The following is a 53,551-nucleotide window of genomic DNA, read 5'->3' as shown; positions in this document are numbered from 1 at the left end:
CATTGGCGCAGGCCGGAGACACCGGCGTCACCTATGTCGATCCGGCAGCACGGCCGCGCCCGGTGCGGCCAACCTTGCTACTCCTCCGAGCGCGCGAGAGTGGATCGGTCGAGACCTTCATCGAGGAGATGGCATGGATGAACCCCATCTATGCCCAGACCCGGCGCGAGCTTCTCGCCAGCGGGAATGACCCTCGGCGAAGCGCGTTGCTCAGCCTCAACCTCAAGCGAGCCCGTGCCCTGCCGAGAGGCCCGGCTCGCTACATCCTCGTCAACGTTCCCTCGGCCCGGCTGGAAGTTCGAGAAGGAACCCGCATCCTCGAAAGCATGAAGGTCGTGGTGGGCATGAAGCACACCCAGACACCGGAGATGGCCGGCATGATACGCTACGCTATCCAGAACCCGTCGTGGCACATCCCAACCGACATCACCCGCGATAAGGTGGCGCCGCGAGTGCTCAAGGAGGGCACGGCCTATCTCCGGTCAAAGGAATATGAGGTGCTTTCCGATTTCGGCCCGGCCCCGAAGGTGCTCGACCCCGCCAAGGTCGACTGGAAGGCCGTCGTCGAGGGCAGGGTGGAAGCCTTCGTGCGGCAGAAGCCTGGGCCCACCAGCGGCTTGGGCAAGATCGTCTTCAAGTTCCCCAACGAGATGGGAATCTACCTTCACGACACGCCAGGCAAGTCGCTCTTCAAACAGGATGATCGGCTGGCCAGCGCAGGCTGTGTCAGGCTCGAAAATCCCGACGGCCTGTCGAAGCTCATCCTTGGTGATGTGCTCGACCCCACGGCGACGGAAACCGACAAATACGTGCCGCTTCTCCGCCCCGTCCCTGTCTACCTGTCGTACCTGACCGCTTACCCGGTCGACGGGAAGCTCGTCGACCAGCGAGACATCTACAACAAGGACAAGCTGCCGTCAGCGATGACCGAAGGCAAAGCCTCGTGATCGGGTCAGCCTTTATCTCGATTCTCGCGGCGATCAGCTTGGACACGACGGCGACGAAGGAGCGGAGCCATCCAGCGGTTCCGGGCTATGGCGCGATTGTAGCCGTCCCAGAAGCCGCAACGCGGGCAGACCGCAAGCTCGATTACCGGGTGGCGTTCAGCGTCACCAAGGCCGCCCTTAAATCGGATCAGGTCAACCCGAGCCTTGAGAAAGTCGCCCGCTATGTGAACCTGCTGCGCTCGGAAGGTGTACCTGCCCGCCAAGTCTCGATCGTCGTCGCCGTCCACGGCGCAGCAACGGGATCCTTGCTGACCAACGAAGCTTACAGCCGCAAGTATGGCGGTCCGAACCCAAACGTCGCCCTGATTTCCAGTCTGCGGGCGATTGGTGTGAGCCTCCATGTTTGCGGGCAGGCCCTTGCCGGCCAGAAGATCGAGCGCTCCAGCATCTTGCCAGGAGTTCTTGTCGACCTTTCAGCCCTGGTGACGTTGACGACACTCGAGCTCAAGGGTTGGGCCATTGTCACGGACTGACGGCGCCACTGACGCCGGTGCCAAGCCCTGATGGTGACCCTGACCCGCAGAGAGACGCTTTCCCTTGCTGGGGTAGCCATGGCTGGCGCGGCGGCGAGCATTGTCCTTCAGAGTACAGCGCCCCTGGGCCGGGATGTCAGCGACAACGCCGCCGCCAAGAGCATTATGGAAGACAATGATTGGCCCTCCTTTGGCCCCGAGGATGCTGATCTCACCGTGGTCACTTTCACCGACTATCGGTGCCCGGCCTGCCTCTATGCGGCTCCCCGTCTCGATGAGGCCGTTGAGAAGGATGGCAGAGTGCGATTGCTTTATCGCGACTGGCCGATCTTCGGCCCACAGTCAGAAGAAGCAGCGCGCGTTGCCATCGCCACGCACCTTCAAGGCCGCTACGTGGCTATGCACAAGGCTTTGATGGCCAGCAGGTCCGACTTCACCGCCGCCTCGATCATGCAGATCGCCGCTGGCGTGGGCATCGACCTGCAGCGGCTTGGCGTTGATCTGGAAACGCACGCAAGCCTGATCTCCCAACGTTTATCCCGTAATCGCCTCGATGCAGCGAGGATGCGTTTGCCCGGCACGCCCGGATACCTCATTGGCGGTCTACTGATCGTCGGAGCTTTGCAAGCTGACGAGTTTGCAACCGCCTTTGAGAATGCAAGGAAGCTCTAGGAGACTATTCACGTCTGCTTTCGGTCTCGGCCCGTTCGACGACGGATGACGGCTATGGGCGCCTAGCTGACCCGGCGCCCTTCGTGAACGAGCGTCTGCAACCGCTATCGCCGGCCCGAAACCGGCCGGTCCGCTTCCCACCATTTATAGACGAAGACCTTCTTGGGCGAGGTCCACGTTCGGGCACCGGCGTTGATGGCGGATGGTTTGGCGGTCCCCTCTGAACGGAGGCGCAGAACCATTCTTCAGACGTACACGCCGTGCTCAATCTGGTTGAGATAGGTCCTCACCTTCTCACAACCTTCTGGGTCTATAGCGATGACGGCAGGGACGTCACCGTTCAAGCCGATCTGGCTGCTCGTCAGCCAGTCTGCTGCGGCGATCCCAGGACCAATGACCTTCGCGGCAAGCTCAAGAAGACTCGGTCCTTCGGCACTCGCGAACAGGCTCGTAAGCTGATCGACGCTCCTCTGGTGCCGAAGCCTCAACTCGCTCAGCAGCTCGCCCAGCTGTTCTGCGGCCATCTGTGCTTCCTTTCCCGCATGAGTGCTGCACTTCGTCTAGAAACAATGCGAATGTCTGCTTCCGGCGTCTGCCGACCCATTGCGGACATTGGTGTCGGAGCGGTTTAGCGGATGCTGCTTATTGCTCGCCCGCGAAAATAGATGCCCAGTCTGTCACTGGTCGGCGAGTACCGATGCAGCGCCAACTCGTAGGGAACGCCGTCGACGCAGTAGACCGATGCAGCTTGGAACGGTCCTCGCAGTTCAATCTCACTGTTCAGCCGCTGGGCATCAGCTTGCGAGAGCGGTTTGCCGCCGATGCGAACGGCGTAATCCTTCTTGCGCCCCACCTTGTAATCCCAACTCTTAACGAGGGTCAGCGACTGCCGACCACATTGGTGTGTCCCGACCTCGGAACCGGCCTGCGCCGGTGGCGGAGGCGGTACGGCTGCCGCTGGCACCGCGAACACTCCCACACTGAGGCCCGCGAAAGTAGCCCAAGTTTGCCGCATGTTCATCACTGGCAGGTCTCCCGTCCCCGGTGTGTTACAGAAGGACTGAATAATAGCGGTCTGATGTCCGCTTTCCACCCAAATGCGACGTTCCTGCCGAACGTCTGAGACCGACCCATTGAGGACGTTCGTTCCACCTGATAGGATCGAAGCACCATAGCGCTTAAATTTATTCTGTGGGGCATGTGCCTGAAACCGACAAGCCTGACGACGGCCGTAAAGATGGCCTCGGAGCCGCCATGGCCTTAGGAATGTCCCTTGGGCTACTCTTCGGTCTCGTGACCTCAAACGTAGGTCTCGGACTTGTTTTTGGCCCCGTCCTCGGCATCATTCTGCACAAAGCCTATGAGAAGCGAAGCGAGCGCGATTGACACCCTCTGGCTTGCTGCGACGTCCGCTTACCACCAATTGCGGACGTTCGGCAGAACATTCAAAAACCCAGCTGTTCTCCTTACGATCGATTGAGATCAGCAGTTGACGTCGTGGGGTGAACGGCTCCGGCGAGGTGGGCACCTTATCTCTCAGGATGGCAATGGCGCACTCGCCTTCCCATATGCTTGAGGAAGGAGAGGCGCATGGCCGGCGGTTGGACGCGCGATGGCGCGGTTCAGGATCAGATTGATGATACAGTAGCGGACGCGGTGCTGGCCGCTCGGGCAAGCATGCCCAGTGGCGAGAGTGAGCCGTTCTGTACTGTGTGCGGAGATGACATCCCCATGGGTCGCCGCCGAGCAATGCCGGGAGTCCGCACCTGCGTGACATGCCAGAACGGTCGCGATCGACCACTGGCGTCAGTGTTCAATCGACGCGGCAGCAAGGACAGTCAGCTGCGTTGACACCTTTGTCTCTGCGAGGTTTCTCGTTTTCTAGACGTTCAAGGCGATTGTGGGGAACTGCTCTCCAAAAGCAGCTCCTCACTCATCACTCAGGCGGATGGCTGCTACGGCCGCCGATACCGGTGGTCGCGAACCAGCTTTCTTGATTCAAAATTGCCATTCATCACGGCGCTGATCGAGATGGTGCTCAGCAGCCATTACTTCGCTGCCAAGAGCGTAAGTCTATGGATCTGCGGGGGCTCGACGAAGAGTTCTTCCGCCTTCTCCATCAACGCCGCAGCAACCTTGCCATCCAGATGGGTCTGCCGATCTCCCTCGGTATCGAATGTGTCGAAGATCGCGTATTCGCCATCGCCTTCTTGGATCGCATACCAAGTCAAGGTCCCAGGTTCGGCTTCAACTAGGGGTAGCGCGGAAGTGAGAAAGGCGGCGACATCGCTTTCCTTACCGGGTTTGGCCTTCAACGGCACGTACAGCGCAAGTTTCGGCATCTTTGACTCCTCGATAGAAACGACCAACTCCCGGCCGGTTACATAACGAGCGAGCGGGTGAGAACGATGCGTCCGCAATAGCGGACCACTACTCGCTCAATTAAATAGACCCTCGGGCTTTACAGCCGAAGGTCCGGAGTTCGAGCCCCTCGGAGCGAGGCTAACCTCAATATCTGGACTTCGACTAACGCTCGAGGCGAATGCCGCCTTTCCAAGGCTCATCATCAACGAACCAGCCATCGGCTATCGATTTAGGATCTGATTCACCCAGCGGCCGCTTACCGGGTGAAGCGTCGGATCCCTATATGCCAGGAACGGGCGCAAGCGAGTCGTCACGCTCCGCATGAACGAGCGTCCGCTATCCGCCTCAGTTCACCCGAAAGCAGCCGGTCGGCTAACCACCACCAGTTGACGGCGAGATCTGGCCTAACCCTAGCGGCGGAAAGTGGCCGAACGCAGACGGTCTGCTTCCCTTCAGTTCTTGGCCAATCACGGACCTTGGGCGAAGGATCACCTGCCCGCCCAAACCAAAACTATCGAGTGCCCGCGCCCGAAGGAGTTCCCCTGGAAAACTTCAGCCATGTGAGATCGTGCCGCCACATCGTACGGAACAGCAGCCAAAAGCCTGTCACCGCCAACCATGCCATAGCTATGCCAACGGTCACTATGAGCGGGTGGTTGAAGCTGGTGCGCTTGGCATAGTCCATGTTGTGGAGCATCCAGAAGAAGTCCCACCAGCGCCAAGTGTCATTCCTGCGTTCCAGGACCGCGCCGGTAGTGCCTGACACATAGTAACTGCTGTGTCGGTCGTCGCGGAATGCGACCTGCCAAATCGGTAATTGGTGTTCTCGAACAGCCAGCGTCAATTCGGTGAGCGGCGTCACATGGGCAACGACTGCGCGATCCGGATGAGCAGCGGCAGCAATTAGCTGAGCCTCGCGCTCCCCTATCTGGACTGGCAAGCCGGTAGCAGCGTTGAACAGGCGGGCACCCGCGTTTGGGGAAGTCACCAGTAGGTGCTGGCCCCAAGGCAGCGGCTGGAGCGACACCTTGGTTACAGACTGGCCAGCGAGCGCCTGCTGGACCCGTGGCCACGCGACTGGCGTGGCTCGCAGCCCCGGCGTGCTCTGTCCGCCTCGCTTGCCCCCGGCGACCTCCTCCATGTTGAGCAACGCCATGGCAGTGCCACTGATTGCCCACAGCAGGAATTGAACGCCGATGATCAGGCCAACCCACTTATGGATGCGACGGAGCCAGATCGACTTGATGGTCATGCTCGTGCCGCTCCCTTCTTCTTTTTTCTCGGGAAGGCATAGAGCAGAAGCCAGGCACCTGAGAGGGCGAGCAGGACGGTGCCCCAGGTGAAAACACGCAGCACCAGGTTGTTGACGTTCTCGCGCTCATCATAGTCCATGATGTGCAGCATCCAGACGAAGTCGAAGATACGCCAAAGCTCATGACGACGTGAAATCAATTCGCCGGTCGTCGGCGAGAGGTAGAGCGTCGGCTTGTTCCAGTGCGCGAACTCCACGCGCCAGAGCGGCGGCTTCCGGCCCCTTATCTCGCCCGGAATGTCGGTGATCAGCCTCGCAGACGAGATTGGCTCGGGGCCGGTGTAGTATGAGCGGGCGAGCGCCCGGACCTGCTGCTCCATTGGACGGGCAACAGCCTTCCCGTTTCTAGCGTCGACAACTTGCTCACCAGCTTGACCGGTCAGGACATAGACCGGTCGGCTATCAATCCACGCCAAACGGACATTCTCGGCACCGGAGGACGAAGCAAGGGCGATCGGATCTCTCAGCGTTGCCGCATCTACGCCCGGTGGCTGCTGATGGCGCACGAAGTGATCGCCATGGATCGTGTCGATGTGGATCGAGGTCATGTAAAGGCCGCTGAGCGACCAAACGACCACTTGCAGGCCGAGGAAGAGGCCAAGCCACTTGTGAGTTTTTCGGGCAATCACACGGCTACGCATCAGTTGACGATCGCTCCCCCAGCGAGTTTGGTGGCGGGCCGGCAGGTCACTGCCAGCCCATTCCTTCTGAGGATGACGGAAGGGATAAACTCGCGCCAATCGAGCCCCATCACCTCCTCATGCGATCAGCAGTGCCCTGCTGCGCGATGCTCCGGAGCGCAAGTCGATGCCGCAGGGGCAGGTTCGGCCTTTGCGGGAGGCGCCGCGCTTGCCTTCGGCTCGGCCGGACGGGCAGCTGATGTGGCTTTCGGCTGAGCCTTCGGTTCGGCCTTAGCCGTATCTGTCGGTGCGGGTTCTGCCTTGGCCTGCGCAGCGGTCTTCGCTCCCGATTGCTGCATCGCGCTCTGCATCGGTTCGCCCCGCAGCATGGCCTCAACCATGGCGATTTCCTTCTGCTGATCCGCGCGAGTCTTCTGGATCTGGCTGCGAAGCGTGCCTGTCACTCCGTTCGCAAGAGCCACGTCCGACATCGCCACAGCACCCTTATGGTGCTCCAGCATTTTGCGCATGTAGGTTTGCGAGACGTCCGAGCCCGACGCCGCCATCATCTTCTGGTGCATGTCCATCATAGCCGGGCGGTACAGCTCAGCGCTGCGCTGGTCGGGCGCACCCTTCTGAACCAGTTTCTGGAGATCCTCGATCTCCTTACCCTGCTTGGCGATGGTCTCGCGCGCCATCTTTGCGACATCGGCGGTTGGGTTCTGGTCCAGAACGATGCGGGACATGTCGATCGCCCCCTGATGGTGCACGATCATCTTCTTGAGCCAATTCTGGCCGACGTCGCTGCCAACCGCAGCCATCATCTGCTCGTCCATGCGCATCTCGGCCTCCGCAAATGGCCCGCTCATCTGCATGGAGTTACCTGCCGCCATATTGGCATCCATCGCTGGCTCGTTCGCAGCAACCTGGTTATCGGCTTGCGATCCGCACGCTGCCAACCCGGCCGTAGCCATCAGCAGAGCCGTGAATTTCGTTACCTTGTTCATGTTCGTTCTCCTTGAGAGCCGCCCCGCTCAAGTCTTGTATGTCTCGGCCGATCAGCCCTTCACTGATCGGTAGAGGCTAGTTCGACCGTCTGCACCGAATGCAACCACGTTGAATGGTTCCTTCGTGCCATCCGGACTTTCCATGCCAGGTGACCCAGAAGGCATTCCTGCTACCGCAATCCCCTTGATGTCCTTCGGACGCTCGCGAAGCAGCCTGTCGACATCCTCAGCGGGAACGTGACCTTCGATAACGTAGCCGCCAACGAGGCTGGTGTGGCAGGAAGCTAGGTCCGTCGGCACGCCATAGCGCTGCTTCACCGAAGCCATGTCTGGCCGATCCGTCACTCGCACATCGTACCCGGCTTGGCGGGCTCGCTCGGCCCAGAGCGAACAGCAGCCGCAGTTCGGGTCTCGGAAGACGGTGATGACTTCAGCCTTCGTCGGCGCAGCTGCTTGAACTTGAGGAGCTGCCGGCTCACCCGTCGCCGCCTTGTTGTTGACAGGCTCCGAAGTGCCGCAACTGGAAAGCAAGGCACTCATCAGGGCGCACGATGCGGGGAGCTTCCAGCGCCTCCGCGCTCCATCTTCAACTTTCATGACGAACCTCCATCAGCCTACTTACATTCGCGCCATGATCTGCTTCATCTCGTCGATCTCGCGCTGCTGAGCGGGAATGATCTCGTCGCACAAACGCTTGATCTCGGCGTCCCTGATGCTCGACTCGCGGCACATCAGGATCGCACCAGAGTGATGCGGTATCATCGAGCGCAGGAACTGCTTGTCGCCAACCAGCCATTGCTGACGTGTCGCCAGGAAGGATAGGACGAGGACAAGGGCAAAGAGGGCGTGCAGCGCCATGTTCAGGCGCTTGTTCTTATACATGCCGCTCATCATCAGCAGCATCAGCGAGCCCATTGGCGCCCACATCGTGAGAGCCATGTAGAAGAAATTCACGTTCTGAATGAACTCGCCAAGCGAGTTGATCATAGCGAACATGACGAAGTACATGATGGCCAGACTGATCGTCAGGTTCAGCGCCAGCATTCTGTAGTGGCTTCGCATCATGGCCGCGTCGTCCATCGAGTTGCCGGCGGTCTGATGGTGCTCATGTCCCTGTTGCATGCTTCTCTCCTCAGAACATCAGGTGTTCGATGCCGTGCGTGATGCCCGCGCCCAGGAAGCCCTGAACGGCGATTGCAATTGTCATCACGGTGAGCGCCAGGATCATGCCAGCGCCCCGATCTTCCCACGGACGACGCCACGCCCACACGGCCAAAGCGGCGCCGCCAACTCCAACGAGAACGCCGAGCCAACGATGGTAGCTTAGGATAGGGTCCGGTTCTGATCCCATGCCAGCCAGCCAACCTGCGGCGGCAGCGATGGGAGCGAAGATGCCTCCCGCGATGACCAAGAATTGCACGGGCGCGGAGAAGGCGGGCCGGCGGCGGCCGACAATTGCGGTGAACAAAGCGGCGGGAAAGAAAGCGATCGGAAAGTGAACGACGAGCGGATGAAAGCGCCCCATCCATTCGTAAAGACGCTGGAAAAAGGGCATGTTGGAGCGGTCGGTCTCCATATCCATGCCCTCCATCATCCCGTGAGAAGGCTCTTGAGCGGCACCTTTTGGAACGCTGCCAGCGCCGCTCAAGACGCCCGGGTGTCCAGGTTGCATCTGTTGCGCTTGCGTCGCATTCCCATGCTTCTCGCCTTTATGCGCGAGGGCGGGCGGCGACGCTGCGAACGCAACAAGGACTAGAATAGCAGCCACCCAACTGCGCAGCAGGACGCCAAGGCGCCTAAGTTGCTTGTTGTTCATGATGCCCTCGGCTTGCGAGCGGAGTTGTGCATGGAGACAATCTTCCACTGCCCACCGATCTTCTTCAGCACGCTCGTTGCTACACCGCGTCGCTCGGCAATTTCACCGCTCTTTGTCTCGATGCGATAGTTGTATGTCTCAATGGCGTGGGCTGCCGCTGGTCCAATCAGGTGAACGTCGACCTTGTAGTCTGAGAAACGAAATAACCTGAACTCGTGCAGCTCCGGACCAAGGTGATGCGCAAGGTAGTTGGCGTATGTACCCTCCACACCACCTGTCTCGAAGATGGTGGAGTCCTTCGCGAACAAGCGCTCGGTGTTTGTCGCGTCCAATTTCTCGATCGCAGCCTTGTACTGCGCAAGAACGGTCTTGATTGCCGCGATTTCAGCGCGCTGGGCTGCGGCCGGCAGCGCTTGACTGGGTTGAGCAACCGCTGGGGATGCAACGAGCAGTGCGACGCTGAGGAAAAATGCATGCTTCATCTAGCCTCTCCTCAGAACCAGGTTCGTACGCCGATGAGCAGCTGGAGAGCGCCCGCCTTCTCGCCCTCGGCTCGCCTGTAACTGGCGGTTCTGCCGAAAGCGCGCTCGTACTGAACACCGATGTAAGGAGCGAACTCGCGCCTGATGTCGTATCGAAGGCGGGCACCGAACTCAGCCTTGGACAGGCCAGCACCAACCCCGATCTCGCGGCTATTCTGAGCGGCAAAGTCGAACTCAACCCTTGGCTGCAAGATGAGCCGCTGCGTTATGCGCTGATCGTAATAGCCACCAACGCGAGCGGAGAGCTCGCCCTTGTTCGACAGGAAGAGCGCGCCCTCAACGTCGAAGAAGCTGGGGGCAAGTCCCTCCAACTGCACGGTGGCGTACACGCGCGATGGGTTCGGCTTGAAGTCATAGCGAAGCCCGCCTTGCACATTCCAATATGGGTCTATTGCGTGACTGTAGAGGGCCTGGACTTCGGCGCTCTCAATGCCCTCACCGAAGACGCCTTCACCTTCGGTCTTGAGCCAAAATCGGTTTATGTCGCCGCCGTACCAGGCTTCGCTTTCCCAGCCGTAGCCATCAGCGCCCTTCCCAGCTCGATATTCAGCGATGTTGTTCAAGACTTGGAAGAACTTCTGGTCGCCATGAAACTCTTCGAGGTGGTGACGGCCCATGTCCATGGCCGCCCGGCCGTAGAATGCGTCCGCTGCATTGGCGGTGGGTACAGGCGGCGGTGGCGCGTTTCCGGCCGGAAGGTTGGTGCCCTCGAGCGAAGCACTGGATTGACCCGAGCCTTGGTCCGGACTCGGCGTGCAGTGACCCATGGCTGCATGCTCAGGCGGACAGGCCGCCTGAGCTGGCGCAGACTGGGTCTTGGGGCTGGCCACCGACTGAGCCTGTGGCGCCGAGGGCGTGCAGTGCCCCATCGCTGCATGCTCGGGCGGACAGGCCGTCTGAGCTGGTGCAGACTGGGCTTTGGGGGCGGACACTGACTGAGCCTGGGACGCCAATGGTGTGCAGTGACCCATCGCCGCATGCTCGGGCGGACAAGCGGTCTGACCCGTTGCAGCTGCAGGAGCAGCTGGGGTCGTTCGAGCAGGCGCTGCCTGCACCGTTGTTGGAGCTGCGGGTGTGCAATGTCCCATCGCGGCATGTTCTGGCGCACAGGTCGCCTGCGGAGGCGTCGATCGAGCCGGCGCAGCTCCCGAAGCCTGTTGCTGCGGGGGCAGAGTCGGCTGAGGTTGGGGGGCCGGCGTACAATGGCCCATGGCTGCATGCTCGGGCGGACAGGCAGACTGTGCGGTTGAAGTCGACGCAGGCCTTGTTCCTGCCCCGGGCTGCTGTCTTTGCACGGGTCGAACCGGCGCGGGCGTGCAGTGGCCCATGGCGGCATGCTCCGGAAGGCAAGCAGACTGCGCTGACGTCCTTGCGGCAGGCTGATTGCTGTGCCCTGCATGTTGCGCTGCTGCAGGTGCTGCCGGCACGACAGCCGCTGCGGCCCCAAGCAGAGCCAGCTTAAGAGGCGAGGTCATTTTGCATGTCTCCCTGCAAGGGGCGCACGGTCACGACCCGCATCATCCCGGCAGTCATGTGGTAGAGGTTGTGGCAGTGGAACGCCCAGTCGCCGGCCGCATCGGCGGTCACGTCGAACGTCATTTTGCCTCCTGGCGGCACGTTCACGGTGTGCTTGCGAGGGGCGTAAGCACCATGGCCAGTGACCAGTTCGAAGAAATGCCCATGCAAGTGGATCGGGTGGGGCATCATCGTGTCATTCACCAATGTGACACGCACCCGTTCGTTAAGCCGGAACGGAATGGGATCAGCGGGATCGCTGAGCTTCTTGCCATCAAAGCCCCACATGTAGCGTTCCATGTTTCCGGTAAGGTGGATCTCCAACTGGCGGGTCGGTGCGCGGACATCGGGATTGCGCTGAAGGGCCACTAGATCACGATAGGTGAGCACCCTGTGATCCATGCCCTCAAGGCCCTGCGGTGGCTCGCCAGTTCGATCCATCGGCATCGGCGAGATCGACTGGACACCAGGGTTCTTGTCGACCTGAGGGGCGTTCTTGAAATCACGCATGCTCATGGATCCGTGATCCATGCCCTGCATGGCGCCACCCTGCGCCGGAGAGCCATGTCCCATGGCCGAATGGTCCATCCCTGCCATCGAGCCAGCCGCAGCGGGTCCAGCCGCGCCATGACCCATGGCTGCGTGGTCCATGCCGGCCATAGAGCCTTGCCCCATGCCGCTCATCGTGGCTGCTACGGCCGCTCCGGCGGCAGCCTTGATCGTGCCGTGTTCGGTGGGCTCCTTCCAGCCCGTCAGCTTCCACAGATTGCGGGACGCGTTCTGCTCAGCCGAGGGATCGACACCTCGCCGAACGGCAACGTTCGGCACGTTCGGTCCATCCATGGCCATCCCGCCATGATCCATCCCCGCCATGCCGCTCATATCCATGCCCATGTCTTTCATGGTGAGCAGGGGACGCGGGCGGAGTGGTGGAACGGGCGCGAACATCCCTTCGCGCGGCGCAAGCGTGGCTCGACCCATTCCAGACCGGTCGATCGCCTCGCTGACGAAGCTGTAGGCGCGGTCCCCGGGGGTGACGACGACATCAAACGTTTCAGCGACGCCGATCTGGAACTCATCAACGGTAACGGGACGGACATTCTGACCATCCGCTTGGACGACCGTCATCGGCAGGTCAGGGATGCGGACATTGAAGTTCGTCTGGGCCGACGCGTTGATGATGCGAAGCCGCACGCGTTCGCCGGCACGAAACAAGCCCGTCCAGTTGTCGTAAGGTCCGTGGCCATTGACCGTAAAATTGTAGGTCGATCCAGTGACGTCGGCGATGTCGGCGGGGTCCATCCGCATCTTGGCCCATTCACGCCGCTCCTTGGCAGGCATGTCGCGGCCGGCAAGCGCACCCGAGAGGGTCAGGCGCTGGTGGTTGAAGTAGCCACCGCCCATCTGCTTCAGCTTCTTGTAGACCGTGGCGCCGCTCAGCGGCGTGTGATCGGAGAGGACGAGCACGTGCTCGCGGTCGTAAGCGACAGGATCAGGCCCAGCCGGATCGATCACGATCGGGCCATAGAGGCCATCCTCCTCTTGGTAGGCCGAATGCGAATGGTACCAGTACGTCCCGTAGTGAGGGACCGCGAACTCGTAGGTGAAGGTCGAGCGAGGCATGATGCCTGGAAAGCTGACGCCTGGAACCCCGTCCATCTGGAAAGGCACGAGCAGCCCGTGCCAGTGGATCGAGCTCTCTTCATCAAGCGTGTTCTGCACCCGCAGGCGTACACGCTCACCCTCCTTGAGGCGGACAAGCGGAGCTGGCACGGTGCCGTTCACTCCGATGGCGCGGCTAAGCTTGCCGTCCACCTTCACGGCGACTTGGCCGATCGTCAGAGCGATATCAGAGCCGCTAACGGTAGGTAGCGGCCGAGCGATCCCGCGAGACACGGTCTGTGCCCAGGCGGGCATAGCAGCAGCGAAGCCGACGCCGGCACCGCCAAGGGCGGCGGCGCGCAGAAACTGGCGCCGCTCGAGAGCGAGCTTATCAAACATGTAGGATCCTTGCGGAGTCATGGCGCGAAAGGGTGCCGGCGGCGGCCCTAAGGCGCACCGCCGGCTTCCTCAGAGCGGCTTAGTGCTGGTGACCGCCAGGTGCGGTAGTCTTGGACATGTCGTGGCCCGCGTGCGGATCGGTGCCAGCCTTCATGTCATGGCCCATCTTGGAATGGTCCATCTTGGAATGGTCCATGTCCTTGCAGCAGTTGGACTTCATGTCCTTGCAGCAGGGCTTGTCCATTTTCTCGCAGCAGGTGGCCTTGGGAGCAGGCGCAGGAGCAACCTGAGCCTGAGCAACCGCCGGAAGAGCAATCGACAGAGCGATCGCCCTCAGAATCTTGTTCATGTGAAACTCCGTGAAATCGAGGATTTGTTCGATTTCACGCAGATCGTGGAGGAGGTGTAGCAAGCTCGCGCGGTGAGCCAATCAGGACGATTGATGGCGACGATGTGACGTCCGCATGGATAACCATGTGGTCCGCAGCGGGAGCTGTCGGTGTCACTGCAATACCCATGCACATCGATGCACAGCAGTTCTTGCCGGGCACCTTCTCGGGCTTGGAGCCCTCATCAGATGCCCCATCGCAATGCGCGGATGCACTCGTCTGCTGGTAGTGCGAAGATGTGGGAGCTGACTGCTGCTCCATTGCGTTCGCCGCCACCGGGGCCACAAGCACGGCCAGCGCCAGAAGCGCTTGCAGAAGCCCTCGAAGGCTCGTGATGTGACGTACCAAGTGCATAATATCGGCTAGTAGGCCCAATCCGTTCTAGGCGCTTCCGTTCCCTGCCGGGCCAAAAGCCATCCTGAACAGCCCATATAGGGTTTGACACAGTGTCAGGGTCAAGCTCCTTTTGGCGTACGCTCTTCAGACTCAAGGCATGCCAAGATGGGGCAATCAGGCCGATCATCACCGCTACAAGCGTCGGCAAGGCCCTGCAGAGTGGCGCGCATCTGCTCCAACTGGCGGGCCTTACGGCCGAGTTCTTCTGCCCTGGTGAGAGCCAGTGCCTTCACATCAGCGCTAGAACGGGACCGGTCGTGCCAGAGCTGGAGAAGCTGGCGGATGTCTTCTATGGGGAAACCGAGGTCTCTCGCGCGGCCGATGAAGTGAAGAGTGTGAAGGTCACGCTCGTCGTAATCGCGATAGCCGGACTCGCGCCTGACTGCCTGCGGTATCAAGCCGATCTTCTCGTAGTGTCGGATCATCCGCTGACTGACGCCACTAGCTGATGAAATCTGACCGATCTTCATGCGAATGGACTCGCTCCGACGCTCTTCGAGGAGCCAGCAGACAAGGACCGGGCAGAGAGAGAAGTCCCGTCACCACTCCTCGTACAGCCCGCATTTTCAAGTCTTCTCACAGCTGCAAACTCCGGAGCCGCAGGGCGTTGCCGATCACTGATACGGAGGAGAGGCTCATGGCCAAGGCGGCGATCATAGGAGAGAGTAGAATACCGAAGACGGGATACAACACGCCGGCGGCGATGGGCACCCCAAGCGCATTGTAGCCGAAGGCAAACATGAGGTTCTGGCGAATGTTGGCTGTCACCGCTCGGCTGAGCCGCCGCGCGCGCACAAGGCCGGTCAGATCACCCCTCACCAGAGTTACGCCCGCACTCTCAACCGCAACGTCTGCGCCCGTTCCCATCGCGATTCCGATATCGGCTCGGGCAAGAGCAGGAGCATCGTTGACCCCGTCTCCGGCCATGGCGACCACTCGGCCCTGCTCCTTCAGTCGCTCGATCGCTGCATCTTTGTCGGCAGGCAGCACGTCGGCGACTACCTCGTCGATCCCGAGCCTCCGAGCGACTGCTTCAGCCGTACGGCGATTGTCGCCGGTCAGCATGATGATGCGCAGGCCCTCTCTATGAAGACCGGCGATGGCCGCCTCGGTGGTTTGCTTGACCGGATCGGCGACTGCGATGAGCCCTGCGGCTTGCCCATCTACCGCGACAAACATCACGGTCGCGCCTTCATCCCGGTGCTTGCCGGCAGAGGCCTCTAGCTCCTGGGCATTTGCGCCTTCCGCCAGCATCAGCGCGCCATTGCCGATTGCTGTCCTGCGGTTCTCGATCTTCCCGACCAGTCCCTTGCCGCTGATCGACTGGAAGTCGGTCACTGGCGATGGGAACAAGGCACGCTCCTCAGCGCCCCTGACGATTGCGTGAGCAAGCGGGTGAGCACTGGAAGCCTCTAACGAAGCCGCAATTCGCAGCAGCTCCTCCGGGGACAAGGTCGTGGAAGGCTCAACTGCCACCAGAGCTGGCTTACCTTCGGTAAGCGTGCCGGTCTTGTCGACGACCAGGGTATCAACGCTGGCAAAACGCTCCAGAGCTTCGGCATTCTTGATGAGCACGCCTGATTGCGCGCCCTTCCCGACGCCAACCATGATCGACATGGGCGTGGCCAGTCCCAGAGCGCATGGACATGCAATGATGAGGACGCTGACCGCAGCAACTAGCGCGAAGGCAAGACGGGGCTCCGGCGCGGCGAAGGACCAGATTGCGAACGCAATCACTGCAACGGCAATCACGGCTGGTACGAACCACGCTGAGACTTGATCGACCTTACGCTGAATCGGCGCCTGGCTGCGCTGCGCCTCAGCAACCATCTGCACGATGCGTGAGAGCATGGTCTCTGATCCGACCCGGTCGGCGCGCATGACGAAGCTGCCGTCGCCGTTGATTGAACCGCCAGTGACCGCAGATCCGGTCTCCTTGGCAATCGGAAGCGGCTCTCCGGTCAACATCGACTCGTCCACAGAAGACGCGCCTTCAAGTACTTCCCCGTCGACAGGGATTGCTTCGCCAGGTTTGACCCTGAGCTGGTCGCCACTCCTGACCATATCGAGCGGAACATCGCGTTCCTTACCAGCATGGATCAGGTGCGCAGTCTTAGGCGCAAGGTCGAGCAAGGCTCGGATCGCTGAGCCGGTCTGTTCACGGGCGCGCAGCTCCAGAACCTGACCGAGCAGCACCAAGGTCACGATCACTGCCGCCGCCTCAAAGTACAGGCCCACGCCGCCATCGTGTGTGCGGAACGCAGGTGGGAAGAGTTGGGGGGCTACGGCTCCCACGATTGAGTAAGCCCAGGCAATGCCGGTCCCAATCGCGATCAGGGTGAACATATTGAGGTGGAGGGTCTTGAGGCTCTGCCAGCCGCGTACGAAGAACGGCCAGCCACCCCACAGCACGACCGGGGTCGCCATGACGAGTTCGACCCAGTCCAGCGTGCGACCGCCAATAAACTCGATTGTCGTTGGCCAGAAGTGCCGAAGCATGACGAGGACAAACAATGGCGCGGACAAGGCGGCCGACACGACGAAGCGCCGGCGCATATCGAGATACTCTTCCGAAGGCCCGTTGTTTGGATCGAACGCCTTCGGTTCCAGGGCCATGCCGCAGATTGGGCAGGTGCCAGGTCCGATCTGCACGATTTCTGGGTGCATCGGGCAGGTGTACTCGACGTCGACCAAAGCCGCGTCCGGGGTTGCTTGCGCCGGATCGAGATAAAGCTCCGGCCTGAGCTCGAAGCGCTCCCGGCACTTTACTGAGCAGAAATGATATTTCTGTCCGCCGTGCTCAGCATGATGCGGGGTCGTCGCCGGATCGACCGTCATGCCGCAAACGGGATCAATGAACTTTCCTGCTGGCGCATGCTCGTGAGAGGCATTGGACCCATGATTGTGGCCGCAGGCAGAGCCGGTTGCGTGAGAATGTTTTTGCATGGCCGACTCCAGATGCACCCTGACATCATGTTAGGGTCAAGAGTGGTTTATCTGGAACGAACGACGCGCCTTGGTGGGCTCGCAATGTCGGCTTGCGGCACGGCCAGCTGTTTGCTCGAAGGACCGAGATGGGCGCTTAGCTGACCCGGCGCCCTGCATGAACGAGCGTCTGCAATTCGCTATCCCCGGCCCGAAAACAGACGTTCCGCTTTCCACCAGTCACAGCCTCTTTGCTCGTTTTCCCTTTGGCCATTGTCGGCCAGAGGAGATGAAGCATGGGACATGCAATCTACGATCCCGGTCAGGAAGACCGCCCCGCGTGGAATGTTGGCCGTAAGCTAGGTGCAAAGCGCCCACTCCTGCCCAAGCAGGTCTGGGCAGTGCGCTTCTTCCTTGAGCAGGAACACCGGCTACGCGATCGCGCGCTCTTTGACCTGGCGATCGACAGCAAGCTTCGCGGTTGTGACCTCGTGAAGATCAAGATCGATGAGCTGGTCAGTGGAGCCCGCATTCGCCAGCGAGCAATCATTGTCCAGCAGAAGACTGGTCGCCCAGTGCAGTTCGAGCTTTTGGAACCTGCTCGGACCAGCTTGCTCCAGTGGCTTGAACGACGTGGTGGCTCGCTCGAGGAGTACGTCTTTCCCAGCCGCGTTGATCGGCTCGCGCATATGAGCACCCGCCAGTATGCTCGCCTGGTTGACGAATGGGTGACAGCCATAGGTTTGCGCCGGGAAGACTACGGCACCCACTCGCTCCGCCGCACAAACGCAGCTCTCATCTACAAGCAGACAGGCAATCTGCGCGCCGTGCAGATCCTACTCGGGCACACTAAGATCGAAACCACTGTCCGATACCTTGGAGTCGAAGTCGAAGATGCTTTGGCGCTTTCTGAGGCAACTGAGATCTGAGATGGACGGTGGGCTGGTTCACCAGCCCACCGTTTCGGTGCATCGAAACGTCTACGCATCCTGTTGAAGAGCGGAAATCGCGCAGGAAGAAGGCTGCATTGCGCTCGGTTATCCAGCAAAATGCCATTTTTGCCCATTTGCATGATAACCCCGCAAAAAACTGCCATTTTTGCAACTGCATTTGGTCAGCAACGGCAACACAGAAGCAAAGTGGAAGGGGGGGGGTGCGAGCGATTCTGCTACGCCGCAAGCATGCTCAGCGCATGTGATTGCGGATCTCGAACCGACCCAAGCTAAGATCGAAGCCGCTGAAAAGGCTATTCCGCCGTTGCAGTTCGGCGGCGCTTACCTTGCCTTCTGCGAGGTCACGCTCATCCTGATCGCGGGCCAGCTGCTTATCGCGAATGCGCTTATTAGGATCGAAGGAACGGCCAGACATGGCTCCTATGTAGCGGCGAAGGGCATCTCGCGTCATTGACGACCGTCTGTGGCCGTCAGCGGTCCTTCCGCTTGGCGAGCGCAGTCGAAAGCGGACCTTGCCTTCCGCGCCTTTCAGATACGCTACCACCTTCGCCCAGCGCACAGCCTGTTCAGGTGAGGACTGACCCTCGTCCCCGCGATCTGAACGCCTGCGAAGGCGCGCATAAAGCTGTTCGATCCTCGCGGCTACACCGGGAGGGCCGCCAAGGAGGAGGCCGATCGGCGCGCCGGCCGCGCCGGCCCGCTCTGGCTGAAGAACCTGTTCATCCGCAGCTGATCAGGTCGCTACGCACGGTCAGAATCGCCTGCCGAGGCTCAGCCTGAACAGCAGGAAGAACTGGCGCCCGTCTCCCGAGCTTCCTGGATCGGGGGACAAGGCACGTCTGCATAGGAACAGAAGACGCAACAGTCCCCTTTGAGCGGGCGGAGCACCTCGCCACAATGCTTGCAGTCATAGAAAAATTGGCATGCGTCTGTGGGCATCGTCTCCGTGGAAACTCCGCCGCACTTCGGACAGGTGAGGGTCGAGCTCAGCTGCATCACGCGCCTCCGAGCATCCGCATGAGCGGCGCCTCTATGAAACCCCAGCACGCCGAGATCGTCACGAAAACGGTCGCCACGGAGAGGAGAATGAAGGTGCTCTTCGCCGGCGGCGGTGTCATGCAGGTGGCATCCCGCGCGCACGCTTGGCGCTTGCGGAGATGCACGATCCATCCTGCGGCGACCGCGACAATCGCGGCGATCGTCAGAGGCCAGTGGAATGGCACGAAGGACGAAAGGCCGGCCGAACCGACGCCGATTGCCGCAAGCCCGAGCGGCAGGATGCAACAGGCAGCCGCTGAGAACAGGGCTGCAAGGCTCGCCATGGTCCCCAGCGCTGCCACGCCCCGATCCGCGTTCGTCCTAATGGCCGAGCCGTCATCGACCCCCGGGCGCATCGTGTGTTCCGTACTCAAGGTTTCTTCTCCAAGCCGATTCCCTGCTATATGCATCCTGTAGTCACTACAGGATCAAGCGACATCTGATGGCGAGTTTCACGATCGGCCAGCTCTCCCGCAGGACGGGCGTGAACATCGAGACGATACGCTACTTCGAAAAGGTGGGACTGGTGGCGTCCCCGCCCCGCACCGAGGGCGGTCACCGGATCTATGGTGACGACCATCTGCGGGCGCTGGGGTTCATCCGGCGAGCCCGCGAACTTGGTTTTACTCCGGACGAGGTGCGCGGGATCCTCGCCCTTGGGGGCCCGACTGACGCATGTTGCGACGAGGTGCGGGAGATCGCCTCGCAACATCTTGCGATTGTGCGCCGCAAAATGGTGGATCTCGCGCGCTTGGAGGAGCTGCTCGCCTCGGCCATAAACCGCTGCTCTGGCGATCACGTGCCCCACTGCGCCGTCATCGATATGATCGAGCAAGAGCCGGCGGGTTGATCCACAGGACGTAGCGCGACGCGGTCACGTCCATTCCCCTTGGGGCGTCAGAGCATGTAGCCGATGTCTGAGGCCCCAGTGGGGTAGGCGAACATCGTCGACTTCAGGTCGTCGGCAGTAAGCCCATGTCGGATAGCGAGGCCGAACAGGTTGATTACCTCATCGGCATGGGGCCCCACCAAATGTGCACCCAAGATCCGCCCCGTTCCTTCCTCGACAAGCGCCTTGTAGCCATAGACTTGCTCCGCAACACGCCTCGCGGTGTACCAATCCGAAGTCCTCTCTGTCTTCAGCTGGAAGCGCAGGCCCGCCTCACGCGCTTGCGCTTCGGTGACGCCGACGGAGGCGATCGGCGGCAGGGTGAATGCGACGCTCGGAACGCCAGCGTAGTTGGGCGTGCTGTGGTTGCCGTCCAGGAGGTTCGCCGCGACCACCTTCGCATCGTGACTCGAGACGGGGGTTAGCGGCGGGCCCCACTGAGCGGCGTCGCCGGCGGCGTACACCGATGGATTGCTGACGCTCTGCAGATACTCGTTCAAAAGGAGACGGCCGCTCTCTGCCGCCACTCCACCGGCCGGGAGGTCCAACTGCTCCAAAGCAGGCGTGCGGCCGGCCGCGTGCACCACCAGGTCAGCGTGCACGGCGCCGCTCTCGTCTCCGACCCGGGTGTGTACGATGAACGATCCTCCGTTCTCCTCGATAGCTATGACTTCGGTGTTGGTGCGCACATTCACGCCGATGGTTTCGAACGCTTCCATCAGCCAGCCGACGAGTTCCGGCTCGAACTGTGGCAGGAGACGCGGACCGCGCTGCAGGATGGTGACGGCGGCGCCTGCTCGAGCAGCGATGTGGGAGAATTCGGCAGCAATGTAGCCGCCGCCCACGAGGACGATACGGTCCGGCAGCCGCTCCAGCTGGAGGAAGCCCTCGTTGTCGATGAGATGTTCTTCGCCTGATATTCCGAGATGCATTGGCTTTGCACCCGAGGCGATCACGACGTGGCGAGCTTGAACCTCTGTGTCGTTGATCGCGAGGGTGTTAGGACCGACGAACCGCGCGCGGCTACGAAAGGTGGCGATACCCTTATCGTCGTACCGCTGCTGATGCTTCTCCGGGATCGGGTCGGTGAACGTCCGTTTGAAGCGGATCAGCTCCGCCCAATCAATGTGTATCTTCCCGGCGACGCCGTGTCCCTGCACCCGCCGCTGCGCGTCGACCACCTCGACACCGGCAACGAGCATCTTCTTCGGGTCACAGCCTCGTAAGGCGCAGGTACCGCCGAATGGCTTCTCATCGACGATCGCGACGCTCCACCCCGCAGCGCGGACACGAAAGGCGGCGACCATGGCAGCGGTCCCCGAGCCGATGATTACGAGATCGAAGTTCATGTCAGATCCTCCAGCACCCGAACGAAGCTGGAGTGGCTACGGGTTTCAGGCTTACTCAAGCCGCGCCTCGGTAGCGTCGGCTTAAAGGAGCGTTCGAGAGCCTCTGCTACGTCGCACATGGGCGCGAAGCCGCCGCTTGGACCCGCATTAACGGACGTCCGTTATCCGCAATCCTCACCCAAGACCTGCCGTTCCGTTTCCCACCAGAGATCACCGCTAAAAGAGGCGCAAGCGCTTGCAACAGAGGCGCAAGTATACTGCAGCCTCACACGTGAATGGCGCGCCCGGCAGGACTCGAACCTGCGACCACGAGCTTAGAAGGCACGTGCTCTATCCAGCTGAGCTACGGGCGCCCGCTGCTGCGCTAGTGCCGCGAGCCGCAACGCTCAAGCATTCATCCGCTGTTAACGGCGGAAAGGGTGTGTTATGCGCACAAGACAGGGGTGTCGACGATGCGTGTTCATTTGGTGGGTGCAGGACTGTTGCTGATGCTGTCGGCAACGACGGCGCAGGCTGCGACGGTGGTGATCATCACCGATCCAATGACGCTCGAGCGCAGGACGATGGTGCTCGACACCAAGGGACCCGACCGGGTGCTGCTCTGTGCCATGCCGCCGGCAATGAGCGGCTGCCGCGACGTGACCCCGCGTCGCCGCTGAACGAACTCCTCAGGCGCTCTGGAGCGCGCCCAGCAGGCTTTCGAACAGCCGCCGTCCATCCTCATTGCCATGCGCCGCCTCGGCCGCCCGCTCGGGGTGCGGCATCATTCCGAGCACATTGCCGCCGGCGTTGACGATCCCGGCGATGTCGTTGGCCGAACCGTTGACCGTGCAGGCATAACGGAAGGCGACTCGACCCTCGCCTTCGAGCCGGGCGAGCGTCTCGGCGTCGGCCTGATAGTTGCCGTCATGGTGCGCGACCGGGATCGTGATCGCCTCGCCCGCTTCATAGCCGCTGGTGAAGAGGGTCTGGTTGTTGACCACCGTCAGATCGGCGTCCTTGCAGACGAAGGTGAGGTTGGCGTTGCGCATCAGCGCGCCGGGCAGGAGACCGGCCTCGGTCAGCACCTGGAAGCCGTTGCAGATGCCGAGAACCGGCGTGCCGCGCGACGCTGCCTCGACCACCGCGGTCATGATCGGCGATCGCGCAGCCATCGCCCCCGAGCGGAGATAGTCGCCGTAGGAAAAGCCGCCGGGCACTCCGATCAGGTCGATGCCATCGGGGAGGGCGGTCTCGCGATGCCAGACCATCTCGGGCGCCTGGCCGGTGACCCGCTCCAGCGCGACGGCGAGGTCCCGGTCGCAGTTCGATCCGGGGAAGACCAGCACCGCGCTCCGCATCAGCCGAGCCGCTCGATCTTGAAGTTCTCGATGACGGTGTTGGCGAGGAGCTTGCGGCACATCTCCTCGATGGCCGAATCCTCGACACCGTCGGCAAGGTCGAGTTCGATCAGCTTGCCCGCGCGGACGTCGTTGATGCCCGGGAAGCCAAGCCCCTCCAGCGCATGGTGGATCGCCTTCCCCTGCGGGTCGAGCACGCCCGACTTGAGGGTCACAAGCACCCGCGCCTTCATCATCTCACCCCGTGCTGCCGTCGATGGCGGGCCTATGACCCGAGTGCGGCTCGGCGGCAAGCTTTACCCCATCTTCACCAATGCTGGGCGACAATGCGGGCGAGCGTCGAAAAGGGAAGGTCGCATGTCCTATCTAGCCACAGGTATCTTCGTGGCCCTCTTCATGGTGGGGCCGACCTATTTCGGTTGGAGCGATCCGTCGGGGAAGATCTCGATCACCCTGATGACCTGCTTCCTGCTGGGCGCCGTCGCCGGCTACAAGGCCAACGGCTAGAGCCAGCCCATCCGGCAGTACCAGTCGGCGGTCTGCTCGAGCCCTTCCTCAGTCTTGATCGCGGGCTGCCACAAGGTCGCAGGCGGGCGATTGTCCGCACTTGCCGTCCAGTCGGGATGGCAGAAATAGGCCGCGCGATCGTGGGTCAGCTTGGCCTTGCTCCCCCTCAGCCAGCGATCGACGCTCGCTCCCATTCGAATGAGTCCGGCCGGTATGGCTAGTGCCAGCGCGCGGCGGTCTTGTGCCGAAGCGAGGGCCGCGGCGAATTCACGATGGCTCCAGCCGCCCTCGCGGCCATCGTCGGGCTCGTAGACGATCCGGCTCGGCGCTTCGGGGGCGCACAGCGCCAGCAGCAGCCGCGACAGGTCATCGGCGTGGATCAGGCTCAGTCGCCCGGCCGGTGGAAGTGGCACCAGACCGAGACGCGCGGCCTTGAACAGCTCCAGCGTCTCGCGGTCGCCGGGGCCGTAGACCGCCGGCGGTCGGACGATCGCCCAGTCGAGGCCGCTGCTCTTCACCAGTTCCTCGGCCCGGGCCTTGCTCGCGCCATAGTTGGACAGGGCGGATTCCCGCGCCGCCAGGCTCGATACGTGGACAAAGCGCCGCAGCCCGGCCGAGGTAGCCGCTGCCAGCACGGCCAGGGTGCCGGTCACGTTCCCCGCCTCGAAGCCCGCCAGGTCGGGCGCGCTGATCACGCCCGCGACATGGATGAGCGCATCGGCCTCGTCGACCAGCCGCTGCAGCGCCTGCCGGTTGTCGAGCGCGCCCTGCACCCAGGTCACGCCATGCCGCTCGCCCTGAGAACGGCGGGTCAGGGCGATGACCTCGTGCCCCTGCGCGACCGCCATGGTCAGGAGGCGGCCGCCGACGAAGCCCGTGGCTCCGGTGATCGCCAGCTTCACAGCGGCGACCAGGCCTTGTCGGAGGGTGTCTCGACCTCGTCGTCGGTCTCGACCGGCGCGTCGATCCGCTCGGCCAGCGCGTCGAGCACGGCTTCCAGCCCGATCCCGCCAGCGGCGGACAGCGCCATCACCTTGCACCCGCATTCCTGCTCGAGCTCGGCAGTGAGCGCCTCGATCAGCTCGGCATCGATCGTGTCGACCTTGTTGAGGGCGACGACCAGCGCCTTGTCCTCGAGGCCCGCGCCGTAGGCGACGAGCTCGTCGCGGACGACCCGGTAGCTGGTCGCGACATCCTCGTCGTTGCAGTCGACGAGGTGCAGCAGCACCTTGGTACGCTCGATATGGCCGAGGAAGCGGTCGCCGATGCCGGCCCCGTCCGCCGCGCCTTCGATCAGGCCCGGAATGTCCGCCACGACGAACTCGCGCCCGCGATGGCTGACGACGCCGAGCTGTGGGCGAAGCGTGGTGAAGGCATAGGCGCCGACCTTGGCATCGGCGTTGGTGACCGCATTGATGAAGGTCGACTTGCCGGCGTTCGGAAGGCCGACGAGGCCGACGTCGGCGAGCAGCTTGAGCCGCAGCCAGACATACATTTCCTCGCCATCCCAGCCCTTCTGGTGCTGACGCGGAGCGCGATTGGTCGAGGTCTTGTAGCTGGCGTTGCCGCGGCCGCCGTCGCCGCCTTCGAGAAAGACGATCCGCTCGCCTTCCTTGGTCAGGTCGGCGAGGACGCTGCGATCCTCGTCGTCGGCGAGGATCTGGGTTCCGACCGGCACCTTGATGACCAGGTCTTCGCCGCCGGCACCGGTCCTATTGGAGCCTGCTCCGCCCTTGCCGCGCGGGGCCCTGAAGTGCTGGGTGTAGCGGAAGTCGATCAGCGTGTTGAGGCCGTGCACCGCCTCGAAGACGATGTCGCCGCCCTTGCCGCCGTTGCCGCCGTCGGGGCCGCCATATTCGATGTATTTTTCGCGCCGGAAGGAGACCGCGCCGGGGCCGCCTGCGCCCGAACGGACGAAGATCTTGGCCTGGTCGAGGAAATGCATGAGCGCGCCCTTACCCGTCTCCCGCCCGAAAGGCCACTCGCGAGCCCCGGCTTCGGTCTAGGACCTGCCAAGCGCCTCCCATCCGGCAAGCTCGCGGTCGGACAGAAGATAGGCGAGCGGAAGGGCGAGGAGCAGCACTGCAACGACCAGCGTGGGGAGGGATGAACCGCCGGCAAGCGAAAAGCCGCCAACGAAGACCAGTGCGGCGCCCATCAGCCCGGTGAAGACCAGCACGCCTTCACCCTTGCGCTGCACATCGGCAAGCGCGCTCCGATCGCGGAACAGGTCCTGGAGCATCGCGACCGTGCGGCTGCAGGTCTTCTCGCACAAGGCGGGGACGATCGCATGGACAAGACAGCCAAGACCGGCACCGATCGCCAGGGCTGCGACGGTCAGCGCGAACCTCATATGCTGGAAGTAGCTCTCCCCGGCCTCGTCGAGGTGGCGGCGGCTCTGCTCGAACATGCGTGTCAGCTCCTCACCGCGAAATTAGATGGCTGCAGGAGTTGGACAAGCCGGTTCGTCGCGGTGCCGAGACAGTTCAGCCGAGCAGGCGCCACAATCCCCAGCCGCTGGTCGCGGTCAGCACTCCACCGACCAACACCAGCAACTTGTCCGCCTCGACACGCTTGGCGACCACGGCGCCCAGCGGCGCGGCGACCACGCCGCCGATCAGCAGGCCGACGATGGCCACGCTGAACGCCTCCCAGCCGAGGGTCAGCAGGAAGGTCGCCGAGATGGTCAGGGTCAGGAAGAATTCGGCGGTGTTGACGGTGCCGATGGTGTAGCGCGGCTCGCTTCCCTGGACCATCAGGTTGGAGGTGACGATCGGGCCCCACCCGCCGCCGCCCGCCGCATCGAGGAAGCCGCCAACGAGCCCCAGTGGCGCGACCACCTTGGGGGTCTTGACGACATGCCGGTGGGTCCAGCCGCGCCAGAACAGGTAGAAGCCGAGAAGCAGCAGGTAGCCGAGCACGAAGGGCCGCGCCGCGTCGGCATGGATGTTGCTCAGCACATAGGCGCCGAGCACGCCACCGACCACACCGGGCAGCACGATCCGGGCGAACAGCCGCCAGTCGACGTTGCGGTGCGCGACATGGCTGATCGCGCTGATCCCGGTCGTGAAGGTCTCGGCGGTGTGGACGCCGGCGCTGGCCACGGCAGGCGGGACCCCCAGTCCCACCAGCAGGGTCGAGCTGATCGTGCCATAGGCCATGCCGAGCGCGCCATCGACCAGCTGCGCTGCAAAGCCGATCAGGATGAAGGGGAGGAGCACCGACGGATCGGCGGCTAGCTCGGCAATGATGGCGTGCGGCTCCCCCGGTTGCAGGCGCGTCCCCATGCCGTGCCCGGCGGTCCAAGGAAAGGGCGCAAGTCCGCCCCTCCTTTGCAACCACGCCGGGAAGACATACATTCGTGCCCAGTCGCCAACATAGCACAAAGGGGATGGGGGCTTGGCTTTTGCCCTCCTCGACTATCTCGACAGCGTGAAGGAGCGCGATCCCGCGGCGCGCAGCCGCTGGGACGTCGTGCTCTATCCGGGCGCGTGGGCGCTGCTCTACCACAAGGTCGCGCACTGGCTTTGGGTCGGCCGGCTCTACTGGCTGGCGCGGCTGGTGAACCACATCAGCCGCTTCCTGACCGGGATCGACATCCATCCCGGCGCGACGATCGGCAAGAACTTCTTCATCGACCATGGCTTCACCGTCATCGGCGAGACCGCGACGATCGGCGACAACGTCACCATCTACCAGAATGTGACGCTCGGCGGGACCAATCCATCTACGGGGGTCGGCGGCAAGCGCCACCCGACGCTCGAGGACAATGTCGTGATCGGATCAGGGGCGCAGGTTCTTGGCCCGATCACCATCGGCGAGGGCGGCCGAGTCGGGGCCAATTCGGTGGTCACCAAGGAAGTGCTTCCGAGGACCACCGTGGTCGGCATCCCGGCGCGTCCGGTCCCGGTCGACCTCGTCCACTACAGCCCGGGCTTCATCCCCTACGGCACGCCGTGCGGCGAGGATATCGATCCGCTGCGTGCCCGTCTCACGACGCTGGAGGAGGAGCTCGACGAGCTTCGGGCCGAGCTTCGCCAGCTCAAGTCGCGCGGGCAGCCAAGTCCGGAGAGCCGCAGCGCGTGAGCAGTGTCACTCCTTTTCCGGTGCGTATCGACCGGAAAGCCGTCGCCGCCTTTGACCGACAGGAGCTGCAGCGCATCCTCGACCTCTACGGACGAATGGTCGCGGCCGGTCACTGGCGCGACTATGCGATGCAGTTCGCCCCCGACCTTGCCAGCTTCGCGGCCTTCCGCCGCTCGGCCGAGCGGCCCGAGATCCGCATCGAAAAACGCCCCTCGCTTCGGCAGAAGCAAGGGGCGTGGGCACTGGTCGGTGAACATGGCGCCGTCCTCAAGCGGGGCCAGGAGCTTCAGGGCGTCCTGGCTCCGCTCGAGCGGCGACTGATCAAGCTGGTGTCGGACTGAGCTGCGGCAGGTAGCCGCGAAGCCCGCCGGGAAGCCGGCCGACGATCGCCGCCCGGGCCTGGTGCCAGAAGGCCGACAGCAGCAGCAGGGCCGAGCCGATCACCAGCGCCGTCAGCGCGATGTTGAGGCTGACCGCGCCGAACTGCTCGAACAGCTCGTTCAAGGCGTAGAGGACGTACGCCAGGGCCGAGACCAGCAGCGCACGGCGGTCGATCGCCAGCGCGGTGATGCCGAGTGCGATATAGATGGCGATGACCACCAGCCCCTCGCCGATCGTCGCGTCGCCATCGTTGAGGCCGAGCAGCGTGAAGACCGGATGGACGATCATCGGTGCCGCCAGCAGGTGGAGCCAGAAGGCGACGTCCGAGCGGCGGGTGACCCGCGCCGGATCCGAGCTGTCCCAGCGCATCGCGTAGAGGAACACGCCGATTCCGAGCAGAAGCACGGTGCCGAGCACGATGTCGGTGATCCCGTCGGTGTTGCCGACCGCGCTGGCGATCAGCGCGACGACGATCCCGGCGACCGAGGCCGCACCGGCGGCGACGGTGATCGGCACGCGGAACGTGCGCCAGTGGATGAAGGCCGCGACCGCACCCGCGAGGGCTGCGACGGCACCGACCATTCCGGCCAGCCAGCCCGGCTCGTCACCCTCGAAGCGGGCCTCGCCGATTGCGAGGACCATGGTGAAGCCGGTGGCCGAGACCACTCCGAGCACGAAGGCGAGCAGGAGCAGGATCGAGGGCAGGGCCATCCGCCGCCGGGCGGTGAAGAAGAGGGCGAGGCCCCAGGCCGTCGCCGCGATCAGCGCGGGGGCAAGCGGCGAGGGGCCGTCGCCTTCGATCTGGAAGCCGATGTTCGAGCCGATGCTCTGCCCGATCCAGCCGACCGCGAAGAGCAGGATGGCGGCGGCGATCGAAACGAAGATGTCGTTGAAGCCGGTGATGAGCCGGAACTGCTCCTCGTCGACCGCGGGCGAGCTCCGCTGGTTGTCGACGAAGCCGCGCAAGGCGGTGGCGGCTTCGGGCGTGATCGCCCCTGCCGCGACCGCGTCGTCGAGATCATTCTGGCTGTACATGACAACACCTCCCTGTTGCCGCGAAGGCTACAGGGAGGTGTCCTATTGTGTCAATACACTAAGCTGCACCCTCCGGAGAGGGCATCAGCGCCTAGCGGCAGCGATAGCGCTTGCGGCTACGCTCGACCTCGCGGCCGATCAGCGCACCGGCGGCGGCACCGACCAGCGTGCCGGTCACGCGGCTTCCGCGGGTGTCGATCGCCCGGCCGATCAGCGCACCGCCGGCAGCGCCGACGATGAGGCCGGTGGTGCCATTGGGCTTCTTGCAGCGCAGGCGGCCCTGCCCGTCGTACCAGGTCTTGCCCTGGTAATAGGTCTGGCGGGCCTCCGCCTGGGTCGGCATGGCCACCGCTGCAACCATCGTCGTGGCGGCAAGCGCCAGCATCATGTTCCGCATCGTCTTCTCCTGTTTTTGTCTGCGGGATCGCTGTCCATGTCTTTGGGCGTTACAACCTGAACGGGCTCGCAACGCTTCGCGGAGTAAATCGGATATGAACCCGTTAACGATGAACCGTTCGGCGTGCTTTGGTGAGGCGAGCTGAGTTCGATGTGCAATCTTTACTCAATGACGGCGAGCGTCGACGAAATCCGGCGGGTATTCGGATCGTTTGCCGGTGATACCGCCAATTTACCTCCCTTTGAGGAGATCTACCCGGGAAAGCCCGCGCCCATTCTCCGCCGCGACGAAGGCGGCGGCTTGCGCATGGACGTCATGGAATGGGGCTTTCCGGGGCCGGTTGCCGCCAAGGGCCGGCCGGTGACCAACATCCGCAACCTCGCCAGCCCGTTCTGGAGGAGCGCGCTCAACCGGCCTGACCGCCGCTGCGTCGTCCCGGTCACCCGCTTCTGCGAGTGGGAGGGGGAGAAGGGCGCCAAGCGCAAGGTCTGGTTCGGCCTTCACGACCATCAGGAGCCTTTGTTCGGATTCGCGGGCCTCTGGCGTCCGGGCGAGGCGGGGGTGGGCTACATGGCCTTCCTCACCTGCGAGCCCAACTCCGTGGTCGGCGCGGTCCATCCGAAGGCCATGCCGGTCATGCTCCGCCCCACCGACGTGCCGCGCTGGCTCGACTCGGAGGCGGCCACGGCTTGCGAACTTGCAGTGCCCTACGCCGATGCCGATATGCGACGTCTGCCTTAGAGGAACAGGGGAATAAGCGATGGCCAAGGACAAGAAGGAAAAGAAGCCTCGCAAGGGCGATCAGCCGCATCCGGACAAGCCCAAGAAGGCGAAGAAGGCCAAGGCCGAGAAGGCTTCCGAGCTGCGCGCACATCCGCTCGAGGCGCTGGGCAAGCTTGCCGATCACCCCCTGGTCTCCGAACTGCTCGCTGTCGGAGCGCTCGCCGCAGTCGCCGCGGTCGCCGAGGCGGGCACCCGGGACCCTACCGCCGTCAAGTCGGCCGAGGCGGTGAAGAAGGCCGGCAAGGCCGCCGCCGCCGCGATCGGGGCACGAGTGCTGAAGGAATTCAGCTCGGCAAAGTCGACCACGAAGGCCGTCGTCGAGAAGAAGTAGAGGTCAGGCCGGCGCGCGGAGCAACGTGATCCGCGCCCGGCCGACATCGCGCTCGGCATCGAGCTCGAACCCGCCCGGCGCGACTGCATCGCCACGCTCGGTCTCGATCGCCAGCCAGCCGCCGGGTGCCAGCCAACCGGCCATTTCGACAGCTTCCCGGACCTTCGTCCCCGACCCGCTTTCGTAGGGTGGATCGGCAAGGACCAGGTCGAACGGGCGGGAGGGCACGGGCAGGCGCAGGGCCGAATGCGCCGCGAGCCTGATCTCAGCGCCGAGCAGCGCGGCGTTGCGCTCGATGACCTTGCGCGCCTGGGGGTCGGTCTCGACCAGCGTCGCCTGGACGGCGCCACGCGACATCGCCTCGAGCGCGAGCGCGCCGCTCCCGGCGAAGAGGTCGGCGACCTCCATGCCCTCGAAGCTTCCGAGCCGGCTCACCAGCATCGAGAACAGGGTTTCACGGGTGCGGTCGGCGGTGGGGCGGGTGCCGAGCCCCGGCGGCGCCTCCAGCCTGCGGCCCCGCCATTGGCCGGCGATGATCCTCATGCGCGTCGCCTAGCAGCGACGAGCGGCAAGGTCAGCAGGTGAGCGGTCAGTTGATCCGCGCGCTGTGGATCCCGGCTTGCGAAAGCCGCGCCTGGACGCTGTCCGGGCCGACCAGATGTCCCGTTCCCACTGCGACGAAGACCACGCCCGGCCGGTCGAGCCTCCGCCCGATCCAGCGCGCCCACGCCGCGTTGCGCTCGCTGAACAGGCGGCGATAGGCTTCGGGCGACTGGATCTTGACGGTGTCCACCACCGTTTCGACCGGGCCGGCGTCGCCCCGGTTCCAGCTCTCGACCATGTGCCGGAGGAATGGCGCAAGCGCGTCCTTCGCCGGCGGGCTGGACACGGCCGCGGCCGGGATCGCGGGGCGAGTTGGTCCGGGAAGCGCCTGGTACATGCGTAGCTGCTCGTCGAAGCTCTCGAGGCCGATCACCGGCTTCGCCGCAGCGTCGGCGGCCCTCGCCAGCACAAGGTCGGCACCGAGCTGAACGCTGAGGCCCGCCGCCCGGGCCGTGTCGATCGTCCTGTGCGCGACCGCAAGGCCGCTGCCCGGCGCCACCGCCACCCTCGGCAGCTCGGTCGGGACGATCGTCTCGAGTACCAGCTCGTCGGAGCGCTCGAAAGCCAGCCTCACGGCGTGGTCGAACCAGTGGGCGCGCCCATCGTGGGTGTGGATCGTCCCGAACAGGAAGATGGTCGTGTCGGCGTCTCCGACCACCCACAGCGCCGGCCGGGCACAATGGGCTTCGTCATGCACCGGCATGTCCGAAGCGGCGGCGCTCGCCGGCGGCGCGTGCCACAAGGCCAGCGCCGCGCATGCGCCCGATAGTCCGCGGACGCACCGCGCCGCCAGGCCCTTCACCATCTCGCGACCCCCCAGCCGCCCTTTGTCGGAAGGGAGTGTGAGTCAGCCGCAAGACACTGTCAACGAGCTGGAATGCGGAAAGCTCTTACTGGACGCGAGTGACCTTGAGGCCACGCTTCATGAGCATGGTCTGGAGCGAATCCGAGCCCGCCAGGTGCCCGGCACCGACGGCCACCATCACTTCGCCCGGCTGGCTCATGCGCTGCTCGATCCAGCGTGCCCAATTGGCGTTGCGGCGCTTCAGGAGCACCTCGCGAAGCGCCGGATCGGCCCCCATGTCGGCGTTGAAGGTACGCGCGATCGCATCGACGTCGCCGCGTGCCCAGGCCGCGAGCATCGCGTCGAACTGGACCTTGACCGCCTCGGGCCGCTCGATCGCGCCTTCCAGAAGGCTGCGCTGCGCCGCCTCGGGCAGGACGTCGAAGAAGCCGAGCTGCTCGGCATTGGTCTCAAGCTCGCCGATCGGCTTTCCCGCCGCCGTGAAGCTCTTCTTGAGCACCGTCTCGACCCCGTCCTCCTGGCTCAGCGACATGCCGCGGAACTGGGTTCCGAGCAGGGTGAAGGCAGCTGCCCAAGTCTCCATGCGATTGAGCGCAACCGCCGGAACGCCGCTCTTGGCGATCGCCGTGGCAAGCGCCGCGCGTTTTGCCGGAGCGACCCGCTGCTCGACTGGGGGCAGGTTGGGGCTGAGCGCGAGCCGCATCATCGTGCCGGCGAGCGCGCCCGGATTGGCCTCGTCGATCCGGGTCTCGACGACCAGGCTCTGACTGCGCTGGGTCGCCGCGTCGAACGCGGGGCTGCGCCAGGCATAGTCCTTCGGCAGGAGGTGGATCGTCCCGAACAGATAGATGGTCGTGTCCTTGTCGGCGACCTTCCACAGCGCCGGTTTGGGATTGGCCGGTGCACGGGCCTCGACCGCGGTTCCGCCAAACCCGAGCAGGCCAAGCGCGGCAAGCCCCTTCTTCCACCAGCCCACCGCCATTCACATTCTCCACTCGTCCACAGCTCTCCTGCATGTAGGGTGCGGCTTGCTCCCCTGCCACCCCGGCGCTTAAAGCCGCGCGCATGAGCTTCCCCCCTCCTGCCGGCGCCGCGCCGCTTGCCTTTCAGGACCTGATCCTGACCCTTCACCATTACTGGTCGGAGCGCGGCTGCCTGATCCTCCAGCCCTATGACATGGAGATGGGAGCGGGGACCTTCCATCCGGCGACGGTGCTTCGCGCGCTCGGGCCCGATCCGTGGAAGTGCGCCTATGTGCAGCCCTGCCGCCGCCCGACCGACGGCCGCTATGGCGAGAACCCCAACCGGCTCGGCGCTTATTACCAGTATCAGGTCATGCTCAAGCCGAGCCCGCCCGACCTCCAGCAGCTCTATCTCGACAGCCTGGTCGCGATCGGGATCGACACGAGCGCGCACGATATCCGCTTCGTCGAGGACGATTGGGAAAGCCCGACGCTCGGCGCCTGGGGCCTCGGCTGGGAAGTCTGGTGCGACGGGATGGAGGTGACCCAGTTCACCTATTTCCAGCAGGTCGGCGGCTTCGACTGCACCCCGGTCGCGGGCGAGCTCACCTACGGGCTCGAGCGGCTCGCCATGTATATCCAGGGTGTCGACAACGTCTTCGACCTCAAGTTCAATAAGGAAGGCGTGACCTACGGCGACGTCTTCCTCTCGAACGAACGCCAGATGAGCGAGTGGAACTTCGAGGTTGCCGGGACCGAGCGGCTGTTCGATGCCTTCCGCAAGGCCGCCGAGGAGTGCCAGAACAGCCTCGACGCCAAGCTCGCCATTCCCGCCTACGAGCAGGCGATCAAGGCCAGCCACATCTTCAACACGTTGCAGGCGCGCGGGGTGATCTCGGTCGCCGAGCGCCAGGCCTACATCGGCCGGGTCCGCGACCTCGCCAAGGCGTCCTGCGCGACCTGGCTCGAGAACCGCCAGGAGAAGGCTTCGTGAGCACTCCCTCGACCCGCGAGCATGCGCCGCTCGATGCCGTGCCCACCGAGCGCACCGCCGCCGACTTCCTCCTTGAACTTCGCTCCGAGGAGATCCCGGCGCGGATGCAGGCCAAGGCTCGCAACGACCTCGCCCGATTGTTCGCCGAGGAGCTTGCCAAGACCGGCCTCGAGGCCGACGCGATTGAGACGTTCGCGACCCCGCGCCGCCTCGGCCTGATCGCGCGCGGCCTTCCGCTCGCTACTGCCGCCGTGTCCGAAGAGTTGAAGGGCCCGCGCTCGTCCGCGCCGCCGCAAGCGCTCGAGGGCTTCCTCCGCAAGACCGGCCTTGCCAGGGAGCAACTCGTCGAGCGCGACGGCGTCTTCTTCGCGGTGATCGACAAGCCGGGACAGGCCACCGCTGAGGTGCTCGGCCCGATCGTCGAGCGGATTGTTCGCACCTTCCCATGGCCCAAGTCGATGCGCTGGGGCTCGGCTTCGGCGAGCACCGCCTCGCTGCGCTGGGTACGACCGCTGCAGGGCATCGTCGCCTTGCTCGGCGACGCGATCGTTCCTGTCGAGATCGACGGCGTCGCGGCGGGTGCGACCACGCTCGGCCACCGCTTCCATCATCCCGGTCCGATCACCCTCGGCGGCGCGTCCGACTATGCCGAGAAGCTGCGTGCCTGCCATGTCATCGTCGATCCCGACGAGCGCGCAGCGATCATCCGCGACCGCGCGCAGGCGCTCGCCGCCGAAGCCGGGCTGACGCTGGTCGAGGACGAGGGGCTGGTCGCCGAGAATGCCGGCCTGACCGAATGGCCGGTGCCGCTGCTCGGCCGCTTCGATCCCGATTATCTAGATGTCCCGCCCGAGGTCATCCAGCTCACCGCGCGGACCAATCAGAAGTATTTCGTGCTCAAGGACGACAGCGGCGCGCTCGCTCCGGCCTTCATCTGCACCGCCAACATCGAGGCCAGCGACGGCGGCGCGGCGATCGTCGCCGGCAACCAGCGCGTGCTTGCCGCGCGCCTCTCCGACGCCCGCTTCTTCTGGGAGCAGGACCTCAAGATTCCGCTCGACGAACAGGCGCAGAAGCTCTCGGGCATCGTCTTCCACGAGAAGCTCGGCACCGTCGCCGAACGCGTGACCCGCATCGCCGACCTCGCCGAGTGGCTGGCGATCGAGGCCGTCGTCCCGAACTGCGATCCCGATCACGCCCGCCGCGCGGCGGAGCTCTGCAAGGCCGACCTCGTCACCGGCATGGTCGGCGAATTCCCCGAACTGCAGGGCCTGATCGGCGGCTACCTCGCCGAAGCCCAGGGCGAACCCAAGGCCGTCGCCGACGCGATCCGCGACCATTACAAGCCGGTCGGGCAGGGCGACGAGGTGCCGACCGCGCCGGTCACTGTCGCCGTCGCGCTTGCGGAGAAGCTCGACACGCTGCGCCAATTCTTCGGCGCGGGCATGCCACCGACGGGCAGCAAGGATCCGTTCGCGCTGCGCCGGGCGGCGCTCGGAGTCATCCAGATCGTCGCGGCGAATGCCCTCCGGCTGCCAATCGCGTCAGGGGAGTTGCTCGACTTCTTCGCCGATCGGCTCAAGGTCCAGCAGCGCGAGGCGGGTGCTCGCCACGACCTGATCGACGCGGTCTTCGCGCTCGGCGGCGAGGACGACCTTGTCCGCCTGCTCGCCCGGGTCACCGCGCTCCAGTCCTTCGTCGAGGGGCCCGACGGGGCCAACCTCCTCGCCGGCTACAAGCGCGCGGCGAACATCCTCAAGAAGGAGAATTGGGACCTGCCGCGCGTGCTCGCCTCACCCGGCGAGCAGGCGATCCCGCAGACCGGCGAGGAGGATCCGCTGGTCGAGGTCGATCAGGCACCCGAGCTCGCCGCTTCGATCGCGAGCCAGGCGCAGGGCTCCGACTTGCCGGCCGACGCCCCTGCGGCAGAGCGCGCGCTGGTGATGGTGCTCCACGAAGCCGAGCCGCGTGCGACCCGGGCGGTTGAGGACGAGGACTTCGCCGCGGCGATGGCGGCGCTCGCCAGCCTGCGCGGACCGATCGACGCCTTCTTCGAGGATGTCACGGTCAACGATCCCGATAGCGAGGTCCGCCGCCGCCGCCTCAACCTCCTCGCCCGCTTCAAAAATGCGGTGCACGGCGTGGCGGACTTTTCGAAGATCGAAGGCTGAGAAAAACCCCCTCCCGCAAGGCGGAAGGGGGTTAGTCACTTACCGCCGGTCGCCGTCGAGCGGGCGGCGATCGTAGTTGTCGGGAACGCCGTCGCGGTCGAGATCGCGGCGCTCGCCGCCGATGTCGTCGGGGTGGCGATCACGAAGCCGGTCCTCGACATAGGGCTCCGAGCGCATCGCCGGACGGTCGCGGAGCGCGGCCTCGCGGCGGGCGTCCTGGTCGCGCCAGTCCTTCTCCTGCGCGGTCCAGTGCGCTTCACGTTCCTTGTGCTTATCCTCCAGCGCCTTGCGGGTGGTCACCTCGTCATTGTAGCGGTTCTTCCACTTGCGGCGCCCGCCGCTGGTCAGCCACATGCCGATCAGCAGGCCGAGCACGAAGACCAGCCCGATGATAACCCACTGGTCGGTGGTGAAAATGGTCATGACCCTGTTTCCGTCCTTGTCGCGTATCCGTAACGACCAATACGAGAAAGGGCGGCCGATGGTTCCCCATGGCCGCCCTCCTTTGCGTCTCGCCTGAGCGAAGCCTCAGCTTCCGCCGCCGCCGATCATGCTGTCGCTGATCGAGCAGGCCGCCGGCCCGAGAATGACCACGAACAGCACCGGAAGGATGAACAGGATCAGCGGGACCGTCATGATCGCCGGAAGCCGCGCCGCCTTCTCCTCGGCACGCATCATCCGCTCGTTGCGGAATTCGGCCGATAGGACGCGCAGCGCCGAGGCGAGCGGCGTGCCGTACTTCTCGGTCTGAATCATGGTGGTGACCACCCCGCGGACCGCCTCGAGGTCGACCCGGTTGGCGAGGTTCTCGAACGCCTGGCGACGCTCATTGAGGAAGCCGAGCTCGATCGCGGTCAGGCCGAACTCGTCACCGAGCTCCGGATAGGCCTTGCCGAGTTCCTTGGCGACGCGGCCGAAGGCGGCATCGACCGTCAGGCCGGCCTCGGCGCAGATGACCAGGAGGTCGAGCGCGTCGGGAAGGCCCTTGCGGATCGCGTTGCTGCGCTTGGTGATCCGGTTCTTGAGCCACAGGTCGGGCGCCTTGTAGCTGAGGATCAGCGTCATCGCGACCAGCGCATATTTCTTGATCGCGCCCCACTCCGGGAAGGCGTCGAAGACATAGACGGCCAAGATGGCGATGGTGCCGAGGACGACCGGCATGATCAGCCGGCCGAAGATGATGAAGAAGGCGAGATCCTTGGTCCGGATGCCGGCCTGCAGAAGCTTCTTCTGGATGTCCTGGAGCTGGCTGTCCTGGACCATGCGGAAGCTCGACAGCAGCCCGCGCACCTTGTCGGCCGCCTCGCTCTTGTTCGAGATCTTCTTGCGCTTGTTGGTCGAGGCGACGATGCCGGCCTTGAGCTGCTCGCGCCGCTCGTTGAGCGCCTTGACGCGGCGCGCCATCGGATCGCGGACGGTGGTCGCGGCGTAGATGGCGATGAGCACCGCCATGGTCGCGACCGCGGTCAGCAGGGTGGCGACCCAGATGACATCGACGCCGAGGAGGGTGGGCCCGGAAGCGGGTTGCATGTCGAAATGCTCCTCAGATCTCGAAGTTGATCATCTTGGCCATGATGGCCACGCCGATGCTCATCCAGACGAGCGCACCCAGGCCCGCGAAGATCAGCCGCTCTTCGCTGAAGAAGCCGCCCATGTAGGCCGGGTTGAGCAGGTAGACGAGCGTGAACACGATGAAGGGGAGGGCGCCGACGATCATCGCCGAAGCCTTGCCTTCCGAGCTCATCGCCTTGATCTTGAGCTTCATCTGCGCGCGCTTGCGAAGCACGTCGGCAAGGTTGCCGAGCGTTTCCGCGAGATTGCCGCCGGTCTCGCGCTGGATCGCGAGGGTGATGACGAAGAACTGGAACTCGGGCGTTCCGAGACGGTCGGCAGTATCCTGGAGCGAAGCCTCCATGGTCCGACCGATCTTCATCTTGTCGCTGACCTGGCGGAATTCGAAGCCGACCGGGCCGGGCACCTCGCCCGAGACGATGCCGAGGGTCTCGGTGATCGGGAGACCCGAACGAAGGCCGCGCACCATCAGTTCGATCGCATCGGGGAAGTTGGCGTTGAACGCCGCGATGCGCTTGTTGATCAGCCGGCTGATCACCAGGTGCGGCAACCCGAGGCCGAGGAACAGGCCGAGCAGGATCGCCAGGGTCCACGGCAGCCCCTGCAGCATCATGAAGAAGGCCACGACTACGAACACGCCGATGCAGGCCATCATGTAGCGGCCAAGCGTGATCGGCTTGCCCGTCCGGTCGAGTCGCTGACGCATCACGGCCGGCTTTGGCACCAGCGTCGAGGCCCAGCTTTCGACCCGGCTGTTCCGGTTGGCGAACAGCTTGCGGATCTGGGCGTTGGCCGAGGCCGCGAGGGTCCCTTCCGCATGCCGCTCGCGGATCAGCTCGAGCCGGCGCTTGGTCGACTTGGCCGCGCTGGGGCCGGACAGGCCGACCACCAGCAGGACCAGGGTGCCGAGCATTCCGAAGCCAAGCAGCAGGAGCGACAGGGACATGGTTGTTCCTCAGACTTTGCGGAAGGGAAGGGCGGGCGCGATCAGGCGGCCGCCGCGACCTTGGGCTGCTTGGCAAGCATCGACTTGAGGCTGTCCACCAGGTTCTTGCTGCCTGCCGTGGCGGCCGGCTTGGGCGCTTCGCCCGCACCATCCTCGGTGGCATGGCTCAGCACCATGTTGCACAGCTGGGTATAAGGCGCGGCCGACTTGCCGCCGGCGACTTCCGCCACCGGCTTGCCGAGCTTGGCGGCCTGCGCCGTGATCTTGCCTTCCTCGCCGAACACGATGTCGACCTTGCGCTCGATCGACTGCTCGAAGTCCTTGCGGCTGATTTCCAGTGCGCCGCCCGAGGGAACGCGGTTGGCAACCACGATGACCTTGGTCTGCGGCGCATTGCTCTTGAGCCAGGCGAGGATCCGGATGGTGTCGCGGGTCGCCGCCAGCGTCAGCTCGCTGACCACCACTGCGACATGCGCGTCGTGAACCATGTGAGGATACTGGATCAGCATGTGCCGAGGGAGGTCGAGCACGGTCGATTCGAACGCAGTCCGCATTTCTTCCTGGAGCTGGAAGAAGGCGGTCCCGTCGGTGACCAGCGGCTGGTTGATCGGCGCCTCGGCCGACAGCACGCTGAGCCGCTCGTTGGCGCGAACCATCGCCCGCTCGATGAACAGCCCGTCGATGCGGCTCGGATTCTCGATCGCGTCGGTGAGGCCGCGGCCCGGCTCGAGGTCGAGCGCCAGCGCACCGGTGCCGAAGTGGATGTCGAGGTCGAGCAGCGCGGTCGAACGATGCGCCCGAGCGCCCAGCATCCAGGCGAGGCTGGTCGCCACCGTCGAGGCGCCGACTCCGCCACGCACGCCGACGACCGCCGCCATGATGTGCGGCTTGTCGGCCTGCGCCTCGCCACGCGGCCCGGACAGGATCATCTGGGCGTTGGCGAAGGTGTCACGCAGCTGGTCGACGTTGAACGGCTTGAGCAGATAGTCGTGGATCCCGCTCGCCAGAAGGTCGCGGTACAGGCGGACGTCGTTGACGGCACCGGCTGCGATCACGATCGTGCCGGGCTCGCAGACTTCCGCAAGCGCGTTGATGTCGTTCAGCGGGTCGGCCGATTCCGACAAGTCGACGAACAGGATGTTCGGCGAGGCCGAGACCGACAGCGACTGGACCGCATTGCGAAGTCCACCCTTGTTGACCTTCTCGGGGCTCCAGCCATGCTCGACCGCGACCGGGCGGAGCATGTCGGCGGTGGCATCGTCGCAGACGAAGGCCGTGAACGGATCGCGCAGTCCTGCGCGGGCCTGGAACGGGGCGTTCATCTCAATTGCCTCCCGAGTTCTTGGTGCTGATGTCCTTGAGCGGACCCTCACCGGTCAGTTTCTTGGCGCGATAGGACTGGATGGCGCGGACGCCCGTCGCCGGGTCGCTGACACCGGCCTCGCGACCGCTGGCGAGGTCGGCCGGGTTGGCGACCATGGCAGCCAGGTTGGCGTTCACCGCGCAACCATGGTTGCTCATCAACTCGTTGTTGTAGGTCGGACTGCTCGCCTTCGACCAGTTGGGGCAGCCCGGAACGTCGGCGCGGGTGCGCGAGACGACCACCCGGACGGCGCCCGGCGGGATCGCGCCCGGGGTGACCGGAGCGCCGTCGGCGACCAGCAGCCCATAGTTGGCGGCGACCCGCGCCACGTCGCCGCGAGCGCTCATGCTGTAGGGGCCGTCGATCGAGATGACGTCGCCGTAGCCAAGCGCCAGCCCGCGGAACCAGCCGTCAAGACGGGCGGCTTCACTCGGGTCGATGCTGCCGCTCGGGGCGGCGAGGTCGAGGGCGAAGTCGGCCCGGCTGACCACCGGCTCGTTGATCGGGACGATCCCGCGGGCGGGTTCGTCGACGCCGCGCTTGACGCCGCAGCCGGCCAGGGCCGCCGAGGCGAGCAGCAGGAAGGAGAGCTTGTGCATCATCGGAAGTGCATCCTTGTCCTGAAGCCGGATCACAGCTTGAAGCCGGGAGCGGGGAGGGCGGCGGCGCTGTTCGAGGCACCGGCGCCGGTTGCCATTCCCGGCCGCGGAGCCGAGGCCACCGGCCGTGGGCCCGAGGTGCCGTTGAAGGTCTGGCCCTCGTAGAAGACGTTCCCGTCGCGCGGCGTGCGATAACCGTCCACCGGAAGCGCCATCCGGCCATTGACCGGGCGGACGAGGTACGGCGTGACGATGATCACCAGCTCCGTCTCCGACTTGCGGAAGCGGGTCGAGCGGAACAGCGTGCCGAGGATCGGCAGGTCGCCGAGGAAGGGCGCGCGATCGATCGAGTTCTGGTTGCTGGCGCGGAGCAGGCCGGCGAGCATGAAGCTCTGGCCCGAACCGAGCTCGACCGTGGTCTCCGCCCGGCGGGTGGTGATCGCCGGAACCTCGAAGCCGTTGAGCTTGAGCGAACCTTCGTTGCTCAGCTCGCTGACTTCGGGGCGGACGCGCATCGAGATGCGGCCGTCGGCAAGCACGATCGGGGTGAAGGCGAGGCCGACGCCATATTGCTTGTACTCGATCGAGATCCCGTCGTTGCCCTGGTTGACCGGGATCGGGAACTCGCCGCCGGCGAGGAAACTGGCGGTCTCGCCCGACAAGGCGGTCAGGTTGGGCTCGGCCAGCGTGGAGACGAGGCCGTCGGTCTGAAGCAGGTCGATCGCGCCAAGTATGTCGAGCCCGAGCAGCCTTCCGGCACCGCCCAAGGTAAGGCCCGCACCGGTGCCGACGACCTTCAACGGAGCGCTCGGCGCAGCCGGGGCAACAGCTCCCGCAGCACCCTGCGCAATGCCGAACTGGAAGCCGCTGGTTCCGTCCTGGCTGAACAGGTTCACGCCGATCTGCTTAAGCGCCGAGCGGTTCACTTCGGCGATGCGGACCTTGAGGTTGACCTGCAGGGGCACCGCGGTGCGCAGCCGGCTGACCACCTGGGTGCCCTCGCCGACATAGGCCTGGGTCAGGCGCTGGGCCTCGGCGGCATCGTCGGGCGAGGCCACGGTCCCGGTGAGCAGCACCAGGCTGTTCATCGGAGTCGCCTGGATCTGCGCCTCGGGCATCGCCATCCGCAGCATCTCGTCGACCGAGGAGATGTTGTTCCCGACCCGGACATTGGCGGCATAGACCACCCGGCCCGACTTGTCGGTCGCATACACCGTCGTCTCACCCCGGGTCTTGCCGAAGATGTAGAGCTGGCTGTTCGAGCGCACCTGGACGTCGGCGATCGCATCGTTGGCGACGAAGATGTCGCTCATCGGGGCGGACAGGCGAACCAGGGTGCCGGTGCCGGACGAGAGGTTGAGGGTCTCCGACGGACGGGCGGCCATGGGCTGCGCGGCGGCGGGAGTGGCGGCCAGGCTCAGTGCCGAGACACCAAGGGCCAGGGCGGCGAAGGCCGAAGCCATGCTGCCCGTGCGGCGGATCTGCTTGCTCATTTTAACGAGCCCCCACTGGAACGAAGCTGACATTGTTGCCGCGGGCGACACGGACCGTCGGCTGGGCCGCGGACGAACCGCCACCCGAGCTGCCGACGCCGCTCTGGGCGACACGGACGGTGCCGCTGACGGCGACCGGAGCATTGTTTTCGCGCGGCTTGGCCGGGACGGTGCGGCGCTGGAAGCGCGACACGTCACCACCGGTGGCGAAGGTCGGAGTGCTGTCGATCGGCTGGTTGGCGACCGCCAGCAGCATCTTGCGCTCTTCGGCTGGGTTGGTGCCGGCGGGCAGCTTGACCTCGCCGCTGGCAACCATCCGCTCGAGTTCGGCGGTGTTGTCGGCCAGGCTGCGAAGCGCCAGGCTGAGGCCGCCGAGGCTCTGCGCCACCGCGATCTTCTCGGCGATCTTCGGCGTCACTTCCATCGTCACGTTGGCGAAGGTCTTGACCAGCGGCCGTCCATCCTCGCCCTTGCTGTCGACCCGCTGGTCGGTGGCAAGCACGCGCAGGTTGCGGACGATCGTCTCGGAAACGCGCAGCGGCGGACCGTCGCCACCGCCCTCGACCGACTGGGTCAGGACCATGTCGACCCGGTCGCCCGGGAAGATGAAGCCGGCGACCCCGGTGGTGTCGTTCACGGGAACGGTGATCGCCCGCATTCCGGGGCTCAGCGCCGCGGCGAGGAAGCCGCGGTCCTGCGGGCCGACCAGCGTCCCGCGGGTCAGCGGCTGCCCGGCGGTGACCGGGTTGCGCACGACCATGCCGATCAGCTTGGTGACATTCGCATCGGGCGCGCCGTCGGTGTAATAGGCCTGCTGCATCAGCTCGGCCGGCCACGGCTGGAACTGGAAGCTCTCGGCGTCGATCAGGGTGCCGACGGGAAGCGCCTTGCGCGCCACCAGGATCCTCGGACCCTGCGGCACGGCGGCCGCCTTGGCTTCCGGAGCGGCTGCGCCGGTAAACATGTTCTTGGCCATGACGGCCGTGACCGCCGCAATCAGCAACGCCCCGACCAGCAGCGCAATCTTCTTCACATCCATGGCGACACCCGCCCCTTCCTCACTGGGAGAAACTTCAGACGGACATTCATTCGGCCAAATTGGTTAAGATATGGTTCGGCGAACTTTGCCTCGGCGGCGGGTCGGCAATGCTGGACGGAGCGGCCCCATAGGCTCTAACCGATTGGCATCGTGAGCCGCTTCGACATTCTCATCGTGGGCGCCGGGATCGCCGGGGCGAGCCTCGCGGCGGCGCTGGCCGGTCGTCGCCGGCTGATCCTGATCGAGGCCGAAAGCCAGCCCGGCTACCATTCGACCGGCCGCTCCGCCGCCTTCTGGCACGAAGGCTATGGCGGCCCGCTGGTCGCGCCACTCACCCGCGCGAGCCACCCCTTCCTCGCCCAAGGTGGCTATCTGTTCCCGCGTGGGGCCATTCACATCGCCCGCATCGGCGAGACGGTCGAACTGGTCGAGGGCGTCGCTTCCGAGCCGCTCGACCGCGCCGCGCTGGAGTCGCAAATCCCCGGCCTTCGCCCCGAATGGCACCACGGAGCGCTCGAGCATGGCCTTGCCGACATCGATGTCGCCAGGCTCCACGGCGACTATCTCGGCCAGGTCCGTCGCTCGGGAGGCGAGGTCCGCAGCGATTCGCGCCTCGTTGCCGCCACCCGCACTGCCGACGGCTGGAAGGTTCGCCTCGAGAATGGCGAAGAGGTCGAGGCCGACCTCCTGGTTGATGCCGCCGGAGCCTGGGCCGACGAGGTCGCACGCGCTTGCGGCGTCCGCCCGCTCGGCCTTGCGCCCAAGCGCCGGACCATGGTCCAGCTGCGGCTCGACCGGGGCGGGCTCAAGCCGCTTCCCCTGGTCGTCGGCGCCGACGGCAGCTTCTATTTCAAGGGCGAGGGCGACCGCTCGATCTGGCTCAGCCCGCACGACGAGAACGACTGCGACCCGTGCGATGCCGCGCCCGAGGAGCTCGATGTCGCCACTGCCATCCACCGCTTCGAGGCTGTGGTCGACTGGAAGATCGAGGCGGTCGAGCGGCGCTGGGCGGGGCTTCGCACCTTCACCCCCGACCGCGTCCCCGCGATCGGCTATGCCGCCGACGAGCCGGCCTTCTTCTGGTGTGCGGGGCAGGGTGGCTTCGGAATCCAGACCGCGCCCGCCGCGGCGGCGCTCGGAGCGGCGCTGATCCTTGGCGATGGCAAAGTACCTGCTGGGGTCGCTCCGGCCCGCTACGACCCGGCGCGCTTCTTCTAGCCGCGCATCCCCTCGGCGGCGGCGCAGGCGAGTTCGTCGACCCGCTCATTCTCGGCGTGTCCGGCGTGCCCCTTGACCCACTTCCACTCGATCCGGTGGCCCTCGACCGCGGTGCACAGCGCCTGCCACAGCTCGGCATTCTTGACCGGCTTCTTGTCCGCCGTCCGCCAGCCGTTGCGACGCCAGTTGTGGACCCACTTGGTGATGCCGTCCTTCACATACATGCTGTCGGTCGACAGCACGACGAGGCAGGGGCGGGTCAGTGCCTCGAGACCGCGGATCGCGGCGAGCAGCTCCATCCGGTTGTTGGTGGTGTGCGGCTCGCCTCCCGACAGTTCTTTCTCGCGCGCGCCCATGCGGATCAGCACGCCCCAGCCTCCGGGGCCGGGATTGCCCTTGCAGGCCCCGTCGGTGAACATCTCGACCCGTGGCAGGTCGACGGGATCGCCGCTCACGCGACCAGTTCGCGCGGCAGCTTGAAGGTCAGGTTCTCCGGCACATGGTCGGTTTCCTCGCTGGTCAGCAGGAACCGCTCCGACAGCGCCTCGATCACTTCCTCGACCAGCACCTCGGGGGCCGAGGCGCCCGCGGTCAGACCGACCGTGCGCGGCTCGCCGAGCCATTCCCAGTCGATCTCGACGGCACGCTGGATCAGCCGGGCGGGAACGCCCTCGCGCTCCGCCACCTCGGCCAGCCGGAGCGAGTTGGAGCTGTTGGGAGCGCCGATCACCAGCATCTTGTCGACCCGCGGCACGATCGCCTTGACCGCCGCCTGGCGGTTGGAGGTCGCGTAGCAGATGTCCTCGCCGCGGGGCGCACGGATCGCGGGAAAGCGCCGCTGGAGCGCGGCGACGATCGCCGCCGTATCGTCGACCGACAGCGTCGTCTGGGTCAGGAAGGCGAGGTTCTCGGGGTCAGCGACGACCAGGTCGGCGACATCGTCCTCGGTCTCCACCAGGGTCATCGAGCCGTGCGGCACCTGGCCGAAGGTGCCGATCACCTCGGGATGGCCGGCATGGCCGATGAACAGGATGTGCCGCCCGGCCTCGATCAGCCGCTGCGCCTGGCGGTGAACCTTGCTGACGAGCGGGCAGGTCGCGTCGAGATAATCGAGCCCGCGGCCCTGCGCCTCGGCCGGGACCGACTTGGGGACGCCATGCGCCGAGAAGACCACCGGCACGCCGTCCGGAACCTCGGAGATTTCCTTCACGAACACCGCGCCCATCGCCTTCAATCGGTCGACGACGAAGCGGTTGTGGACGATCTCGTGGCGGACATAGACCGGCGCCCCGTAGCGCTCGAGCGCCAGCTCGACGATGCGGATCGCCCGCTCGACCCCGGCGCAGAAACCGCGCGGAGCGGCGATGATCAGGTGGAGTGGGGGACGCTCATGCAGCATGGCGGCCATGTAAGGCATCGCTTGCTAGAGGAGAAGGGCCTTCCTATGAGCTTGCGCTTATGAAGAGATCTCTCGCCACCGTCGCCCTTGCGCTCGTCCTCGCCGCCTGTGCCCGCGATGGGCAGATTGCCAACGGCGGCGTCTATGTCACCCGCTCGGGCTGCCCGCAGGTGGCGATCCCGGCAGCGACCGGTGACGTCACCCTGTTCGACCCGGCCGGAAGCACCGACAGCCGGGCGATCGACGTGGTCGCGACGATCACCAACATGCGCGTGTCCTGCACCGAGGACGCCGCCAACGTCGTCTCGGTCGCGACCTTCGACGTGGTCGCCACCCGCCGCGATCCCGCCGCTGCCCGGCAGGTCGTGCTGCCCTTCTTCGCCGTCGCCATGCAGGGCGGGACCAACGTCACCGCCAAGAAGGTCGCCGGGGTCGCGCTCAACTTCCCGGCCGGAAGCCTGCGTGCGCAGACCACCAGCCAGGCGACCGCCCGCGTTGCCCGCTCGGCGGTGGTGCTCCCGGCCGACATCCAGCGCGAGCTGACCCGCGAGCGGCGCCCCGGCGACGCCGACGCCGCGGTCGACCCGCTGAGCGATCCCAAGGTCCGCGACGCCGTCGCGCGGGCGAGCTTCGAGCAACTGATCGGCTTCCAGCTCACCCCCCAGCAGCTCCGCTACAACGCGACTCGCTGAGCCAGTCCGGGTCAGGGCGTGGCAGGAATCTCCGCCGGCCGCGACCGGGTGACGAGATAGGCCGCGAGCAGCGGCAGGACCACGCCGGCAGCGACCAGCCACCATGGGTCCGGGAAGCTGAACGCGCTCGCGACCACGCCGAGCGCGACCAGTACGGCGATGATCCAGGCCGTCCCCGCCCAGCGCGAGATGCCGCTCCCGATTGAGCCGCCGACGGCGGCGCCGAGCACCCAGCCCACGAGCACCACGAGATACATTGCGGTGGTCGCCTCGGCCGGGCTCGCCGGTGCGCCAAGGGCGAGATGACCGAGTTTCTCGACAGAGAGGATGGTCGCCGTGGAGAAGCCGAACCCCGCCAGCGTTCCGATGATCCGCCGCGCAATCATGACGCCGGCCTCACCTCGGCGGCGGGGAGGGGCTGAAGCGCTCGCTCGAGGCCGAGCCTCGCGACCTTGCGGCCCATCGCCTCGCCGGCCTCGTTGCTGAAGCGATAGTGCACTCCGCCCAGCGTTCGCGAGAAGCTCACCTGCCGCGCCCATTCGTCCCAGTCGGGGGTGACCTGCACCGCCGAGGTGCCGAGCGACCCGCTTGCGATCCGCACGCCCCACGCCGGCTTCAGCCCTCCTACCGCGGTCATCAGCTCGGCGGTCGCGCCCGCGCCGATGCAGTGGCCGCAGGGATATTCGGGATGGCCGGGCGTGTTGATCAGCGGCAGCCAGCCCGGCTCGGCCGACGTCGCCGGATTGTCGTCTGCGTCGGCGTTGCGTATCGCGGTGATCGGTCGCCAGTAATTGTAGAACAGCTTGCCGTCGGCCATCGCCATGCCCGCGTCATCGCCGATCATGCTGTAGAGGGCGAAGACCCGCGCATTGTCGACCAGCCGCCGACCCTGCTGGTCCATCATCTCGCGCAGCGCGGGCATCTCGTCGCTGTTGATCCGGTAGCGCGCCATCAGCGTCTGGGTCGCGGTCCGTTCCTTGCTGGTCATGCCGCCCAGCCGCCGCACCTCGTCGAGGTCGCGGGCGTAGCGCTCGCTGGTCAGCGCCGGGGGCGCCGCGGGCCGGACCTCGCTGGCGCTCTTCAGCACCCAGGGCCGGTAGGCCACCGAGTAGGGGCCGAGCACGGGAAGGTTGGTCGGTACCCACCGTCCGGGCGCCGTCAGCGGCCGGTAAGGTGACTGCGCGACCTTGCTGTCGATGTCGGGGATGGCAAGCACTGCCGCCGCCGCCTGCTTGCCGATCGCCACTGCCTCGGACTTGGCTGGCCCGTCGGCGATCCCGGCCATGGCGAGGTCGTAGCTTTCCTGCAGCGCGGTCTTGTTGGCGGGCGCGAGCTTCAGCAGCACCTCCGTCGCCGCGGTCATCGCCGCGGCCTGCTGGTCGGCGGCGGCCGAGCCGACCGGCATCGCCACATAGCTTTGGTAGCGGTGGTCGATGGCGTTGAGTGCCTCGAACATGGCGAGCGCGACCTTGGTCTCGCTATGATCGCCATTGCCGTCGCGGATCATCGTCAGCTGTCCCTGCGTCGGACGGTCGGGAAGCGCCTTGCGGGCAAAGTCCATCCATTCGCAGATGGTGTCGGCCTGCGCCGGCGCGGCAAGGAAGCCGAGCGCGGTCGCGGCAAGCAGGGTCTTGGTGCGCATCATGTTCGAGTCCCCCTCAAGGATGCTGATCCAGATTAACACGGCGCGGCCGCAGCTCCGCGTGGAATCTTCACGTACCGCCACAAGTCGCGTTGACAGGGCGGATGGCGTCTTTCAGAGCCATGGGCAGCCGATCCGGTGGCGACATCGGGCCAGGCGCGCGGGAGAGTAGGGCACCACCCTACGCCGAAGGAGCAACCGCCCCCGGAATCTCTCAGGCACCGAGGACCGCGCACCTGTTAGGCTGTCTGGAAAGTGCGGGCCGGAGCGTCTCCGACCCGCCGCCGAAGGGGTAACCTCGGGAAGCCGGGGGAAAGCTCTCAGGTCGCAAGGGACAGACGGGGGTTCGACTGGGTGAGCGGCGCAGCGATGCGGCACTCGCCGCGTGACCGAACCCAAGCCGGAGCTTGCCCGTGGCCGACACTCTTGAACTCGAACTGGGCAGCCTTCCGCTCGACGGCTGGCATCGCGCCCGGGGCGGCCGGATGGTGCCCTTCGCCGGCTACCACATGCCCGTCCAGTATGAGGGCATCATCGCCGAGCATCGCTGGACGAGGCAGCATGCCGGGCTGTTCGACGTCAGCCACATGGGCCAGCTCATGCTGCGCGGCCCGCAGGTGGCGGAAGCGCTCGAGACACTTCTCCCCGGCGACATCACCGGCCTTCAGCCCGGCCGGATCCGCTACTCAATGCTGCTCAACGAGACGGGCGGGATCATCGACGACCTGATGGTCACCAACGTGACGCCCACCGGCGGCGAGCCCACCTATTACATGGTCGTCAACGGAGCGACCAAGGCGGGTGACATCGCCGACCTCCGCCGCCGCCTTCCGGCCGAGATCACCATCGAGCATCTCGACGACCGCGCCTTGCTCGCGCTGCAAGGTCCCGAAGCGGCCGCCGTCGTGGAAGCGATCTGGCCGGGCGTCGGCGACGAGCTCTCCTTCATGCAGGGCACGTCGCGCGACTGGGAAGGCGTCGCGGTCGGCTTCGGCCGCTCGGGCTACACCGGCGAGGACGGCTATGAGCTGTCGGTCCCCAACAGCCATGCCGAGAAGCTCGCCGACCTCCTGGTGAGCGACGAGCGGGTCCGCCCGATCGGGCTCGGTGCGCGCGATTCGCTCCGGCTCGAGGCCGGGCTTCCGCTCTACGGTCACGATCTCGACGAGCAGACCACGCCCGTCTCCGCCGACCTCCTCTTCGCCATCAACAAGCGCCGCCGCGCCGACGGCGGCTTCGCCGGCAGCGACCGGATCCTCGCCGAGATCGAGCAGGGGCCGGTCGCCAGGCGCATCGGCTTCACCGTCGAGGGCCGCCAGCCGGTCCGCGAGGGCGGGCGGATCCTCGACGCCGAGGGCAATGAAGTCGGCCGGGTCACCAGCGGCGGCTTCTCGCCCAGCCTCGAGGCACCGATCGGCATGGGCTATGTCGCCACGACGCTCGGCGCGCCCGGAACGGCTCTGACGCTCGAGCAGCGCGGAAAGCTGTTCCGCGCCACCGTCACGCCGATGCCGTTCGTTCCGCATCGCTATCATCGCAAGGGGAAAGCATAGATGAGCCTTCATTTCACCAAAGAGCATGAGTGGATCCGGGTCGAAGGCGACACCGCCACCGTCGGCATCACCGACCATGCCCAGCACCAGCTCGGCGACATCGTCTTCGCCGAGGCCCCCGAGGCCGGCAAGCAGCTCGCCAAGGGCGGTGACGCGGCGGTGGTCGAATCGGTCAAGGCCGCGAGCGACGTCTATGCGCCAGCCTCGGGCGAGGTGGTCGAGGCCAATCCGGCGATCGCCGACGATCCCTCGATCATCAACAGCGACCCCGAGGGCGAGGGCTGGTTCTTCAAGCTCCGCCTGTCCGATCCGTCCGAGCTCGACGCCCTGATGGACGAGGCCGCCTACCGCGACTGGGTGGCGACGCTCTGACCGACGCGCCTGCCTCGACTTCCAGCTGGGACGCCGCCGACTATGCGAAGGTCGGCGGCTTCGTGCCCGCGCTCGGCCAGGCCGCGCTCGACCTCCTCGCGCCGCAACCGGGCGAGCACATCCTCGACATCGGCTGCGGCGACGGCACGCTGACGCTCAAGATCAAGGAAGCCGGCGCCGAGGTGGTGGGCATCGACAACAGCCTGTCGATGATCGGCGCCGCTCGCGCCAAGGGGCTCGACGCCCGGCTTATGGACGCGGCCGAGCTCAAATTCTCCGAAGCGTTCGACGCCGCTTTCTCCAACGCCACCCTCCACTGGGTGCTGGCCAAGGATCGCGCCGCCCGCGCCATCTGGTTCGCGCTCAAGCCCGGCGGACGCTTCGCCGGCGAGATGGGCGGGGCGGGCAACCTCGCCGCGCTCCGCCGCCACCTCGACGACGAGCTGGTCGAGCGCGGCTTCGGCCCGCCGACCTATGCCGCCAACTGGTACCCGACCCCGGAAGAGTTCGCCGAGCTCTACCAAGGCGTCGGCTTCCGCGACGTCGACGCCGAGCTGATCGAACGCCCGACCGAGCTCGAGCATGGCGTCGAGGGTTGGGTGCTGACGTTCCGCGCCGGTTGGCTCGACCGCGCCGGCGTGCCGCTCGACCAGCGCCCCGACATCGCCGCCGCGGTCGCCCGTCGCCACGGCAGCACCACCGCCGACTACATCCGCCTCCGCTTCACCATGAGGAAGCCCTAGACTCCCATGCGCTACCTTCCACTGACCGACGCCGACCGTTCGGCGATGCTCGAGACCATCGGCGTGTCCCATGTGGACGAGCTGTTCCGCGACGTTCCCGAAGAGGCCCGTCTCGACGGCCCGATCCGCGACCTCCCGCTGCATGCCTCCGAGCTGTCGGTCGAACGCCAGCTCTCCGCGCTTGCCCGGAAGAACGTGCCCGCGGGCGACGTTCCCTTCTTCCTCGGCTGCGGCGCCTACAAGCACCATGTTCCGGCAAGTGTCGACCACCTGATCCAGCGCGGCGAGTTCCTCACCGCCTACACGCCCTACCAGCCCGAAATCGCGCAGGGCACGCTGCAGGTCCTGTTCGAATTTCAGAGCCAGGTCGCCCGGCTCTACGGCTGCGAGGTCGCCAACGCCTCGATGTACGATGGTTCGACCGCGATGTGGGAAGCGATCGGCATGGCCGGGCGCATCACCCGCAAGAACCTCGCCATCATCCACGAGGGCGTCCACCCGCATTATGTCGCGGTCGCGCGGACCATGGCGAAGTTCACCGGCACCTCGATCGCTGACCGCGCCCCGACGCTTGACGCCGACATGAAGGTCGACGCGCTGCTCGCCGAGATCGCGGCCAACGAGCCGAGCTGTGTGGTCGTCCAATATCCCGACATCCTCGGCCGGGTGACCGACCTCCAGCCGATCGCCGATGCCGCCCACGCCAAGGGCGCGCTGCTGATCGCGGTGGTGACCGAGCCTGTCGCGCTCGGCATGCTCAAGGCCCCGGGCGAGATGGGGGCCGACATCGTCGTCGGAGAAGGCCAGTCGATCGGCGTCGGCCTCAACTTCGGCGGGCCCTTTGTCGGCCTGTTCGCCTGCCGCGAAAAGCATATCCGCCAGATGCCCGGCCGTCTTGCCGGCGAGACGATCGACGCCGACGGCAAGCGCGGCTTCGTTCTCACCCTCTCGACCCGTGAGCAGCACATCCGCCGCGAGAAGGCGACCAGCAACATCTGCACCAACTCGGGGCTGTGCGCGCTGGCCTTCTCGATCCACATGACCCTGCTTGGCGAGAAGGGCCTGCGGCAGCTGGCCGAACTCAACCACGCGCGGGCCGCGGCACTCGCCGGACGGCTCGCCGCCGTCCCCGGCGTCCGGCTGGTCAACGACCTCTTCTTCAACGAATTCACCCTCGAGCTTCCGGTCGAGGCGCGGCCCGCCGTCCACCGGATGGTCGAGAAGGGCGTGCTTGGCGGCGTTTCGCTCGGCCGGCTCTACCCCGACGAGCCGCAGCTTGGCCGAGGGCTGGTGGTGGCGGTCACCGAGACCGCGACCGACGAGGATTTCGATGCGCTCGAAGCGGCGCTGACGGAGGCGTGCAAGTGACCATCAACCAGAGCGGCTGGAAGCCCACGACCCCCGTCGCCGGTGCCACCGACACCGGCACCGTCACCGGCAACCGCGCGCTGATGCTCGAGGAAGCCCTGATCTTCGAGATCGGCGACACCGAGACGACCGGCGTCGACATCGTCCCGGCGGGCGATGAGGCGAAGCCCGCGGCCGGCCTGTCCTCGCTCCTCCGCTCGGCTCCGATCGGCCTCCCCGGCCTGACCGAGCCCGAGACGGTGCGTCATTACACCCGCCTGTCGCGCCAGAATTACGCGATCGACCTCGGTCTCTTCCCGCTCGGCTCGTGCACGATGAAGCACAATCCGCGGCTCAACGAGAAGATGGCGCGGCTGCCCGGCTTTGCCGACATCCACCCGCTCGCCCCGCGCGAGACGGTGCAGGGCGCGCTCGAGCTCATCAACACGCTCGCCTTCTGGCTGATCGACCTGACCGGCATGCACGGCGTCGCGATGAGCCCCAAGGCCGGTGCCCACGGCGAATTGTGCGGCCTGCTCTGCATCCGCGCCGCCCTGGAGGCCCGCGGCGACGCGCGCGAGGTCGTGCTGGTCCCCGAGAGCGCCCATGGCACCAACCCCGCCACCGCCGCCTTCTGCGGCTACCGGGTCGAGAACATCCCGGCGACCCCGGCGGGCCGTGTCGACCTCGAGGCGCTCAAGGCCCGGCTCGGGCCCGACGTCGCGGCGGTGATGATCACCAACCCCAACACCTGTGGGCTGTTCGAGCCCGACATGAAGGCGATCAGCGACGCGGTCCATGCCGCCGGCGGCTTCGTTTATTGCGACGGCGCCAACTTCAACGCGATCGTCGGCAAGGTCCGTCCGGGCGACCTCGGCGTCGATGCGATGCACATCAACCTCCACAAGACCTTCTCGACGCCCCACGGCGGCGGCGGCCCTGGCTCGGGCCCGGTGGTCCTGTCGGAAGCGCTCTCGCCCTTCGGCCCCTTGCCCTACACGGCCAAGACCGCCGACGGGGTCGTCCACCTGATCGAGGAAGAGCAGGCCGACGAGTTTGCGACCGAGCATTTTGGCGGGCCGCTCCAGAGCTTTGGCCGGATGACCGCGTTCCACGGCCAGATGGGCATGTTCACCCGGGCGCTCGCCTACATCCTCAGCCACGGCGCCGATGGCCTCAAGCAGGTCGCCGAGGACGCGGTGCTCAATGCCAACTACGTCCTGCGCAGCCTCGAGGACGTGCTCGACGCGCCCTTCGGCCACTCGGGCCCGTGCATGCACGAGGCGCTGTTCAGCGATAAGGGCTTCGGCGAGGGCATCAGCACGCTCGATCTCGCCAAAGGGCTGATCGACGAGGGCTACCACCCGATGACCATGTACTTCCCGCTGGTGGTGCATGGCGCGATGCTGGTCGAACCGACCGAAACCGAGAGCAAGGCCGCGCTCGACCAGTTCATCATGGCGCTTCGCCATGTCGCCGAGCGGGCGCGGGCAGGGGACCAGAGCCTCAAGTCGGCTCCGGTTCATGCGCCCCGCCGCCGCCTCGACGAGACGCTCGCGGCAAGGAAGCCGGTGGTCGCCTGGAAGCAGCCCGCGCCTGACGGTGCCGACCGCCCGACTCCGAGCGAAGTCGGAGACCGCTGATCGACTGGACCCAGGGCAGCCTGATGATGACCGTCGTCGGGCCGCTTCTGACGCTGGCTCTCGTGCTTGCCTGGCGGCTCCGCAAGCCGGGGCGGGAACGCGGCCTCTCAGCCTGGTTCCTGTGGTTCGCGCCCGCCGCCTACCTGCTCGTCATCCTGGTCGTCGCCGGGCTCCATCCGCCGTCTTCGGCCGGATGGCTGCTGCTGGTCGCCGGGCTGCTGGTCGGGGGGCTTGCCGGATGGTGGCGCGGGCGCCTCTTCCGGCTTC

General features: G+C 65.4%; 63 protein-coding genes, 1 tRNA gene and 1 riboswitch (2 of these 65 cut by a window edge). Of the genes, 23 read left to right on the top strand and 41 right to left on the bottom strand.

Annotated elements, in window-relative coordinates:
• The 3 genes in view from ABD727_RS10770 to ABD727_RS10760 are tightly spaced (at most 30 nt apart) and all read left to right on the top strand, a layout consistent with a single transcriptional unit that may run on beyond the window.
• Nucleotides 1–947, top strand: the 3' portion of a protein-coding gene (locus ABD727_RS10770; RefSeq protein WP_344707395.1) for a L,D-transpeptidase family protein. 349 nt of this gene lie to the left of the window's left edge; the window shows 947 of its 1,296 coding nt (coding positions 350–1,296); the start codon falls outside the window, past its left edge; its stop codon occupies nt 945–947.
• Nucleotides 944–1,480: a DsrE family protein gene (locus tag ABD727_RS10765; protein ID WP_344707394.1), complete on the top strand. Its 537-nt coding sequence runs from the start codon at nt 944–946 to the stop codon at nt 1,478–1,480. Before ABD727_RS10770 ends, ABD727_RS10765 begins: the two co-directional genes overlap by 4 nt.
• A 30-nt stretch (nt 1,481–1,510) precedes the next feature.
• Nucleotides 1,511–2,152: a DsbA family protein gene (locus tag ABD727_RS10760; RefSeq protein WP_344707393.1), complete on the top strand. Its 642-nt coding sequence runs from the start codon at nt 1,511–1,513 to the stop codon at nt 2,150–2,152.
• A gap of 245 nt (nt 2,153–2,397) precedes the next feature.
• Here ABD727_RS10760 and ABD727_RS10755 read toward each other — a convergent pair whose 3' ends face one another.
• Both ABD727_RS10755 and ABD727_RS10750 read right to left on the bottom strand, forming a co-directional pair.
• Nucleotides 2,398–2,676: an antitoxin Xre/MbcA/ParS toxin-binding domain-containing protein gene (locus ABD727_RS10755; RefSeq protein WP_344707392.1), complete on the bottom strand. Its 279-nt coding sequence runs from the start codon at nt 2,674–2,676 to the stop codon at nt 2,398–2,400.
• A 104-nt stretch (nt 2,677–2,780) separates the two neighbouring features.
• Nucleotides 2,781–3,173 (bottom strand): hypothetical protein, encoded by a 393-nt coding sequence (locus ABD727_RS10750; protein ID WP_344707391.1) that lies wholly within the window; start codon nt 3,171–3,173, stop codon nt 2,781–2,783.
• A gap of 569 nt (nt 3,174–3,742) precedes the next feature.
• On the opposite strand from ABD727_RS10750, the gene ABD727_RS10745 reads away from it, so the two are divergent.
• Nucleotides 3,743–4,003, top strand: a complete 261-nt coding sequence (locus ABD727_RS10745; RefSeq protein WP_344707390.1) for a DksA/TraR family C4-type zinc finger protein — start codon at nt 3,743–3,745, stop codon at nt 4,001–4,003.
• Between the two features lie 197 nt (nt 4,004–4,200).
• Here ABD727_RS10745 and ABD727_RS10740 read toward each other — a convergent pair whose 3' ends face one another.
• The 13 genes from ABD727_RS10740 to ABD727_RS10680 form a co-directional block, all read right to left on the bottom strand.
• Nucleotides 4,201–4,494, bottom strand: coding sequence for a putative quinol monooxygenase (locus ABD727_RS10740; protein WP_168068275.1), 294 nt, complete (start codon nt 4,492–4,494; stop codon nt 4,201–4,203).
• Between the two features lie 533 nt (nt 4,495–5,027).
• Nucleotides 5,028–5,768: a PepSY domain-containing protein gene (locus ABD727_RS10735; RefSeq protein WP_168068276.1), complete on the bottom strand. Its 741-nt coding sequence runs from the start codon at nt 5,766–5,768 to the stop codon at nt 5,028–5,030.
• Entirely contained in the window at nt 5,765–6,469 is a 705-nt protein-coding gene (locus ABD727_RS10730; protein WP_168068277.1) for a PepSY domain-containing protein, read from the bottom strand. The genes ABD727_RS10735 and ABD727_RS10730 overlap by 4 nt, the downstream gene beginning before the upstream one ends.
• Nucleotides 6,470–6,594: 125 nt before the next feature.
• Nucleotides 6,595–7,455, bottom strand: a complete 861-nt coding sequence (locus ABD727_RS10725) for a DUF305 domain-containing protein (RefSeq protein ID WP_168068278.1) — start codon at nt 7,453–7,455, stop codon at nt 6,595–6,597.
• 51 nt (nt 7,456–7,506) lie between these two features.
• Entirely contained in the window at nt 7,507–8,052 is a 546-nt protein-coding gene (locus ABD727_RS10720) for a DUF411 domain-containing protein (protein ID WP_344707389.1), read from the bottom strand.
• A 21-nt stretch (nt 8,053–8,073) separates the two neighbouring features.
• Entirely contained in the window at nt 8,074–8,577 is a 504-nt protein-coding gene (locus ABD727_RS10715) for a DUF305 domain-containing protein (RefSeq protein WP_342448471.1), read from the bottom strand.
• A 10-nt stretch (nt 8,578–8,587) separates the two neighbouring features.
• Nucleotides 8,588–9,271 (bottom strand): DUF2231 domain-containing protein, encoded by a 684-nt coding sequence (locus tag ABD727_RS10710; RefSeq protein WP_168068279.1) that lies wholly within the window; start codon nt 9,269–9,271, stop codon nt 8,588–8,590.
• On the bottom strand, nt 9,268–9,753 hold the full coding sequence (locus tag ABD727_RS10705; RefSeq protein WP_168068280.1) for a YybH family protein: 486 nt from the start codon (nt 9,751–9,753) through the stop codon (nt 9,268–9,270). The genes ABD727_RS10710 and ABD727_RS10705 overlap by 4 nt, the downstream gene beginning before the upstream one ends.
• A gap of 11 nt (nt 9,754–9,764) precedes the next feature.
• Nucleotides 9,765–10,643 (bottom strand): copper resistance protein B, encoded by an 879-nt coding sequence (locus ABD727_RS10700; protein WP_342448472.1) that lies wholly within the window; start codon nt 10,641–10,643, stop codon nt 9,765–9,767.
• Nucleotides 10,644–11,271: 628 nt separating this feature from the next.
• The gene (locus tag ABD727_RS10695) at nt 11,272–13,329 is read right to left on the bottom strand and encodes a copper resistance system multicopper oxidase (protein ID WP_168068282.1); all 2,058 of its coding nucleotides are present in this window, start codon (nt 13,327–13,329) and stop codon (nt 11,272–11,274) included.
• A 79-nt stretch (nt 13,330–13,408) separates the two neighbouring features.
• Entirely contained in the window at nt 13,409–13,678 is a 270-nt protein-coding gene (locus ABD727_RS10690) for a hypothetical protein (RefSeq protein ID WP_344707388.1), read from the bottom strand.
• A gap of 495 nt (nt 13,679–14,173) precedes the next feature.
• Nucleotides 14,174–14,584, bottom strand: a complete 411-nt coding sequence (cueR, locus tag ABD727_RS10685; RefSeq protein ID WP_168068284.1) for a Cu(I)-responsive transcriptional regulator — start codon at nt 14,582–14,584, stop codon at nt 14,174–14,176.
• Between the two features lie 106 nt (nt 14,585–14,690).
• A complete protein-coding gene (locus ABD727_RS10680) occupies nt 14,691–17,060 on the bottom strand; it encodes a heavy metal translocating P-type ATPase (protein WP_168068285.1) in 2,370 nt (789 codons plus the stop codon).
• Nucleotides 17,061–17,335: 275 nt separating this feature from the next.
• Here ABD727_RS10680 and ABD727_RS10675 point away from each other — a divergent pair, with 275 nt between their 5' ends.
• Nucleotides 17,336–17,968 (top strand): tyrosine-type recombinase/integrase, encoded by a 633-nt coding sequence (locus ABD727_RS10675; protein ID WP_168068286.1) that lies wholly within the window; start codon nt 17,336–17,338, stop codon nt 17,966–17,968.
• 265 nt (nt 17,969–18,233) lie between these two features.
• Complete coding sequence (locus ABD727_RS10670; RefSeq protein ID WP_192585814.1) at nt 18,234–18,446, top strand: hypothetical protein; 213 nt, start codon at nt 18,234–18,236, stop codon at nt 18,444–18,446.
• 317 nt (nt 18,447–18,763) lie between these two features.
• Here the strand turns inward: ABD727_RS10670 and ABD727_RS10665 are convergent, their stop codons facing one another.
• Nucleotides 18,764–18,988 (bottom strand): GDCCVxC domain-containing (seleno)protein, encoded by a 225-nt coding sequence (locus tag ABD727_RS10665; RefSeq protein ID WP_168068288.1) that lies wholly within the window; start codon nt 18,986–18,988, stop codon nt 18,764–18,766.
• Nucleotides 18,988–19,314, bottom strand: coding sequence for a hypothetical protein (locus tag ABD727_RS10660; protein WP_245197906.1), 327 nt, complete (start codon nt 19,312–19,314; stop codon nt 18,988–18,990). Before ABD727_RS10660 ends, ABD727_RS10665 begins: the two co-directional genes overlap by 1 nt.
• Before the next feature lie 158 nt (nt 19,315–19,472).
• On the opposite strand from ABD727_RS10660, the gene ABD727_RS10655 reads away from it, so the two are divergent.
• Nucleotides 19,473–19,880, top strand: a complete 408-nt coding sequence (locus ABD727_RS10655) for a MerR family transcriptional regulator (protein ID WP_168068289.1) — start codon at nt 19,473–19,475, stop codon at nt 19,878–19,880.
• Nucleotides 19,881–19,927: 47 nt separating this feature from the next.
• Here ABD727_RS10655 and ABD727_RS10650 read toward each other — a convergent pair whose 3' ends face one another.
• Together ABD727_RS10650 and ABD727_RS10645 are read right to left on the bottom strand one after the other, a co-directional pair.
• Nucleotides 19,928–21,268 (bottom strand): dihydrolipoyl dehydrogenase family protein, encoded by a 1,341-nt coding sequence (locus ABD727_RS10650; RefSeq protein ID WP_168068290.1) that lies wholly within the window; start codon nt 21,266–21,268, stop codon nt 19,928–19,930.
• Nucleotides 21,269–21,544: 276 nt separating this feature from the next.
• Nucleotides 21,545–21,621: transfer RNA gene (locus ABD727_RS10645), tRNA-Arg, on the bottom strand.
• A gap of 99 nt (nt 21,622–21,720) precedes the next feature.
• Here ABD727_RS10645 and ABD727_RS10640 point away from each other — a divergent pair.
• On the top strand, nt 21,721–21,927 hold the full coding sequence (locus ABD727_RS10640; RefSeq protein ID WP_344707387.1) for a hypothetical protein: 207 nt from the start codon (nt 21,721–21,723) through the stop codon (nt 21,925–21,927).
• Nucleotides 21,928–21,936: 9 nt separating this feature from the next.
• Here the strand turns inward: ABD727_RS10640 and purQ are convergent, their stop codons facing one another.
• Together purQ and purS are read right to left on the bottom strand one after the other, a co-directional pair.
• A complete protein-coding gene (purQ, locus tag ABD727_RS10635; protein WP_344707386.1) occupies nt 21,937–22,608 on the bottom strand; it encodes a phosphoribosylformylglycinamidine synthase subunit PurQ in 672 nt (223 codons plus the stop codon).
• Complete coding sequence (gene purS, locus ABD727_RS10630) at nt 22,608–22,841, bottom strand: phosphoribosylformylglycinamidine synthase subunit PurS (RefSeq protein WP_344707385.1); 234 nt, start codon at nt 22,839–22,841, stop codon at nt 22,608–22,610. Before purS ends, purQ begins: the two co-directional genes overlap by 1 nt.
• A gap of 124 nt (nt 22,842–22,965) precedes the next feature.
• Between purS and ABD727_RS10625 the strand changes: the two genes are divergently transcribed.
• Entirely contained in the window at nt 22,966–23,115 is a 150-nt protein-coding gene (locus tag ABD727_RS10625) for a hypothetical protein (protein ID WP_344707384.1), read from the top strand.
• Here the strand turns inward: ABD727_RS10625 and ABD727_RS10620 are convergent.
• The 4 genes from ABD727_RS10620 to ABD727_RS10605 form a co-directional block, all read right to left on the bottom strand.
• Nucleotides 23,112–24,017: an NAD-dependent epimerase/dehydratase family protein gene (locus ABD727_RS10620; RefSeq protein WP_344707383.1), complete on the bottom strand. Its 906-nt coding sequence runs from the start codon at nt 24,015–24,017 to the stop codon at nt 23,112–23,114. The two genes, ABD727_RS10625 and ABD727_RS10620, sit on opposite strands and share 4 nt — an antisense overlap.
• Nucleotides 24,014–25,060 (bottom strand): GTPase ObgE, encoded by a 1,047-nt coding sequence (gene obgE, locus ABD727_RS10615; protein WP_344707382.1) that lies wholly within the window; start codon nt 25,058–25,060, stop codon nt 24,014–24,016. The genes ABD727_RS10620 and obgE overlap by 4 nt, the downstream gene beginning before the upstream one ends.
• Before the next feature lie 57 nt (nt 25,061–25,117).
• Nucleotides 25,118–25,525 (bottom strand): DUF6356 family protein, encoded by a 408-nt coding sequence (locus tag ABD727_RS10610; protein ID WP_344707381.1) that lies wholly within the window; start codon nt 25,523–25,525, stop codon nt 25,118–25,120.
• A gap of 76 nt (nt 25,526–25,601) precedes the next feature.
• Nucleotides 25,602–26,366 carry a sulfite exporter TauE/SafE family protein gene (locus tag ABD727_RS10605; protein WP_425566812.1) on the bottom strand — a complete coding sequence of 255 codons (765 nt, stop codon included), beginning with the start codon at nt 26,364–26,366 and terminating at the stop codon, nt 25,602–25,604.
• Nucleotides 26,367–26,514: 148 nt separating this feature from the next.
• On the opposite strand from ABD727_RS10605, the gene epsC reads away from it, so the two are divergent.
• Both epsC and ABD727_RS10595 read left to right on the top strand, forming a co-directional pair.
• The gene (epsC, locus tag ABD727_RS10600; RefSeq protein WP_344707379.1) at nt 26,515–27,201 is read left to right on the top strand and encodes a serine O-acetyltransferase EpsC; all 687 of its coding nucleotides are present in this window, start codon (nt 26,515–26,517) and stop codon (nt 27,199–27,201) included.
• Nucleotides 27,198–27,542 (top strand): DUF2794 domain-containing protein, encoded by a 345-nt coding sequence (locus ABD727_RS10595; RefSeq protein WP_344707378.1) that lies wholly within the window; start codon nt 27,198–27,200, stop codon nt 27,540–27,542. Before epsC ends, ABD727_RS10595 begins: the two co-directional genes overlap by 4 nt.
• Here ABD727_RS10595 and ABD727_RS10590 read toward each other — a convergent pair.
• On the bottom strand, nt 27,523–28,617 hold the full coding sequence (locus ABD727_RS10590; RefSeq protein WP_344707377.1) for a hypothetical protein: 1,095 nt from the start codon (nt 28,615–28,617) through the stop codon (nt 27,523–27,525). The genes ABD727_RS10595 and ABD727_RS10590 overlap by 20 nt on opposite strands.
• Nucleotides 28,618–28,708: 91 nt before the next feature.
• Nucleotides 28,709–29,014, bottom strand: coding sequence for a glycine zipper 2TM domain-containing protein (locus tag ABD727_RS10585; protein WP_344707376.1), 306 nt, complete (start codon nt 29,012–29,014; stop codon nt 28,709–28,711).
• Nucleotides 29,015–29,164: 150 nt separating this feature from the next.
• On the opposite strand from ABD727_RS10585, the gene ABD727_RS10580 reads away from it, so the two are divergent.
• Complete coding sequence (locus tag ABD727_RS10580) at nt 29,165–29,755, top strand: SOS response-associated peptidase (RefSeq protein WP_344707375.1); 591 nt, start codon at nt 29,165–29,167, stop codon at nt 29,753–29,755.
• A 19-nt stretch (nt 29,756–29,774) separates the two neighbouring features.
• On the top strand, nt 29,775–30,128 hold the full coding sequence (locus ABD727_RS10575; RefSeq protein ID WP_344707374.1) for a hypothetical protein: 354 nt from the start codon (nt 29,775–29,777) through the stop codon (nt 30,126–30,128).
• Nucleotides 30,129–30,131: 3 nt separating this feature from the next.
• Here the strand turns inward: ABD727_RS10575 and rsmD are convergent, their stop codons facing one another.
• The 3 genes from rsmD to ABD727_RS10560 form a co-directional block, all read right to left on the bottom strand.
• Entirely contained in the window at nt 30,132–30,671 is a 540-nt protein-coding gene (gene rsmD / locus ABD727_RS10570) for a 16S rRNA (guanine(966)-N(2))-methyltransferase RsmD (protein WP_344707373.1), read from the bottom strand.
• A 46-nt stretch (nt 30,672–30,717) separates the two neighbouring features.
• Entirely contained in the window at nt 30,718–31,536 is an 819-nt protein-coding gene (locus ABD727_RS10565) for a TraB/GumN family protein (RefSeq protein ID WP_344707372.1), read from the bottom strand.
• An 85-nt stretch (nt 31,537–31,621) separates the two neighbouring features.
• Nucleotides 31,622–32,518 carry a TraB/GumN family protein gene (locus ABD727_RS10560; RefSeq protein WP_344707371.1) on the bottom strand — a complete coding sequence of 299 codons (897 nt, stop codon included), beginning with the start codon at nt 32,516–32,518 and terminating at the stop codon, nt 31,622–31,624.
• A gap of 83 nt (nt 32,519–32,601) precedes the next feature.
• Between ABD727_RS10560 and ABD727_RS10555 the strand changes: the two genes are divergently transcribed.
• Both ABD727_RS10555 and glyS read left to right on the top strand, forming a co-directional pair.
• Entirely contained in the window at nt 32,602–33,492 is an 891-nt protein-coding gene (locus ABD727_RS10555) for a glycine--tRNA ligase subunit alpha (protein WP_344707370.1), read from the top strand.
• A gap of 104 nt (nt 33,493–33,596) precedes the next feature.
• Nucleotides 33,597–35,663 (top strand): glycine--tRNA ligase subunit beta, encoded by a 2,067-nt coding sequence (gene glyS / locus ABD727_RS10550; RefSeq protein WP_425566811.1) that lies wholly within the window; start codon nt 33,597–33,599, stop codon nt 35,661–35,663.
• 39 nt (nt 35,664–35,702) lie between these two features.
• On the opposite strand, the gene ABD727_RS10545 is transcribed toward glyS, so the two are convergent.
• The 7 genes from ABD727_RS10545 to cpaB form a co-directional block, all read right to left on the bottom strand.
• Nucleotides 35,703–36,086 (bottom strand): hypothetical protein, encoded by a 384-nt coding sequence (locus ABD727_RS10545; protein WP_344707369.1) that lies wholly within the window; start codon nt 36,084–36,086, stop codon nt 35,703–35,705.
• A gap of 105 nt (nt 36,087–36,191) precedes the next feature.
• Nucleotides 36,192–37,193 (bottom strand): type II secretion system F family protein, encoded by a 1,002-nt coding sequence (locus tag ABD727_RS10540; RefSeq protein WP_344707368.1) that lies wholly within the window; start codon nt 37,191–37,193, stop codon nt 36,192–36,194.
• A gap of 13 nt (nt 37,194–37,206) precedes the next feature.
• Nucleotides 37,207–38,181 (bottom strand): type II secretion system F family protein, encoded by a 975-nt coding sequence (locus tag ABD727_RS10535; RefSeq protein ID WP_344707367.1) that lies wholly within the window; start codon nt 38,179–38,181, stop codon nt 37,207–37,209.
• Between the two features lie 41 nt (nt 38,182–38,222).
• On the bottom strand, nt 38,223–39,503 hold the full coding sequence (locus ABD727_RS10530) for a CpaE/TadZ family protein (protein WP_344707366.1): 1,281 nt from the start codon (nt 39,501–39,503) through the stop codon (nt 38,223–38,225).
• 1 nt (nt 39,504) lies between these two features.
• Nucleotides 39,505–40,146 carry a CpaD family pilus assembly protein gene (locus ABD727_RS10525; protein ID WP_344707365.1) on the bottom strand — a complete coding sequence of 214 codons (642 nt, stop codon included), beginning with the start codon at nt 40,144–40,146 and terminating at the stop codon, nt 39,505–39,507.
• A 29-nt stretch (nt 40,147–40,175) separates the two neighbouring features.
• Nucleotides 40,176–41,636, bottom strand: coding sequence for a type II and III secretion system protein family protein (locus tag ABD727_RS10520; RefSeq protein ID WP_344707364.1), 1,461 nt, complete (start codon nt 41,634–41,636; stop codon nt 40,176–40,178).
• A gap of 1 nt (nt 41,637) precedes the next feature.
• The gene (gene cpaB / locus ABD727_RS10515) at nt 41,638–42,675 is read right to left on the bottom strand and encodes a Flp pilus assembly protein CpaB (protein WP_344707363.1); all 1,038 of its coding nucleotides are present in this window, start codon (nt 42,673–42,675) and stop codon (nt 41,638–41,640) included.
• 150 nt (nt 42,676–42,825) lie between these two features.
• Between cpaB and ABD727_RS10510 the strand changes: the two genes are divergently transcribed.
• Nucleotides 42,826–43,893, top strand: a complete 1,068-nt coding sequence (locus ABD727_RS10510; RefSeq protein ID WP_344707362.1) for an NAD(P)/FAD-dependent oxidoreductase — start codon at nt 42,826–42,828, stop codon at nt 43,891–43,893.
• On the opposite strand, the gene rnhA is transcribed toward ABD727_RS10510, so the two are convergent.
• Both rnhA and ispH read right to left on the bottom strand, forming a co-directional pair.
• Nucleotides 43,890–44,312 (bottom strand): ribonuclease HI, encoded by a 423-nt coding sequence (gene rnhA, locus ABD727_RS10505; RefSeq protein ID WP_344708071.1) that lies wholly within the window; start codon nt 44,310–44,312, stop codon nt 43,890–43,892. The two genes, ABD727_RS10510 and rnhA, sit on opposite strands and share 4 nt — an antisense overlap.
• Before the next feature lie 32 nt (nt 44,313–44,344).
• Nucleotides 44,345–45,301, bottom strand: a complete 957-nt coding sequence (gene ispH / locus ABD727_RS10500; protein WP_344708070.1) for a 4-hydroxy-3-methylbut-2-enyl diphosphate reductase — start codon at nt 45,299–45,301, stop codon at nt 44,345–44,347.
• Between the two features lie 50 nt (nt 45,302–45,351).
• Between ispH and ABD727_RS10495 the strand changes: the two genes are divergently transcribed.
• Nucleotides 45,352–45,984: a hypothetical protein gene (locus ABD727_RS10495; RefSeq protein ID WP_344707361.1), complete on the top strand. Its 633-nt coding sequence runs from the start codon at nt 45,352–45,354 to the stop codon at nt 45,982–45,984.
• 11 nt (nt 45,985–45,995) lie between these two features.
• Here ABD727_RS10495 and ABD727_RS10490 read toward each other — a convergent pair whose 3' ends face one another.
• Complete coding sequence (locus ABD727_RS10490; RefSeq protein ID WP_344707360.1) at nt 45,996–46,370, bottom strand: hypothetical protein; 375 nt, start codon at nt 46,368–46,370, stop codon at nt 45,996–45,998.
• Entirely contained in the window at nt 46,367–47,629 is a 1,263-nt protein-coding gene (locus ABD727_RS10485) for a vanadium-dependent haloperoxidase (RefSeq protein WP_344707359.1), read from the bottom strand. The genes ABD727_RS10490 and ABD727_RS10485 overlap by 4 nt, the downstream gene beginning before the upstream one ends.
• Nucleotides 47,630–47,777: 148 nt before the next feature.
• Nucleotides 47,778–47,867: riboswitch (glycine riboswitch) on the top strand.
• Between the two features lie 172 nt (nt 47,868–48,039).
• Between ABD727_RS10485 and gcvT the strand changes: the two genes are divergently transcribed.
• From gcvT to ABD727_RS10455, 6 genes are all read left to right on the top strand, one after another.
• The gene (gcvT, locus tag ABD727_RS10480) at nt 48,040–49,179 is read left to right on the top strand and encodes a glycine cleavage system aminomethyltransferase GcvT (RefSeq protein WP_344707358.1); all 1,140 of its coding nucleotides are present in this window, start codon (nt 48,040–48,042) and stop codon (nt 49,177–49,179) included.
• Nucleotides 49,180–49,551, top strand: coding sequence for a glycine cleavage system protein GcvH (gene gcvH / locus ABD727_RS10475; RefSeq protein WP_344707357.1), 372 nt, complete (start codon nt 49,180–49,182; stop codon nt 49,549–49,551). It begins immediately after the preceding gene.
• 62 nt (nt 49,552–49,613) lie between these two features.
• Nucleotides 49,614–50,294, top strand: a complete 681-nt coding sequence (locus ABD727_RS10470) for a class I SAM-dependent methyltransferase (protein WP_344707356.1) — start codon at nt 49,614–49,616, stop codon at nt 50,292–50,294.
• Nucleotides 50,295–50,300: 6 nt separating this feature from the next.
• Nucleotides 50,301–51,662 carry an aminomethyl-transferring glycine dehydrogenase subunit GcvPA gene (gene gcvPA, locus ABD727_RS10465; RefSeq protein WP_344707355.1) on the top strand — a complete coding sequence of 454 codons (1,362 nt, stop codon included), beginning with the start codon at nt 50,301–50,303 and terminating at the stop codon, nt 51,660–51,662.
• On the top strand, nt 51,659–53,284 hold the full coding sequence (gcvPB, locus tag ABD727_RS10460; protein WP_344707354.1) for an aminomethyl-transferring glycine dehydrogenase subunit GcvPB: 1,626 nt from the start codon (nt 51,659–51,661) through the stop codon (nt 53,282–53,284). The genes gcvPA and gcvPB overlap by 4 nt, the downstream gene beginning before the upstream one ends.
• A 23-nt stretch (nt 53,285–53,307) precedes the next feature.
• A protein-coding gene (locus ABD727_RS10455) for a CcdC protein domain-containing protein (protein ID WP_344707353.1) crosses the window boundary here: on the top strand, nt 53,308–53,551 show its start. It continues 257 nt past the right edge of the window; only the first 244 of its 501 coding nucleotides appear in the window; it begins with the start codon at nt 53,308–53,310; the stop codon falls past the right edge of the window.

This window comes from Sphingomonas swuensis (genome assembly GCF_039538045.1).
Lineage (GTDB): Bacteria > Pseudomonadota > Alphaproteobacteria > Sphingomonadales > Sphingomonadaceae > Sphingomicrobium > Sphingomicrobium swuense.
This window is presented reverse-complemented; position numbering and strand designations above follow the sequence as displayed.

Excerpts from the sequence above, each read along its gene's own strand:
- ABD727_RS10725 (WP_168068278.1), bottom strand. The coding sequence starts at position 7,455 with ATGAACAAGGTAACGAAATTCACGGCTCTGCTGATGGCTACGGCCGGG.
- ABD727_RS10575 (WP_344707374.1), top strand. The coding sequence starts at position 29,775 with ATGGCCAAGGACAAGAAGGAAAAGAAGCCTCGCAAGGGCGATCAGCCG.
- cueR (WP_168068284.1), bottom strand. The coding sequence starts at position 14,584 with ATGAAGATCGGTCAGATTTCATCAGCTAGTGGCGTCAGTCAGCGGATG.
- ABD727_RS10580 (WP_344707375.1), top strand. The coding sequence starts at position 29,165 with ATGTGCAATCTTTACTCAATGACGGCGAGCGTCGACGAAATCCGGCGG.
- ABD727_RS10715 (WP_342448471.1), bottom strand. The coding sequence starts at position 8,577 with ATGCAACAGGGACATGAGCACCATCAGACCGCCGGCAACTCGATGGAC.
- ABD727_RS10760 (WP_344707393.1), top strand. The coding sequence starts at position 1,511 with ATGGTGACCCTGACCCGCAGAGAGACGCTTTCCCTTGCTGGGGTAGCC.
- ABD727_RS10565 (WP_344707372.1), bottom strand. The coding sequence starts at position 31,536 with ATGGTGAAGGGCCTGGCGGCGCGGTGCGTCCGCGGACTATCGGGCGCA.
- ABD727_RS10555 (WP_344707370.1), top strand. The coding sequence starts at position 32,602 with ATGAGCTTCCCCCCTCCTGCCGGCGCCGCGCCGCTTGCCTTTCAGGAC.
- ABD727_RS10690 (WP_344707388.1), bottom strand. The coding sequence starts at position 13,678 with ATGAACAAGATTCTGAGGGCGATCGCTCTGTCGATTGCTCTTCCGGCG.
- ABD727_RS10745 (WP_344707390.1), top strand. The coding sequence starts at position 3,743 with ATGGCCGGCGGTTGGACGCGCGATGGCGCGGTTCAGGATCAGATTGAT.
- ABD727_RS10625 (WP_344707384.1), top strand. The coding sequence starts at position 22,966 with ATGTCCTATCTAGCCACAGGTATCTTCGTGGCCCTCTTCATGGTGGGG.
- obgE (WP_344707382.1), bottom strand. The coding sequence starts at position 25,060 with ATGCATTTCCTCGACCAGGCCAAGATCTTCGTCCGTTCGGGCGCAGGC.
- ABD727_RS10660 (WP_245197906.1), bottom strand. The coding sequence starts at position 19,314 with ATGGCGAGCCTTGCAGCCCTGTTCTCAGCGGCTGCCTGTTGCATCCTG.
- ABD727_RS10640 (WP_344707387.1), top strand. The coding sequence starts at position 21,721 with ATGCGTGTTCATTTGGTGGGTGCAGGACTGTTGCTGATGCTGTCGGCA.
- ABD727_RS10680 (WP_168068285.1), bottom strand. The coding sequence starts at position 17,060 with ATGCAAAAACATTCTCACGCAACCGGCTCTGCCTGCGGCCACAATCAT.
- ABD727_RS10665 (WP_168068288.1), bottom strand. The coding sequence starts at position 18,988 with ATGCAGCTGAGCTCGACCCTCACCTGTCCGAAGTGCGGCGGAGTTTCC.
- ABD727_RS10705 (WP_168068280.1), bottom strand. The coding sequence starts at position 9,753 with ATGAAGCATGCATTTTTCCTCAGCGTCGCACTGCTCGTTGCATCCCCA.
- cpaB (WP_344707363.1), bottom strand. The coding sequence starts at position 42,675 with ATGGATGTGAAGAAGATTGCGCTGCTGGTCGGGGCGTTGCTGATTGCG.
- ABD727_RS10485 (WP_344707359.1), bottom strand. The coding sequence starts at position 47,629 with ATGATGCGCACCAAGACCCTGCTTGCCGCGACCGCGCTCGGCTTCCTT.
- ABD727_RS10525 (WP_344707365.1), bottom strand. The coding sequence starts at position 40,146 with ATGATGCACAAGCTCTCCTTCCTGCTGCTCGCCTCGGCGGCCCTGGCC.
- ABD727_RS10650 (WP_168068290.1), bottom strand. The coding sequence starts at position 21,268 with ATGAACTTCGATCTCGTAATCATCGGCTCGGGGACCGCTGCCATGGTC.
- ABD727_RS10535 (WP_344707367.1), bottom strand. The coding sequence starts at position 38,181 with ATGTCCCTGTCGCTCCTGCTGCTTGGCTTCGGAATGCTCGGCACCCTG.
- ABD727_RS10560 (WP_344707371.1), bottom strand. The coding sequence starts at position 32,518 with ATGGCGGTGGGCTGGTGGAAGAAGGGGCTTGCCGCGCTTGGCCTGCTC.
- ABD727_RS10585 (WP_344707376.1), bottom strand. The coding sequence starts at position 29,014 with ATGCGGAACATGATGCTGGCGCTTGCCGCCACGACGATGGTTGCAGCG.
- gcvPA (WP_344707355.1), top strand. The coding sequence starts at position 50,301 with ATGCGCTACCTTCCACTGACCGACGCCGACCGTTCGGCGATGCTCGAG.
- ABD727_RS10540 (WP_344707368.1), bottom strand. The coding sequence starts at position 37,193 with ATGCAACCCGCTTCCGGGCCCACCCTCCTCGGCGTCGATGTCATCTGG.
- ABD727_RS10590 (WP_344707377.1), bottom strand. The coding sequence starts at position 28,617 with ATGTACAGCCAGAATGATCTCGACGACGCGGTCGCGGCAGGGGCGATC.
- ABD727_RS10720 (WP_344707389.1), bottom strand. The coding sequence starts at position 8,052 with ATGAAAGTTGAAGATGGAGCGCGGAGGCGCTGGAAGCTCCCCGCATCG.
- purS (WP_344707385.1), bottom strand. The coding sequence starts at position 22,841 with ATGAAGGCGCGGGTGCTTGTGACCCTCAAGTCGGGCGTGCTCGACCCG.
- ispH (WP_344708070.1), bottom strand. The coding sequence starts at position 45,301 with ATGGCCGCCATGCTGCATGAGCGTCCCCCACTCCACCTGATCATCGCC.
- purQ (WP_344707386.1), bottom strand. The coding sequence starts at position 22,608 with ATGCGGAGCGCGGTGCTGGTCTTCCCCGGATCGAACTGCGACCGGGAC.
- ABD727_RS10490 (WP_344707360.1), bottom strand. The coding sequence starts at position 46,370 with ATGATTGCGCGGCGGATCATCGGAACGCTGGCGGGGTTCGGCTTCTCC.
- ABD727_RS10695 (WP_168068282.1), bottom strand. The coding sequence starts at position 13,329 with ATGTTTGATAAGCTCGCTCTCGAGCGGCGCCAGTTTCTGCGCGCCGCC.
- ABD727_RS10740 (WP_168068275.1), bottom strand. The coding sequence starts at position 4,494 with ATGCCGAAACTTGCGCTGTACGTGCCGTTGAAGGCCAAACCCGGTAAG.
- ABD727_RS10735 (WP_168068276.1), bottom strand. The coding sequence starts at position 5,768 with ATGACCATCAAGTCGATCTGGCTCCGTCGCATCCATAAGTGGGTTGGC.
- ABD727_RS10755 (WP_344707392.1), bottom strand. The coding sequence starts at position 2,676 with ATGGCCGCAGAACAGCTGGGCGAGCTGCTGAGCGAGTTGAGGCTTCGG.
- rsmD (WP_344707373.1), bottom strand. The coding sequence starts at position 30,671 with ATGAGGATCATCGCCGGCCAATGGCGGGGCCGCAGGCTGGAGGCGCCG.
- ABD727_RS10495 (WP_344707361.1), top strand. The coding sequence starts at position 45,352 with ATGAAGAGATCTCTCGCCACCGTCGCCCTTGCGCTCGTCCTCGCCGCC.
- ABD727_RS10530 (WP_344707366.1), bottom strand. The coding sequence starts at position 39,503 with ATGAACGCCCCGTTCCAGGCCCGCGCAGGACTGCGCGATCCGTTCACG.
- ABD727_RS10710 (WP_168068279.1), bottom strand. The coding sequence starts at position 9,271 with ATGAACAACAAGCAACTTAGGCGCCTTGGCGTCCTGCTGCGCAGTTGG.
- ABD727_RS10655 (WP_168068289.1), top strand. The coding sequence starts at position 19,473 with ATGGCGAGTTTCACGATCGGCCAGCTCTCCCGCAGGACGGGCGTGAAC.
- gcvH (WP_344707357.1), top strand. The coding sequence starts at position 49,180 with ATGAGCCTTCATTTCACCAAAGAGCATGAGTGGATCCGGGTCGAAGGC.
- ABD727_RS10675 (WP_168068286.1), top strand. The coding sequence starts at position 17,336 with ATGGGACATGCAATCTACGATCCCGGTCAGGAAGACCGCCCCGCGTGG.
- ABD727_RS10730 (WP_168068277.1), bottom strand. The coding sequence starts at position 6,469 with ATGCGTAGCCGTGTGATTGCCCGAAAAACTCACAAGTGGCTTGGCCTC.
- rnhA (WP_344708071.1), bottom strand. The coding sequence starts at position 44,312 with ATGTTCACCGACGGGGCCTGCAAGGGCAATCCCGGCCCCGGAGGCTGG.
- ABD727_RS10750 (WP_344707391.1), bottom strand. The coding sequence starts at position 3,173 with ATGAACATGCGGCAAACTTGGGCTACTTTCGCGGGCCTCAGTGTGGGA.
- ABD727_RS10545 (WP_344707369.1), bottom strand. The coding sequence starts at position 36,086 with ATGACCATTTTCACCACCGACCAGTGGGTTATCATCGGGCTGGTCTTC.
- ABD727_RS10520 (WP_344707364.1), bottom strand. The coding sequence starts at position 41,636 with ATGAGCAAGCAGATCCGCCGCACGGGCAGCATGGCTTCGGCCTTCGCC.
- glyS (WP_425566811.1), top strand. The coding sequence starts at position 33,597 with ATGCAGGCCAAGGCTCGCAACGACCTCGCCCGATTGTTCGCCGAGGAG.
- ABD727_RS10610 (WP_344707381.1), bottom strand. The coding sequence starts at position 25,525 with ATGTTCGAGCAGAGCCGCCGCCACCTCGACGAGGCCGGGGAGAGCTAC.